The organism is Actinomadura sp. J1-007, assembly GCF_009793335.1.
Classification (GTDB): domain Bacteria; phylum Actinomycetota; class Actinomycetes; order Streptosporangiales; family Streptosporangiaceae; genus Spirillospora; species Spirillospora yumaensis.
Genome location: NZ_WING01000001.1, coordinates 4093321 through 4149660, shown reverse-complemented (window position 1 = coordinate 4149660; position 56340 = coordinate 4093321). Strand labels below are relative to the sequence as shown.

The 56340-nt window shown below is 69.7% G+C and carries 54 protein-coding genes, 1 tRNA gene and 8 pseudogenes (1 of these 63 only partly in view); 5 read left to right on the top strand and 58 right to left on the bottom strand.

Annotated elements, in window-relative coordinates; translation table 11 throughout:
- Positions 1-447 precede the first annotated feature (447 nt).
- Together GEV43_RS18950 and GEV43_RS50515 are read left to right on the top strand one after the other, a co-directional pair.
- A complete protein-coding gene (locus tag GEV43_RS18950) occupies positions 448-1269 on the top strand; it encodes a phosphodiesterase (RefSeq protein WP_160821836.1) in 822 nt (273 codons plus the stop codon).
- A gap of 187 nt (positions 1270-1456) precedes the next feature.
- On the top strand, positions 1457-1654 hold the full coding sequence (locus GEV43_RS50515; RefSeq protein WP_241682952.1) for a hypothetical protein: 198 nt from the start codon (positions 1457-1459) through the stop codon (positions 1652-1654).
- Positions 1655-1662: 8 nt separating this feature from the next.
- Here GEV43_RS50515 and GEV43_RS50510 read toward each other — a convergent pair.
- The 30 genes and pseudogenes from GEV43_RS50510 to GEV43_RS18800 all read right to left on the bottom strand — a co-directional run.
- A pseudogene (locus tag GEV43_RS50510) lies at positions 1663-1761 on the bottom strand (DUF1707 domain-containing protein); the annotation flags it as partial.
- A 52-nt stretch (positions 1762-1813) separates the two neighbouring features.
- Entirely contained in the window at positions 1814-2623 is an 810-nt protein-coding gene (map, locus tag GEV43_RS18940) for a type I methionyl aminopeptidase (protein WP_160821835.1), read from the bottom strand.
- 106 nt (positions 2624-2729) lie between these two features.
- A complete protein-coding gene (locus GEV43_RS18935) occupies positions 2730-3380 on the bottom strand; it encodes an adenylate kinase (protein WP_160821834.1) in 651 nt (216 codons plus the stop codon).
- Positions 3380-4675, bottom strand: coding sequence for a preprotein translocase subunit SecY (gene secY / locus GEV43_RS18930; RefSeq protein ID WP_160824620.1), 1296 nt, complete (start codon positions 4673-4675; stop codon positions 3380-3382). The genes GEV43_RS18935 and secY overlap by 1 nt, the downstream gene beginning before the upstream one ends.
- 203 nt (positions 4676-4878) lie before the next feature.
- Positions 4879-5355: a 50S ribosomal protein L15 gene (gene rplO / locus GEV43_RS18925; protein WP_160821833.1), complete on the bottom strand. Its 477-nt coding sequence runs from the start codon at positions 5353-5355 to the stop codon at positions 4879-4881.
- Positions 5356-5357: 2 nt separating this feature from the next.
- The gene (gene rpmD / locus GEV43_RS18920; protein WP_160821832.1) at positions 5358-5540 is read right to left on the bottom strand and encodes a 50S ribosomal protein L30; all 183 of its coding nucleotides are present in this window, start codon (positions 5538-5540) and stop codon (positions 5358-5360) included.
- Positions 5537-6160 (bottom strand): 30S ribosomal protein S5, encoded by a 624-nt coding sequence (rpsE, locus tag GEV43_RS18915; protein WP_160824619.1) that lies wholly within the window; start codon positions 6158-6160, stop codon positions 5537-5539. Before rpsE ends, rpmD begins: the two co-directional genes overlap by 4 nt.
- Positions 6161-6205: 45 nt before the next feature.
- A pseudogene (rplR, locus tag GEV43_RS18910) lies at positions 6206-6577 on the bottom strand (50S ribosomal protein L18); the annotation flags it as partial.
- Positions 6578-6579: 2 nt separating this feature from the next.
- Positions 6580-7116: a 50S ribosomal protein L6 gene (gene rplF, locus GEV43_RS18905; protein ID WP_160821831.1), complete on the bottom strand. Its 537-nt coding sequence runs from the start codon at positions 7114-7116 to the stop codon at positions 6580-6582.
- 16 nt (positions 7117-7132) lie between these two features.
- Positions 7133-7531: a 30S ribosomal protein S8 gene (gene rpsH / locus GEV43_RS18900; protein WP_160821830.1), complete on the bottom strand. Its 399-nt coding sequence runs from the start codon at positions 7529-7531 to the stop codon at positions 7133-7135.
- 121 nt (positions 7532-7652) lie between these two features.
- Positions 7653-7838: a type Z 30S ribosomal protein S14 gene (locus tag GEV43_RS18895; protein WP_160821829.1), complete on the bottom strand. Its 186-nt coding sequence runs from the start codon at positions 7836-7838 to the stop codon at positions 7653-7655.
- Between the two features lie 4 nt (positions 7839-7842).
- Positions 7843-8429, bottom strand: a pseudogene (gene rplE / locus GEV43_RS18890) (50S ribosomal protein L5).
- Positions 8430-8434: 5 nt separating this feature from the next.
- Positions 8435-8743, bottom strand: coding sequence for a 50S ribosomal protein L24 (rplX, locus tag GEV43_RS18885; RefSeq protein ID WP_160821828.1), 309 nt, complete (start codon positions 8741-8743; stop codon positions 8435-8437).
- Positions 8743-9111, bottom strand: a complete 369-nt coding sequence (rplN, locus tag GEV43_RS18880) for a 50S ribosomal protein L14 (protein WP_021596728.1) — start codon at positions 9109-9111, stop codon at positions 8743-8745. Before rplN ends, rplX begins: the two co-directional genes overlap by 1 nt.
- A gap of 65 nt (positions 9112-9176) precedes the next feature.
- On the bottom strand, positions 9177-9449 hold the full coding sequence (rpsQ, locus tag GEV43_RS18875) for a 30S ribosomal protein S17 (RefSeq protein WP_160821827.1): 273 nt from the start codon (positions 9447-9449) through the stop codon (positions 9177-9179).
- Entirely contained in the window at positions 9442-9699 is a 258-nt protein-coding gene (rpmC, locus tag GEV43_RS18870; RefSeq protein WP_160821826.1) for a 50S ribosomal protein L29, read from the bottom strand. The genes rpsQ and rpmC overlap by 8 nt, the downstream gene beginning before the upstream one ends.
- Positions 9699-10118: a 50S ribosomal protein L16 gene (rplP, locus tag GEV43_RS18865; RefSeq protein WP_160821825.1), complete on the bottom strand. Its 420-nt coding sequence runs from the start codon at positions 10116-10118 to the stop codon at positions 9699-9701. The genes rpmC and rplP overlap by 1 nt, the downstream gene beginning before the upstream one ends.
- Positions 10119-10125: 7 nt before the next feature.
- Complete coding sequence (gene rpsC, locus GEV43_RS18860; RefSeq protein WP_160821824.1) at positions 10126-11010, bottom strand: 30S ribosomal protein S3; 885 nt, start codon at positions 11008-11010, stop codon at positions 10126-10128.
- A pseudogene (rplV, locus tag GEV43_RS18855) lies at positions 11010-11389 on the bottom strand (50S ribosomal protein L22). The gene rpsC and the pseudogene rplV overlap by 1 nt, the downstream one beginning before the upstream one ends.
- A gap of 35 nt (positions 11390-11424) precedes the next feature.
- Positions 11425-11706 (bottom strand): 30S ribosomal protein S19, encoded by a 282-nt coding sequence (gene rpsS, locus GEV43_RS18850; protein WP_067807019.1) that lies wholly within the window; start codon positions 11704-11706, stop codon positions 11425-11427.
- 12 nt (positions 11707-11718) lie between these two features.
- Positions 11719-12552 carry a 50S ribosomal protein L2 gene (rplB, locus tag GEV43_RS18845; protein ID WP_160821823.1) on the bottom strand — a complete coding sequence of 278 codons (834 nt, stop codon included), beginning with the start codon at positions 12550-12552 and terminating at the stop codon, positions 11719-11721.
- A gap of 40 nt (positions 12553-12592) precedes the next feature.
- Positions 12593-12892 (bottom strand): 50S ribosomal protein L23, encoded by a 300-nt coding sequence (rplW, locus tag GEV43_RS18840; RefSeq protein WP_160821822.1) that lies wholly within the window; start codon positions 12890-12892, stop codon positions 12593-12595.
- A 12-nt stretch (positions 12893-12904) separates the two neighbouring features.
- Entirely contained in the window at positions 12905-13507 is a 603-nt protein-coding gene (gene rplD / locus GEV43_RS18835) for a 50S ribosomal protein L4 (RefSeq protein WP_160821821.1), read from the bottom strand.
- Positions 13504-14154: a 50S ribosomal protein L3 gene (gene rplC, locus GEV43_RS18830; protein ID WP_160821820.1), complete on the bottom strand. Its 651-nt coding sequence runs from the start codon at positions 14152-14154 to the stop codon at positions 13504-13506. The genes rplD and rplC overlap by 4 nt, the downstream gene beginning before the upstream one ends.
- Before the next feature lie 13 nt (positions 14155-14167).
- Positions 14168-14476: a 30S ribosomal protein S10 gene (gene rpsJ, locus GEV43_RS18825; RefSeq protein ID WP_018657599.1), complete on the bottom strand. Its 309-nt coding sequence runs from the start codon at positions 14474-14476 to the stop codon at positions 14168-14170.
- A gap of 148 nt (positions 14477-14624) precedes the next feature.
- Positions 14625-15817: pseudogene (tuf, locus tag GEV43_RS18820) on the bottom strand (elongation factor Tu).
- An 83-nt stretch (positions 15818-15900) separates the two neighbouring features.
- Positions 15901-17959: pseudogene (gene fusA, locus GEV43_RS18815) on the bottom strand (elongation factor G).
- A gap of 96 nt (positions 17960-18055) precedes the next feature.
- The gene (rpsG, locus tag GEV43_RS18810) at positions 18056-18526 is read right to left on the bottom strand and encodes a 30S ribosomal protein S7 (protein ID WP_021597494.1); all 471 of its coding nucleotides are present in this window, start codon (positions 18524-18526) and stop codon (positions 18056-18058) included.
- On the bottom strand, positions 18526-18900 hold the full coding sequence (gene rpsL, locus GEV43_RS18805; RefSeq protein ID WP_160821819.1) for a 30S ribosomal protein S12: 375 nt from the start codon (positions 18898-18900) through the stop codon (positions 18526-18528). The genes rpsG and rpsL overlap by 1 nt, the downstream gene beginning before the upstream one ends.
- Positions 18901-19423: 523 nt before the next feature.
- Positions 19424-20284 (bottom strand): hypothetical protein, encoded by an 861-nt coding sequence (locus GEV43_RS18800; protein WP_160821818.1) that lies wholly within the window; start codon positions 20282-20284, stop codon positions 19424-19426.
- 21 nt (positions 20285-20305) lie between these two features.
- Between GEV43_RS18800 and GEV43_RS18795 the strand changes: the two genes are divergently transcribed.
- Entirely contained in the window at positions 20306-20656 is a 351-nt protein-coding gene (locus GEV43_RS18795; protein ID WP_160821817.1) for a hypothetical protein, read from the top strand.
- A 178-nt stretch (positions 20657-20834) separates the two neighbouring features.
- On the opposite strand, the gene GEV43_RS18790 is transcribed toward GEV43_RS18795, so the two are convergent.
- The 25 genes and pseudogenes from GEV43_RS18790 to GEV43_RS18670 form a co-directional block, all read right to left on the bottom strand.
- Positions 20835-21062: a hypothetical protein gene (locus GEV43_RS18790; protein ID WP_160821816.1), complete on the bottom strand. Its 228-nt coding sequence runs from the start codon at positions 21060-21062 to the stop codon at positions 20835-20837.
- Positions 21063-21290: 228 nt separating this feature from the next.
- Positions 21291-22259: an aldo/keto reductase gene (locus GEV43_RS18785; protein ID WP_160821815.1), complete on the bottom strand. Its 969-nt coding sequence runs from the start codon at positions 22257-22259 to the stop codon at positions 21291-21293.
- A gap of 111 nt (positions 22260-22370) precedes the next feature.
- Complete coding sequence (locus tag GEV43_RS18780; protein ID WP_160821814.1) at positions 22371-22676, bottom strand: DUF4190 domain-containing protein; 306 nt, start codon at positions 22674-22676, stop codon at positions 22371-22373.
- Positions 22677-22848: 172 nt separating this feature from the next.
- Positions 22849-26727 (bottom strand): DNA-directed RNA polymerase subunit beta', encoded by a 3879-nt coding sequence (locus GEV43_RS18775; protein WP_160821813.1) that lies wholly within the window; start codon positions 26725-26727, stop codon positions 22849-22851.
- Between the two features lie 20 nt (positions 26728-26747).
- Positions 26748-30214 (bottom strand): annotated as a pseudogene (gene rpoB / locus GEV43_RS18770) (DNA-directed RNA polymerase subunit beta).
- A gap of 414 nt (positions 30215-30628) precedes the next feature.
- A complete protein-coding gene (locus GEV43_RS18765) occupies positions 30629-31867 on the bottom strand; it encodes a hypothetical protein (RefSeq protein ID WP_160821812.1) in 1239 nt (412 codons plus the stop codon).
- Entirely contained in the window at positions 31864-33825 is a 1962-nt protein-coding gene (locus GEV43_RS18755) for an MCE family protein (RefSeq protein ID WP_309239709.1), read from the bottom strand. Before GEV43_RS18755 ends, GEV43_RS18765 begins: the two co-directional genes overlap by 4 nt.
- On the bottom strand, positions 33822-35216 hold the full coding sequence (locus GEV43_RS18750) for an MCE family protein (RefSeq protein ID WP_160821810.1): 1395 nt from the start codon (positions 35214-35216) through the stop codon (positions 33822-33824). Before GEV43_RS18750 ends, GEV43_RS18755 begins: the two co-directional genes overlap by 4 nt.
- Positions 35213-36448, bottom strand: coding sequence for an MCE family protein (locus GEV43_RS18745; protein WP_164717202.1), 1236 nt, complete (start codon positions 36446-36448; stop codon positions 35213-35215). The genes GEV43_RS18750 and GEV43_RS18745 overlap by 4 nt, the downstream gene beginning before the upstream one ends.
- Positions 36449-36469: 21 nt before the next feature.
- Positions 36470-37627, bottom strand: coding sequence for an MCE family protein (locus tag GEV43_RS18740; RefSeq protein ID WP_160821809.1), 1158 nt, complete (start codon positions 37625-37627; stop codon positions 36470-36472).
- Positions 37628-38659 (bottom strand): MCE family protein, encoded by a 1032-nt coding sequence (locus GEV43_RS18735; RefSeq protein WP_160821808.1) that lies wholly within the window; start codon positions 38657-38659, stop codon positions 37628-37630. It abuts the gene before it with no gap.
- A pseudogene (locus GEV43_RS18730) lies at positions 38656-39956 on the bottom strand (MCE family protein). Before GEV43_RS18730 ends, GEV43_RS18735 begins: the two are co-directional and overlap by 4 nt.
- A 76-nt stretch (positions 39957-40032) precedes the next feature.
- Positions 40033-40884 (bottom strand): ABC transporter permease, encoded by an 852-nt coding sequence (locus GEV43_RS18725; RefSeq protein WP_160821807.1) that lies wholly within the window; start codon positions 40882-40884, stop codon positions 40033-40035.
- A 1-nt stretch (position 40885) separates the two neighbouring features.
- Positions 40886-41737: an ABC transporter permease gene (locus tag GEV43_RS18720; protein WP_175250629.1), complete on the bottom strand. Its 852-nt coding sequence runs from the start codon at positions 41735-41737 to the stop codon at positions 40886-40888.
- Positions 41737-42837: an ABC transporter ATP-binding protein gene (locus GEV43_RS18715; protein WP_160821806.1), complete on the bottom strand. Its 1101-nt coding sequence runs from the start codon at positions 42835-42837 to the stop codon at positions 41737-41739. The genes GEV43_RS18720 and GEV43_RS18715 overlap by 1 nt, the downstream gene beginning before the upstream one ends.
- Positions 42838-43436: 599 nt before the next feature.
- Complete coding sequence (gene rplL, locus GEV43_RS18710) at positions 43437-43826, bottom strand: 50S ribosomal protein L7/L12 (RefSeq protein ID WP_160821805.1); 390 nt, start codon at positions 43824-43826, stop codon at positions 43437-43439.
- A gap of 59 nt (positions 43827-43885) precedes the next feature.
- Positions 43886-44497 carry a 50S ribosomal protein L10 gene (gene rplJ / locus GEV43_RS18705; RefSeq protein WP_160821804.1) on the bottom strand — a complete coding sequence of 204 codons (612 nt, stop codon included), beginning with the start codon at positions 44495-44497 and terminating at the stop codon, positions 43886-43888.
- 284 nt (positions 44498-44781) lie between these two features.
- The gene (locus GEV43_RS18700; RefSeq protein ID WP_160821803.1) at positions 44782-45693 is read right to left on the bottom strand and encodes an LppX_LprAFG lipoprotein; all 912 of its coding nucleotides are present in this window, start codon (positions 45691-45693) and stop codon (positions 44782-44784) included.
- A gap of 171 nt (positions 45694-45864) precedes the next feature.
- Positions 45865-46737, bottom strand: a complete 873-nt coding sequence (locus GEV43_RS18695; RefSeq protein WP_160821802.1) for an LppX_LprAFG lipoprotein — start codon at positions 46735-46737, stop codon at positions 45865-45867.
- A gap of 185 nt (positions 46738-46922) precedes the next feature.
- Positions 46923-47825, bottom strand: coding sequence for a hypothetical protein (locus GEV43_RS46890; protein WP_164717140.1), 903 nt, complete (start codon positions 47823-47825; stop codon positions 46923-46925).
- Positions 47826-47999: 174 nt separating this feature from the next.
- Positions 48000-48716, bottom strand: coding sequence for a 50S ribosomal protein L1 (gene rplA, locus GEV43_RS18690; RefSeq protein WP_160821801.1), 717 nt, complete (start codon positions 48714-48716; stop codon positions 48000-48002).
- Between the two features lie 62 nt (positions 48717-48778).
- Complete coding sequence (gene rplK, locus GEV43_RS18685; protein ID WP_160821800.1) at positions 48779-49207, bottom strand: 50S ribosomal protein L11; 429 nt, start codon at positions 49205-49207, stop codon at positions 48779-48781.
- A gap of 223 nt (positions 49208-49430) precedes the next feature.
- Positions 49431-50342, bottom strand: a complete 912-nt coding sequence (gene nusG, locus GEV43_RS50505) for a transcription termination/antitermination protein NusG (RefSeq protein WP_309239708.1) — start codon at positions 50340-50342, stop codon at positions 49431-49433.
- 101 nt (positions 50343-50443) lie between these two features.
- The gene (secE, locus tag GEV43_RS18675; RefSeq protein ID WP_160821799.1) at positions 50444-50692 is read right to left on the bottom strand and encodes a preprotein translocase subunit SecE; all 249 of its coding nucleotides are present in this window, start codon (positions 50690-50692) and stop codon (positions 50444-50446) included.
- 141 nt (positions 50693-50833) lie between these two features.
- Positions 50834-50906 (bottom strand) — tRNA-Trp (locus tag GEV43_RS18670).
- 266 nt (positions 50907-51172) lie between these two features.
- Between GEV43_RS18670 and GEV43_RS18665 the strand changes: the two genes are divergently transcribed.
- On the top strand, positions 51173-52384 hold the full coding sequence (locus tag GEV43_RS18665) for a pyridoxal phosphate-dependent aminotransferase (protein ID WP_160821798.1): 1212 nt from the start codon (positions 51173-51175) through the stop codon (positions 52382-52384).
- A 219-nt stretch (positions 52385-52603) separates the two neighbouring features.
- On the opposite strand, the gene GEV43_RS18660 is transcribed toward GEV43_RS18665, so the two are convergent.
- From GEV43_RS18660 to GEV43_RS18650, 3 genes are all read right to left on the bottom strand, one after another.
- Entirely contained in the window at positions 52604-52798 is a 195-nt protein-coding gene (locus GEV43_RS18660) for a hypothetical protein (RefSeq protein WP_160821797.1), read from the bottom strand.
- A 577-nt stretch (positions 52799-53375) separates the two neighbouring features.
- A complete protein-coding gene (locus GEV43_RS18655; protein ID WP_309239707.1) occupies positions 53376-53885 on the bottom strand; it encodes a SigE family RNA polymerase sigma factor in 510 nt (169 codons plus the stop codon).
- 147 nt (positions 53886-54032) lie between these two features.
- Positions 54033-55235: a hypothetical protein gene (locus tag GEV43_RS18650; RefSeq protein WP_160821796.1), complete on the bottom strand. Its 1203-nt coding sequence runs from the start codon at positions 55233-55235 to the stop codon at positions 54033-54035.
- Between the two features lie 261 nt (positions 55236-55496).
- Here GEV43_RS18650 and GEV43_RS18645 point away from each other — a divergent pair, with 261 nt between their 5' ends.
- Positions 55497-56340, top strand: partial view of an adenosine deaminase gene (locus tag GEV43_RS18645; protein WP_160821795.1) — the 5' portion only. Its footprint extends 212 nt past the window's final position; the window shows 844 of its 1056 coding nt (coding positions 1-844); the start codon lies at positions 55497-55499; its stop codon lies beyond the right edge, outside the window.

Below are 56340 nucleotides of genomic sequence, written 5' to 3'. Positions count from 1 at the left end.
AACGACGCCGGCGGCGGCCGGGACGAGCGCCACGGCACCGCCCGCGGAGGCCCGTAGAGCCCGACGGCGGCCGGAACGGCCCGTACGTCTCGCGGCCCCGGGCCGGAGGGCCCCCGTCCCGACCCTAGGATTGCCAGGGGAAACGGGGACCTCGGGCACCGGCCGGCGCCGCGCTCCCGCGGCGCGCCGGACGGTCGTCGCGGCGGGCGGCGCGGCGCGGTACAGCGCCGCGTCCGCGGTCGTCGTGCGGGTCATCGCCTCCCCGGCGGGCTCCGGTGACGGAACGGAGCACGTGATCTTCTTCTCCCCGGGGCGGGTCGACAGTCCGGTCAACCGGACGCAAAGATCGTTCCAGCACCGGGCCCGGCGTCCCCGCGCCGTGCCCGCCGGAACCGGGGTGCGACCGGCCGCGGTGTCCGTGATGTGCTTACCGGAGGGGGAGGATCAATGGCGATCATCGCGCAGCTCAGCGACATCCACCTGGCGGCGGGGCGGGACGGCGAGGTGGACGACGGTTCGGGCCCGGTGCGCGCCCTGCGCGCGGCGGTGTCGAGCCTGCTGTCGCTCCCGGCGCGGCCGGACGCCGTCGTCCTCACCGGCGACCTCGCCGACGGGGGCCGACCCGCCGAGTACGCGCGGCTGCACGCGCTGCTGTCCCCCCTGCCGATGGCCGTCTACCCGATGCCGGGCACCCACGACGACCGCGACGCGCTGCGCGCCGCGTTCGCCGACCACCCCGCCGTCGCGGCCTCCGGCGACGGCGCCGCCCCGCAGGCGCCCGTGCAGTACGCGGCCGACGTGGCCGGCGCGCGGCTCGTCTGCTGCGACACCACGGTCCCCGACGAGCAGTACGGCCGCATGGACGCCGAACGGCTCGACTGGCTCGACCGGACGCTCGCCGAGGAGCCCGCCAGGCCGACGGTCGTGGCGACGCACCACCCGCCCTACCCGATCGGGATCCGGTTCATCGACGACATGGGCTTCGCCGACCCGGCCGCGTTCGCCGAGGTGATCGCCCGGCACCCGCAGGTCGTCCGGATCATCAGCGGGAGCGTGCACCGCGGGTCGGTCGGGTCGCTCGCCGGAACGGTCAGCACGACCTGCCCGAGCACCTACCGGCAGCTCTTCCTCGACCTCACGCAGCCGGGGCGCGCCGCGGTCACCGGGGAGCCCGCCGGGTTCGCCGTCCACCTCGTCTCCGACGACGGCTCGGCGACCACCCACTTCGTCCCCACCGGCAACTACCGGCCCCTCATGGACGTCGAGTGACCGCCGCGGAGCAGCCGCAGACGCCGGACGAACGGCCCGCACGAACGACCCGTACGAACGGGCGCCGTCAGCGGCGCGGGCCGCGGACCATGCCGATGACCAGGGCCAGCCCCACGGGCCCGCGATCCACACCCACCACGGGTAGACCAGGTTGCCGGCCAGGGCGAGGATCATCCAGATCCCGAAGTTGATCCCGCTGACGGCCGCCCACGCCGACCACTGGGCCGCCGCTCCGCCGCGCCAGTGGGCCGCGTCCCCGCGCGGACGGCGCGCGGGCACGCTCGCGGTGCCCTTCTGCGACGCCGGGAACGGGAGCTGGTGCAGGTCCTCCTCCGGCAGGTCGGACGTGACCTCCTGGAGCTCCCCGAGCGTCTTGGACGCGTAGACGACCTCGATGCGCTCCTGGAGTTCGTCGGTCGTGATCCGGCCCTCGGCGCAGTGCTCGCGCAGGCTGGCCGCGACCCGGTCGCGGTCGGCGTCCGAGGCCCGCATGTCCGGGTTCGGCGCCATACCGGTCCCCTCTCTCGTCGGGCCCCTCAGGGGGTCACGCCCCCAGCTTCGCGAACCACTCCCGGCCCTCGTCAAGGGCCGTCAGCACCCGCGGACCGTCCTCGGTCACCGCGAACGTGTGCTCGAAGTGCGCCGACGAACGGCCGTCGGCCGTGATGACCGTCCAGCCGTCCTCCAGCTCGACGGTCTCCTTGGTGCCGAGGTTGACCATCGGCTCGACCGCGAAGCACATCCCGGGCTCCAGGACGGGCCCGAACCCGGCGGCGCCGTGGTTGGGGATCAGCGGGTCCATGTGCATCTCGGTGCCGATGCCGTGCCCGCCGTACCCCTCGACGATGCCGTACGGGCCCTGAGAGCGGATGTACGCCTCGATCGCGTGCGACATGTCGGTGAGGTGGGCCCCGGCCACTCCGGCCCGCAGACCGTGCCACAGGGACGTCTCGGTGACGTCCAGCAGGGTCCGGAGCTCCGCGGAGATCTCGCCGACCGGGACGGTGATCGCCGAGTCGCCGTGCCAGCCCTCGACGATCGCGCCGCAGTCGATCGAGATCACGTCGCCGTCGCGCAGCACCTTGGTCGCGCGCGGGATGCCGTGCACGATCTCCTCGTTGATCGAGGCGCAGATCGTGCCGGTGAAGCCGTGGTAGCCCTTGAACGAGGGGACGCCGCCGTTGTCGCGGATGTTCGCCTCGGCGAGCGTGTCGAGATCGAGGGTCGTGATACCCGGCTTCACGGCCTCGCGGAGCAACTGGAGCGTCTCGCCGACCAGCAGGCCGGCCTTGCGCATCAGCTCGATCTGCTCCGCGGTCTTCATCTGGATCGCGGGCCTGCGCCGTTTGAACATCTCTCCCCCTGAACCGGGCCGCCGTCTCCTCGGGTCCGGCCCGACGGGGCCCTCCGGGGCGCCGCGGCGGTGCGGAGCCCCGGGCGGCGCGCCCGGCGCCGCTCCGTCACTTCTCCAGCGGGCGGAGCGCGGCGAGGGCGCGCTTGGTGACCTCTTCGACCGGGCCGGTCGCGTCGATGCCGACCAGAATGCCCTCATCAGCATAGAACTGCACGAGAGGTGCCGTGTCGTGCCGGTAGACCTCCAGCCGGTGCATGACGACCTCTTCCTTGTCGTCGTCGCGCTGGAACAGGTGGCCGCCGCAGTCGTCGCAGATGTCGTCCTGCTTGTCGTCGAAGTCGACGTGCCAGATCCGCCCGCACTTGTCGCAGGTGCGGCGGCCCGACAGCCGGCGGACGACCTCGTCCTCGTCGACGACGAGCTCCAGGACGATGTCGAGCCGGGTGTCCCACTCGGCGAGGATCTTCTTCAGCGTCTCGGCCTGCGGGACGTTGCGCGGGAACCCGTCGAGCAGGAAGCCGTCGCGGGCGTCGTCCTCGCCGAGCCGGTCCCGCACCATCGCGATCGTGACCTCGTCGGGGACGAGGTCGCCGCGGTCCATGAACTCCTTGGCCTGCCGGCCGAGCTCGGTGCCGCCGCTGACGTTGGCGCGGAAGATGTCACCTGTCGAGATCTTCGGGATGGACAGATGCGATGCGATGAACTGGGCCTGCGTCCCCTTGCCCGCACCCGGGGGGCCCACCAGGACGATACGCACTACCGGAGGAAGCCCTCGTAGTTGCGCTGCTGTAGCTGACTCTCGATCTGCTTCACGGTATCCAGTCCGACGCCGACGACGATGAGGATGCTCGTGCCACCGAACGGGAAGTCCTGGCTGGCGTTCAGGAGTGCGAACGCCACCATCGGGATCAGGGCGACGAGCCCCAGGTACAGGGCACCGGGAGTGGTGATCCGGGTCAGCACGTAGTCGAGGTACTCGGCGGTCGGCCGACCAGGACGGATACCTGGGATGAACCCACCATACTTCTTCATGTTGTCGGCTACTTCAGTGGGGTTGAACGTGATCGCCACGTAGAAGTAGGTGAAGAAGATGATGAACACGAAGAAGATCGCCATGTGCCAGGCGTTGCTCTGCTGGAGGTAGGGCTGGATCTTCTGGAGCCACTTGGTGTTGGGCCACAGCTGCGTCGCCAGCACCGGCAGGTACAGCAGCGATGAGGCGAAGATCACCGGGATGATGCCCGCCTGGTTGACCTTCAGCGGGATGTAGGTCGAGGTGCCGCCGTACATCCGGCGCCCGACCATCCGCTTGGCGTACTGCACCGGGATGCGGCGCTGCGCCTGCTCGACGAACACGACGCCCGCCATGATCGCCAGGCCGACGATCAGCACCAGGGTGAAGACGAAGCCGCCCTTGGACTTGTAGATGCTCCAGAACTGGCCGGGGAACACCGCGACCACCTGGGTGAAGATCAGGATCGACATGCCGTTGCCGACGCCGCGGTCGGTGATCAGCTCGCCCAGCCACATGATCACCGAGGTGCCCGCCACCATGACGATCACCATCGTGATGATGGGGAAGACGCCCTTCTCGTGCAGCACGTCCCCGCCGCCGGACACCCCCTGGAAGAGCTGCCCGCTGCTCGCCATCGCCACGACGCCGGTCCCCTGCAGGATCGCCAGTCCCACGGTGAGATACCGTGTGTACTGAGTGATCTTGGTGGTGCCGGCCTGGCCCTCCTTCTTGAGGGCCTCCAGCCTCGGGATCACCACCGTCAGCAGTTGCAGGATGATGCTCGCGGTGATGTACGGCATGATGCCGAGCGCGAAGACCGACAGCTTCAGCAGCGCGCCGCCGCTGAACAGGTCGACCAGGCCGTAGAGCTGGTTGCTCTTCTTGGCCGCGTCGGCGGTCTCCCGCAGCACTTCCACGTTCACGTTGGGGGTGGGCAGGTTCTGCCCGATCCTGAACACCAAGATGATGAACAGCGTGAACAACAGCTTTTTACGCAGGTCAGGCGTACGGAAAGCCCGAGCGAACGCGGTCAGCACCATTCCTCCTGCGCGACAGGGTCATCCTTGGCCGCCGAGGGGCCGGGTCCAGGTCCATGATCGGCGTGCCGGGGGCTCAGCCGAGCCACCGCCGCCGGTGAGACTCTAACAGCAGATGAGACCGGGGCCGCCCCGCCGTGCGCGCGGCCTTTTCGGCCTTTGGCACAAGGCGAACACGGCCCCGGCATCAAATGTGTCCTTCTTTACAACTCGTCCGCGGTTCCGCCGGCGGCGACGATCTTCTCCTTGGCGGATCCGGAGAAGGCGTGCGCCTTCACCTGGACCGCGACGGAGATGTCGCCGGAGCCGAGGACCTTGACCGGACGGTTCCGGCGCACCGCGCCCTTCGCCGCCAGGTCCTCCGCGGTGACCTCGCCGCCCTCGGGGTACAGCTCCGCGAGCTTGTCCAGGTTGACCACCTGGAACTCGACCCGGTTGGGGTTCTTGAAGCCCTTGAGCTTCGGGACCCGCCGGATGAGCGGCATCTGCCCGCCCTCGAAACCGACCGGGACGGTGCTGCGGGCCTTGGTGCCCTTGGTGCCGCGACCGGCGGTCTTGCCCTTGGACGCCTCGCCGCGACCCTTGCGGATCTTGCTGCGGTTGGCGCCGGGGGCCGGACGCAGGTCGTGCACCCGGAGCGGCGTGCCCTCGGTGGCGTCGGCCTTGGAAAGGTCAGCCATCGTCAGTCGACCTCCTCGACGGTGACCAGGTGCGCCACCGTCCGGATCATGCCGCGCACCTGCGGGGTGTCCTCGCGGACGACGCTCTGCCTGATCTTCTTCAGGCCGAGGGTGCGCAGCGTGTCACGCTGGTTCTGCTTCTCGCTGATCACGGACTTGCGCTGCGTGATCCTGAGCTGGGTCATGACGCGACCTCCTGCCGGGGCTCGCTGCCGGCGGCGCGGGCGCGCAGCATGGCGGCCGGCGCGACGTCCTCGATCGGCAGGCCGCGCTTGGCCGCGATCTCCTCCGGACGCTTGAGCGCCTTGAGCCCCGCGATCGTCGCGTGCACGATGTTGATCGCGTTGTCGCTGCCCAGCGACTTGCTCAGCACGTCGTGGATGCCGGCGCACTCCAGCACGGCGCGCACCGGACCGCCGGCGATGACGCCGGTACCGGGGCTGGCCGGGCGCAGCAGGACCTCGCCCGCCGCGTCGCGCGCCTGCACCAGGTGCGGGATGGTGCCCTGGATCCGCGGCACCTTGAAGAAGTGCTTCTTGGCCTCTTCGACGCCCTTGGCGATCGCCGCGGGCACCTCCTTGGCCTTGCCGTAGCCGACGCCGACGGTGCCGTTGCCGTCACCGACGATCACCAGGGCGGTGAAGCTGAAGCGACGACCGCCCTTGACGACCTTGGCGACGCGGTTGATCGCCACGACCTTCTCGATGTACGACTGGCCCTTGTCGGCGCCACCGCGGCGGTCGTCGCGGCGGCCGTCGCGACGGTCGCCACCCTGACCGCCACCACGCCTCTGCGCTGCCATCAGTGGTTCCTCTTCTCGTTGGTCGAAAGGGCCATCACAGCTCCAGGCCCCCTCGCGCGCGCCGTCCGCGACCGCGGCGATGCGCCCGTGGTACTTGTTGCCGCCGCGGTCGAAGACCACGGCGGACACGCCGGCCTGCTTGGCCCGCTGGGCGACGAGCTCGCCCACCTTGCGGGACTTGGCCGTCTTGTCGCCCGCGTCGGCGCGCAGGTCGGCCTCCATCGTCGAGGCGTAGGCCAGCGTGTGGCCCTTGCTGTCGTCGATGACCTGGACGAACATGTGCCGGCTGGAACGGGTCACGACCAGGCGAGGACGGACGGCGCTGCCGACGACCTTCTTCCGGACCCGCAGGTGCCGGCGCTTGCGGGACTTGGCCCGCGCCGACGTGGCCTTCGCGGCCAGGGTCTTCGTGCCTGCCATGACTACTTACCAGCCTTTCCGACCTTGCGGCGGATCTGCTCGCCTTCGTAGCGCACGCCCTTGCCCTTGTACGGGTCGGGCTTGCGCAGCTTGCGGATGTTGGCGGCGACCTCGCCGACCTTCTGCTTGTCGATGCCCTCGACGACGAGCTGGGTCGGCCGCTCCACCGTGAAGGTGATGCCCTCCGGCGGCTCGACCGTGATCGAGTGGCTGTAGCCGAGGGAGAACTCCAGGTTCTTGCCCTTGGCGACCACGCGGTAGCCGACGCCCTGGATGACCAGGGTCTTCTTGTAGCCCTCGGTGACGCCGACGACCATGTTGTTGATCAGCGACCGGGTCAGGCCGTGCAGAGCGCGCACGGTGTTGATGTCGTTCGGCCGGGTCACGGTGACCTGGCCGTCCTCCAGCCGGACCTCGATCGGGTCCGACACCGTGTGCGACAGCGTGCCCTTCGGCCCCTTGACGGTGACCTCCCGGCCTTCGACCTGGATGTCGACACCGCCGGGCACGGCGATGGGGAGACGTCCGATACGAGACATTGTTAGAGCCCTCCCCTCACCAGACGTAGGCGAGGACTTCCCCGCCCACGCCGCGCTTGCCCGCCTGCCGGTCCGTCATCAGGCCGGAGGACGTCGAGATGATCGCGACGCCCAGTCCGCCCAGCACCCTCGGCAGGTTGTCCTTCTTCGCGTACACCCGAAGACCCGGCTTCGAGACGCGCTTGATGCCCGCGATCGAACGCTCGCGGGTCGGGCCGAACTTGAGCTCGATCACGAGCTTCTTGCCGACCTCGGCGTCCTCCACGCTCCACCCCGAGATGTAGCCCTCCTGCTGGAGGATCTCGGCGATGTGCGCCTTGATCTTCGAGTACGGCATGCCCACCGAGTCGTGGTACGCCGAATTCGCGTTCCGCAGACGCGTCAGCATGTCTGCGATCGGGTCGGTCATCGTCATGGCCTACAGGCCCTCCCTCGCCACGGTTTCCGTACGGACCTTTGGCGCGGTCGTGGGCACCTTCGTCAGATGCCCGGTGGTTATTACCGGCTGGAACGCCCGCCCCCGGAGGGGCGGGGACTCACCAGCTCGACTTCGTGATGCCGGGCAGCTCGCCCTTGTGCGCCATCTCGCGGAAGCAGACGCGGCACAGGCCGAACTTCCGGTAGACGGAGCGCGGACGCCCGCAGCGCGAGCAACGAGTGTAGCTGCGCACGCCGAACTTGGGCTTCCGAGCCGCCTTGGCGATCAGTGCCTTCTTCGCCATTCGCTCAGCTCTCCTTGAACGGGAAGCCCAGGAGCTTCAGGAGCGCCCGGCCCTCGTCGTCGGTCTTGGCGGTCGTGACGACCGTGATGTCCATGCCCCGGGTGCGGTCGATCTTGTCGGGGTCGACCTCGTGGAACATGACCTGCTCGGTCAGCCCGAACGTGTAGTTGCCGTTGCCGTCGAACTGCTTCGGCGACAGGCCGCGGAAGTCGCGGATGCGCGGCAGCGCGGTCGACAGCAGCCGGTCCAGGAACTCCCACATCCGGTCGCCGCGCAGCGTGGCGTGCGCGCCGATCGGCATGCCCTCGCGCAGCTTGAACTGCGCGATGGACTTGCGGGCCCGGTTCACGGCCGGCTTCTGGCCGGTGATCGCCGACAGGTCGCGGATCGCGCCCTCGATCAGCTTGGCGTCCTTGGCCGCGTCGCCGACCCCATGTTGACCACGATCTTGGTCAGCCCGGGGATCTGCATCACGTTCGCGTAGCCGAACTGCTCGCGCATCTTGCCCGCGATCTCCTCGCGGTAGCGCAGCTTCAGCCGCGGCGCCGGAACGGGGCGCTCGGTCGCGGTCTCGGTGACGGTCTCGGTCATGGGTCTCAGATCTCCTTACCGCTGCGGCGCGAGATCCGGACCTTGGTGCCGTCCTCGTTGACGCGGTAGCCGATCCGGACCGGCTTGCCGTCCTCGGCGATGGCGACATTGCTGACGTGCAGCGGAGCCTCGACCGTCACCCGGCCGCTCTCCTTGCCGGCGCGCTGCTGGTCGGCCTTGATGTTCTTGGTGATCAGGTTGACGCCCTCGACGACGACGCGCTCGGCGCGCGGGTCGACGCGCAGGACCTTGCCCGTCGCGCCCTTGTCCTTGCCGGCGATGACGACGACCTCGTCGCCCTTCTTGATCTTCATCACAGCACCTCCGGCGCGAGCGAGATGATGCGCATGAACTTCTTCTCGCGCAGTTCACGACCCACCGGGCCGAAGATACGGGTGCCGCGGGGGTCACCGCCGTCCTTGATCAGGACGGCGGCGTTCTCGTCGAAACGGATGTAGGAGCCGTCCGGGCGCCGGCGCTCCTTGCGGGTGCGCACGACGACCGCCTTGACGACGTCACCCTTCTTCACGCCCGCGCCGGGAAGGGCGTCCTTCACCGTCGCGACGATGATGTCGCCGACTCCCGCGTAGCGCCGACCCGAGCCGCCGAGAACCCGGATGCAAAGGATCTCCTTCGCACCCGTGTTGTCGGCGACCTTGAGTCGCGACTCCTGCTGGATCACGTCAACTCCTGTTCGTCACACCGGTTCTCAGCCGATCCCTCGGCTGAGCCTGGCGGAACCAGTAATTACTTGGCCTTCTCAAGGATCTCCACCACGCGCCAGCGCTTGCTGGCCGACAGCGGGCGGGTCTCCATGAGGCGGACGCGGTCGCCGACGCCACACTCGTTGGCCTCGTCGTGCGCCTTGTAGTTCTTCGTGCGGCGGATCACCTTGTGGTACCGGCGGTGGGTCACGCGGTCCTCGACGGACACGACCACGGTCTTGTCCATCTTGTCGCTGACCACCAGGCCCTCAAGGACCTTGCGGCTGCTCCGCTGCTCGGTCTGCTGCTCAGTCATCGTTGTCCTCCACGGACGCAACCTCTTCGTCCTCGGTGACCGTGACGATGCCGAGCTCCCGCTCCCGCATCACGGTGTAGATGCGGGCGATCTCGCGCTTGACGGTGCGCAGCCGCCCGTGGCTCTCAAGCTGGCCGGTCGCGGCCTGGAAGCGGAGGTTGAACAGCTCCTCCTTGGCCTCCCGGAGCTTGGTGACCAGGACGTCCTCGGGCTCGGTCCGCAGGTCGTCGGCGGTAAGACCCTTGGCCATCAGGACTCACCCACCTCTCGCTTCACGATCTTGCACTTCATCGGCAGCTTGTGGATCGCGCGGGTGAGCGCCTCCCGAGCGACCTGCTCGTTCGGGTAGGAGATCTCGAACATCACGCGGCCCGGCTTGATGTTGGCCACCCACCACTCGACCGAGCCCTTGCCGGAGCCCATGCGGGTCTCGGCGGGCTTCTTGGTCAGCGGACGGTCCGGGAAGATGTTGATCCACACCTTGCCGCCGCGCTTGATGTGGCGGGTCATGGCGATACGCGCGGCCTCGATCTGCCGGTTGGTCACGTACGCGGCCTCGACGGCCTGGATGCCGTACTCGCCGAACGTCACCCGCGTGCCGCCCTTGGCCATGCCCCGGCGCTTCGGGTGGTGCTGCTTGCGGTGCTTGACCTTACGAGGGATCAGCATGGGTTATTCAGCTCCCCTCACCACTCGCAGCCGGAGTCGCCGACTCGGCCGGCGCGGCCTGCTGCTCTGAACTCTGCTGCTGCTTCGGCGCGCCACCGCGCTCGCCGCCACCGGCACCGGGGCCGCCGGCGCCGCCGCGACCGCCGCGGCCACCACGGCCGCCGCCACCGCGACGCTCGCCGCCGCGACCGCCGCCGCGGCGCTCGCCGCCGCCACCGCCGCCCTGGGCGCGCTGCTGCGCGGCCTTGGCCTCGCGCTCGGCGCGCGTCGCCGCGGCCTCGCCCTTGTAGATCCACACCTTCACGCCGATGCGGCCGAACGTCGTACGGGCCTCGTAGAACCCGTAGTCGATGTCGGCGCGCAGCGTGTGCAGCGGGACCTGGCCCTCGCGGTAGAACTCCGACCGCGACATCTCCGCGCCGCCGAGGCGGCCGGAGCACTGGACCTTGATGCCCTTGGCGCCGGACTTCATCGCCGACTGGATCGCCTTGCGCATGGCGCGGCGGAACGCGACGCGGCTCGACAGCTGCTCGGCCACGCCCTGCGCGACGAGCTGCGCGTCGATCTCGGGGTTCTTGACCTCGAGGATGTTGAGCCGCACCTGCTTGCCGGTCAGCTTCTCCAGGTCGCCCCGGAGGCGCTCGGCCTCCGCGCCGCGGCGGCCGATGACGATGCCCGGCCGGGCGGTGTGGATGTTGACCTCGACACGGTCACGGGTCCGCTCGATCTCCACCTTGGAGATGCCCGCCCGGTCCATGCCCTTCTGGAGCATGCGCCGGATCTGGACGTCTTCCTTGACGTAGTCCTTGTAGAGCTTGTCGGCGAACCACACGGACTTGTGGTCGGTGGTGATGCCGAGCCGGAACCCGTGCGGGTTGATCTTCTGACCCACTACCGGGCCCTCCTCGTCTTCTTACCGCCGGGCGAGGCCGAGGCCCCGTCCCGCGACTCCACGACCACGGTGATGTGGCTCGTGCGCTTGTTGATGCGGTAAGCCCGGCCCTGGGCGCGGGGGCGGAAACGCTTGAGGGTCGGGCCCTCGTCCACCCACGCGCGGCTCACGACGAGCGTGTCCGAGTCGAGCTTGAAGTTGTGCTCGGCGTTGGCGATGGCACTCGCCAGCACCTTGCCCACAGGCCCACTCGCAGCCTGGGGGCGAACCGCAGCGCCGCCTGAGCCTCCGCGGCAGGCAGGCCGCGGATGAGGTCCACCACGCGGCGGGCCTTCCTGGGCGTGACGCGGATGAACCGCGCCTGGGCCCTGGCTTCCATCGCTGTTCCCTCTCTCCTACGTTCTAGCTGCCTGCTCAGCCGCGACGGCTGCGGCGGTCTTCCTTGACGTGGCTGCGGAACGTCCGCGTCGGCGCGAACTCGCCGAGCTTGTGCCCCACCATGGCGTCGGTGATGAACACCGGCACGTGCTTGCGGCCGTCGTGCACGGCGATCGTGTGGCCGATCATGTCCGGCACGATCATGGAGCGCCGGGACCACGTCTTGATGACGTTCTTGGTGCCCTTCTCGTTCTGGACGTCCACCTTCTTCATGAGGTGGTCGTCCACGAAGGGGCCCTTCTTAAGGCTACGTGGCATGTCGGACGACTCCTACCGCTTCTTCTTGCTGCGACGACGGACGATCAGCCGGTCGCTCGACTTGTTCGCCTGGCGAGTGCGGCCTTCCTTCTTACCGTTCGGGTTCACCGGGTGGCGGCCACCGGAGGTCTTGCCCTCACCACCACCGTGCGGGTGGTCGATCGGGTTCATGGCGACACCGCGGACGGTCGGGCGCTTGCCCTTCCACCGCATCCGGCCGGCCTTGCCCCAGTTGATGTTGGACTGCTCGGCGTTGCCGACCTCGCCCACCGTGGCGCGGCAGCGGACGTCCACCATGCGCATCTCGCCGGAGGGCATGCGCAGCGTGGCGTACTTGCCCTCCTTGGCGAGGAGCTGGACGCCGGCGCCCGCGGAACGGGCGATCTTGGCGCCGCCGCCGGGCCGCAGCTCGATGGCGTGGATGACCGTACCCGTCGGGATGTTGCGCAGCGGCAGGCAGTTGCCCGGCTTGATGTCCGAGCCCGGCCCGTTCTCGACCCGGTCGTTCTGCCGCAGGCCCTGCGGGGCGAGGATGTAGCGCTTCTCGCCGTCGGCGTAGTGCAGCAGCGCGATCCGCGCGGTGCGGTTGGGGTCGTACTCGATGTGCGCGACCTTGGCCGGCACGCCGTCCTTGTCGTGGCGGCGGAAGTCGATCACGCGGTACGCGCGCTTGTGGCCACCGCCCTGGTGCCGGGTGGTGATGCGGCCGTGGTTGTTGCGGCCGCCCTTCTTGGGGAGCGGACGCAGCAGCGACTTCTCGGGCTCGCGGCGGGTGACCTCGACGAAGTCGGCCACGCTGGAGCCGCGACGACCCGGGGTCGTCGGCTTGTACTTACGGATGCCCATCTTATTCGTTCATCCCTTGTCTGCTTCGGGACCTCGGCTGTTACGCCGGGCCGCCGAAGATGTCGATCCGCTCGCCCTCGGCCAGGCTGACGATGGCGCGCTTGACGTCCTTGCGCTTGCCGTAGCCGAACCGCGTGCGCTTGCGCTTGCCCTGCCGGTTGAGCGTGTTGACGCTCGTCACCTTGACGCCGAACACGGCCTCGACGGCCTGCTTGATCTGCGTCTTGTTGGCGTCCGGGCGAACGACGAACGTGTACTTGTTCTCGTCCAGCAGGCCGTAGCTCTTCTCCGACACGACCGGCGCGATGATGACGTCGCGGGGGTCAGCGATCTTGTTCATGTGCGACCCTCCTTACTTCTTCGCCGCGCGCGCGATGAACTCGTCGTACGCCTTCTGCGTGAAGACGACCTCCTCGTTCACCAGCACGTCGTAGGTGTTGAGCTGGTCGGAGACGATCACGTGCACGCTCGGCTCGTTGCGCAGGCTCTTCCAGGTCACCTCGTCCTCGCGGTCCAGGACCAGCAGGACGCTCTTGGCCTCGGTGACGCCGCGCAGCGCGGTCAGCGCCGTCTTCGTCTTCGGGGTGTCGCCCTCGATGAGGTGGTCCACCACGTGCACCAGGCCGAAGCGGGCACGGTCGGACAGGGCGCCGCGCAGGGCGGCGGCCTTCATCTTCTTGGGCGTCTTCTGCGTGTAGTCGCGCGGCTGCGGGCCGTGGACGACGCCGCCGCCGGCGAACTGGGGCGCGCGGGTCGAGCCCTGGCGGGCGCGGCCGGTGCCCTTCTGCCGGTACGGCTTCTTGCCGCCGCCGCGGACGTCGCCGCGGGTCTTGGTCGCGTGGGTGCCCTGCCGGGCCGCGGCCTGCTGCGCCACCACGACCTGGTGGATCAGCGGCACGCTCGTCTTCGCGTCGAAGATCTCGGCGGGCAGGTCGATGTCGAGCTTGGAGGTCACTTGCCCGTCCCCTTCACTGCGTCGCGGACCAGGACCACGCCGCCGTTGGGACCGGGAACCGCGCCCTTGATGAGGAGCAGGTTCTTCTCCGAGTCGATGGCGTGGACGGTCAGGTTCTGCACGGTGGTGCGGGCGTTGCCGTGCCGCCCCGCCATGCGCAGGCCCTTGAAGACGCGACCGGGGGTCGCGCAGCCGCCGATCGAGCCCGGCGAGCGGTGCTTGCGCTGGGTGCCGTGCGAGGCGCCGAGGCCCTTGAAGCCGTGGCGCTTCATGACACCCGCGGTGCCCTTGCCCTTGCTCGTGCCGGTGACGTCGATCCGCTGGCCGGCCTCGAAGACCTCAACGGTGATCTCCTGGCCGAGTTCGTACTCGGTGGTGTCGTCCGACCGCAGCTCCACGAGGTAACGGCGCGGCGTGACGCCGGCCTTCTCGAAGTGACCCGTGCGCGGCTTGTTCACCTTGCGCGGGTCGATCTGACCGAACCCGAGCTGGACGGCGGTGTAGCCGTCCTTCTCCTGGCTCCGGAGCTGGGTCACGACACACGGCCCGGCCTGGACGACGGTCACCGGAACGATCCGGCCCTCATCGTCGAAGACCTGGGTCATGCCGAGCTTCTCGCCCAGGACGCCCTTCCTCTGCGTACTCATCTCGGTGCGTCCCTTAGAGCTTGATCTCGATGTCAACGCCGGCCGGAAGGTCGAGTCGCATCAGCGAGTCGACCGTCTTGGGCGTCGGGTCGATGATGTCGATCAACCGCTTGTGCGTGCGCATCTCGAAGTGCTCGCGGCTGTCCTTGTACTTGTGCGGCGAGCGGATGACGCAGTACACGTTCTTCTCGGTCGGCAGCGGCACCGGGCCCGCGACCTTGGCGCCCGTCCGCGTCACCGTCTCAACGATCTTCTTCGCGGAGGTGTCGATGACCTCGTGGTCGTAGGCCTTGAGCCGGATGCGGATCTTCTGTCCCGCCATGGTGGCCTCGGTGTCCTTTGCTGGTAGTGCCGCTGTTACTTCGTCTGTTCGCGGTACGGCGGCCCGGCTGTCGAGCCTTTCCCGGACGGCCCCGGAGGGCTCCCCCGGGACCGGCGCGGGCGGCCGGGCCGCCGTACTGCGAGAGGTGTTACTTGTTGATCTTCGTCACGCGACCGGCGCCCACCGTCCGGCCACCCTCGCGGATGGCGAACTTCAGGCCCTCCTCCATGGCGATGGGCTGGATCAGCTCAACGCTCATCTCGGTGTTGTCGCCCGGCATGACCATCTCGGTGCCCTCAGGGAGGTTCACCACGCCGGTCACGTCCGTGGTCCGGAAGTAGAACTGCGGCCGGTAGTTGTTGAAGAACGGCGTGTGGCGGCCGCCCTCGTCCTTGGACAGGATGTAGACCTGCGCCTCGAACTCGGTGTGCGGGGTGTTGGTGCCCGGCTTGATGATGCACTGGCCGCGCTCGACGTCCTCGCGCTTGATGCCGCGCAGGAGCAGGCCGACGTTGTCGCCCGCCTGGCCCTGGTCGAGCAGCTTGCGGAACATCTCGACACCGGTGACCGTGGTGCTGGTCGAGGTGTCCTTGATGCCGATGATGTCGACGGTCTCGTTGACGTTGATCACGCCGCGCTCGATCCGGCCGGTGACGACCGTGCCGCGGCCGGTGATCGAGAAGACGTCCTCGATCGGCATCAGGAACGGCTTGTCGGTGTCGCGGACCGGCTCGGGCACGTTCTCGTCGACGGCGTTCATCAGCTCGACGATCGACTCGCCCCACTTCTCGTCCCCCTGGAGGGCCTGGAAGGCGGAGACGCGCACGACCGGGACGTCGTCGCCCGGGAACTCGTACTCGGACAGCAGCTCGCGGACCTCGAGCTCGACGAGCTCCAGGATCTCCTCGTCGTCCACCATGTCGCACTTGTTGAGCGCGACGACGATGTAGGGGACGCCGACCTGGCGGGCCAGGAGCACGTGCTCCTTGGTCTGCGGCATCGGGCCGTCGGTCGCGGCGACCACCAGGATCGCGCCGTCCATCTGCGCGGCGCCGGTGATCATGTTCTTGATGTAGTCCGCGTGCCCCGGGCAGTCGACGTGCGCGTAGTGCCGCGCCTCGGTCTGGTACTCGACGTGCGCGATGGAGATGGTGATGCCGCGCTCGCGCTCTTCGGGGCCTTGTCGATGTCCTCGAACGGCGTGAACGGGTTGAGGTCCGGGTACTTGTCGTGCAGCACCTTGGTGATCGCCGCGGTAAGGGTGGTCTTACCGTGGTCGATGTGCCCAATGGTGCCGATGTTCACGTGCGGCTTCGTCCGCTCGAACTTGGCCTTCGCCACTGGTTGCTCCTTGTTGCGATCCTCGGCCGTCTAGACGACCGCTTCGATGTACGTCCTGGTGATCTGTGGGCAGGCCCGGGTGCTTACTCGCCCCGCGCCTTGGCGATGATCTCCTGCGCGACGTTCCCCGGAACCTCCGCGTAGGAGTCGAACTGCATGGTGAAGACAGCCCGGCCCTGGGTCTTGCTTCGCAGATCACCCACGTAGCCGAACATCTCGGAGAGCGGGACAAGGGCCTTGATGACCCGCATGCCCGTACGCTCGTCCATGGACTGGACCTGGCCGCGCCGGCTGTTCAGGTCGCCGATCACGTCGCCCATGTTGTCCTCGGGCGTGGTGACCTCGACGGCCATCATCGGCTCCAGCAGCGTGGGAGTCGCCCTGCGGGCGGCGTCCTTGAACGCCATGGATCCGGCGACCTTGAACGCCATCTCCGACGAGTCGACCTCGTGGTAGGCGCCGTCTCGCAGGGTGACCTTGACGCCCACCATCGGGTAGCCCGCGAGGACGCCGAACTCGGCGGCCTCCTGGCAGCCCGCGTCCACCGACGGGATGTACTCCCGCGGGATGCGGCCGCCGGTGACCTTGTTCTCGAACTCGTAACCGTCGGACCCGCCGCCGAGCGGCTCCAGGTCGATGATCACGCGGCCGAACTGGCCCGAGCCACCCGTCTGCTTCTTGTGGGTGTACTCGACCTTCTCGACCTTCTTGGTGATCGTCTCCCGGTAGGCCACCTGCGGGCGGCCGACGTTGGCCTCGACCCGGAACTCGCGCTTCATCCGGTCGACGAGGATCTCCAGGTGGAGCTCGCCCATCCCCCAGATGATGGTCTGGCCGGTGTCGGGGTCCGAGCGGACCTGGAAGGACGGGTCCTCCTCGGCCAGCCGCTGGATCGCGGTGCCCAGCTTCTGCTGGTCGCCCTTGGTCTTCGGCTCGATCGCGACGTTGATCACGGGCGCCGGGAAGTTCATCGACTCAAGGACGATCGGGACGCGTCGTCGCACAGCGTCTCGCCGGTGGTGGTCTGCTTGAGACCCATCACCGCCACGATGTCGCCCGCGCCGGCGCGCTCGATCTCGGTGCGCTTGTTGGCGTGCATCCGGTAGATCTTGCCGATCCGCTCCTTGCGCTCCTTGACGGAGTTCAGCACCGCGGTGCCGGTCTCCACCACGCCGGAGTAGATGCGCACGAACGTGAGCTTGCCCAGGTGCGGGTCACTCGCGATCTTGAACGCCAGCGCGGAGAACGGCTCGTCCTCGCTCGGCTTGCGCGTCAGCACCTGGTCCTCGTCGCGGACGGCGTGGCCCTCGATGGCCTCGACGTCCAGCGGCGACGGCAGGTAGCGGACGATCGCGTCCAGCAGCGGCTGCACGCCCTTGTTCTTGAAGGCGGTGCCGCAGGTGACCGGGGTCAGCTTCGCGGCGATCGTCGCGCGGCGGATGCCGGCGTGGAGCTGCTCGACGGTGGGCTCGGTGCCCTCCAGGTACAGCTCCATGAGCTCGTCGTCGTTCTCGGCGAGCGTCTCGACCAGCTTGTCGTGCCACTCGCGCGCGACCTCGGCGTGCGACTCGGGGATGTCGAGCGTGTCGTACATCTCGCCGAGCTTGGCCTCCTCGTTCCAGAGCAGCGCCTTCATCGCGACCAGGTCGATGATGCCCTTGAAGTCGGACTCGGCGCCGATCGGGAGCTGGAGGACCAGCGGCGTCGCCTGGAGGCGGTTCTCGATCATGTCGACGCAGCGGTGGAACTCCGCGCCGACCCGGTCGAGCTTGTTGACGAAGCACATGCGCGGCACGCCGTACCGGTCGGCCTGGCGCCACACCGTCTCGGACTGGGGCTCCACGCCCGCCACACCGTCGAACACCGCGACCGCGCCGTCGAGCACCCGCAGGTTGCGCTCCACCTCGACGGTGAAGTCGACGTGCCCCGGGGTGTCGATGATGTTGATCGTGTGCTTGATGTCATCGACCGGCCATTCGCAGGTGGTGGCCGCGGAGGTGATGGTGATCCCCGCTCCTGCTCCTGCTCCATCCAGTCCATGGTGGCGGCGCCGTCGTGGACCTCGCCGATCTTGTAGCTCATCCCGGTGTAGTACAGGATGCGCTCGGTCGTCGTGGTCTTGCCCGCGTCGATATGGGCCATGATCCCGATGTTGCGGACCTTGGCCAGGTCTACACCGGTTTTGGTAGCCACTGTGCCCTCGCGTCGTCTCTCGTCGTCAGTCGTGTCCCGCCGGGGTTACCAGCGGTAGTGGGCGAACGCCTTGTTGGACTCCGCCATCTTGTGCGTGTCCTCGCGCTTCTTCACGGACGCGCCAAGGCCGTTGCTCGCGTCGAGCAGCTCGTTCATCAGCCGCTCGGTCATGGTCTTCTCGCGACGCTGGCGGGCGTACACCACCAGCCACCGCAGGGCGAGCGTGGTGCTGCGCGCCGGCCGCACCTCGACGGGGACCTGGTAGGTCGCGCCACCGACACGGCGGCTGCGGACCTCCAGCGTCGGCTTCACGTTGTCGAGCGCGCGCTTGAGCGTGACGACCGGGTCGTTGCCGGTCTTCTCGCGGGCGCCCTCCAGGGCGTCGTAGACGATGCTCTGGGCGATCGAGCGCTTGCCGTCCAGAAGGATCTTGTTGATGAGCGCGGTGACCAGCGGCGAGTTGTACACCGGGTCAGCGATCAGCTGGCGCTTGCCAGCGGGGCCCTTGCGCGGCATCAGCTCTTCTCCTTCTTGGCGCCGTACTTGCTGCGCGCTTGCTTGCGGTTGCGCACACCCTGGGTGTCCAGGGAACCGCGGATGATCTTGTACCGAACACCCGGGAGGTCCTTCACTCGGCCGCCGCGCACGAGCACGATCGAGTGCTCCTGAAGGTTGTGCCCGACGCCGGGGATGTAGGCCGTGACCTCGATCCCGCTGGTCAGCCGGACACGTGCGACCTTGCGAAGCGCGGAGTTCGGCTTCTTGGGCGTCGTCGTGTAGACGCGCGTGCAGACACCCCGGCGCTGGGGGCTGCCCGTCAGCGCAGGCGTCTTGTTCTTGGTCACCTTGTCCTGGCGGCCCTTTCGGACCAGCTGCTGGATCGTGGGCACCGCGTCTCCGTCTTCCTCGTACCGAGCCGGTAAGTCTTGTGTTCTTTCAGGGTTCCGCTCGCGCGGGACCCGTCATCACCACCTCACGGGAGGCTGTGACCTGCCGGTTTCCCGACCTCTCCGACCCACGCGGTCGGGCGTGTCGCCGCCGCACGCTTCTCAAGCCGCGCGAAACTGACACGGACCGCCCGGCCCAAACAGGGCCGAATCAAGCCGGGGAGTGGTTGCGGCACTGGGCCGGCCCCTGAAGAGCCCTACCACGCGCACGCAGAGTGGGCCCGCATACTGCGGGCACGAAGAGAGAGATTACCGGCCCTCGCGCGGAAGTGCAAAGCGAGCGACGCAATATCGTGCCGAGCCCCTCCGGCGCAACCCCGGCGTACCGTCCAAGACCGTCTTCCCGTAGCCCCAACGGCCGGATGCCGACGGGAGTTCCGCCCGGGAGGGCGGAGATCCGTCGGCATCCGGTCGGGCCGCTATCCGGACCCGCGGTACGGGTGCGATCCGCGGGTCCGGCGAGTCGTCACATCAGGACGGCCACCACGACCACGACGAGGAGCACGACGACGACCGCGCCGATGATGATGAAGAGGTTCTTGTTGCTCTTGCCCTCGCCGCCTTCGGCGACGCCGCCGTACCCCGGGTAGGCGCCGCCCTGCTGGCCCTGGCCCTGGCCCTGCTGGCTGGGCTGGCCGTACTGGGCCTGCTGGCCGTACTGCTGGGGCTGCCCGTACTGCTGCTGGTCGCCCTGCGGCGGGAACTGCTGCTGCTCACCCTGCTGGCCGTAGGGGGACTGCTGGGCGGGCTGGCCGTACTGCTGGTCCTGCTGCCCGTACTGCTGCTGGGCCTGTTGGCCCTGCTGCCCCTGTTGCCCCTGCTGCTGGCCGAAACCGCCCTGCTGGCCGTACTGCTGCTCCTGCTGGCCGTACTGCTGCTGCTCCTGCTGGCCGAACTGGTCCTGCTGCTGTCCGAACGGGGACTGCTCGCCGAAGGGGGCCTGCTGGTCGGACGGCGGGAACTGCTGCGCGCCCTGCGGCGGGTAGGGCTGCTGCCCGTATCCCTGCTGGGGCGAGGACCACTGCTGCTGGCCGATGTCCATGCGGGTGTGCTCGGGCATGCCGGACGGCTCGCCGCCCTGGCCCGGGTCGAACGACTGCGTGGGGCGTCCGTCCTCCTGCTCGCCCTGCGAGGGGCGCCGTACGCCTGCTGCTCCTCGCCCGACGAGGCCGGGGACGCGCCGAAGCCCGAGTCGGGCGGCGGCACCATCATCGTGCGCTCGTGGTCGCCCTGCTGCTGCGACTGAGGCTGCCCCTGCGCCTGGGACGGCGCCTGCGCGTCCGGCGACCACGGCTCGGGGGTGGGCGGCGGCGTGGGGGCCTGCCACGGCTCGGACGGGGCCTCGTGCTTGCGCTCCGGACCCGTCGCCACCGGAACGTCGGTGCCCGGCGACCAGTGCAGCGTCGCCGCGTCGTCCACCTTGGGCCGCTCGGGCTCGGCGCCCGGGCCTGGAACGATCAAAGTGCGGTCGGCGACGCCGCCCTCGGGTTCGGCGGGGGACGTCTCGGGGGCGCGCGCCTGCGGGGCCTGCGGCTCGGGCGGTGCCGTGAACGGCTCCTGCTGCCCGTACCCGCCCGGCGCCTGCCCGTACGGCTGCCGCTGCTCAGGCTGGCCGTACGGGTTCTGCTGCTGTTCCGGCTGGCCGTACGGCTGCTGCGGGTACGGCTGCTGCTGGGGCGGCTGCGGCGGCTGGTTGTAGGGCTGCTGCTGCCCGTACGGGTTCTGCTCCTGCTGCGGCGCGTACCCCTGCTGCTCGGGCTGCGGCGCGTAGCCGCCCTGTCCGTAGTCCTGGGACGGGGGCGCGTAGGGCTGCTGCTGCGGAGGCGGCGGCGGGCCCTGCGGAGCCTGCGGCGCGACCGGAGGCTGCATGGGCTCGATCATCGTCGCGGGCGGAGGGGCCGGGGCGGGCCGTTCCTCCCTCGGGGCGCCGGGGGCTGCTGCTGCGGGGCCTGCCCGCCGAGCTGCGGGGCGCCGAAGACGACCGTACGGTCGCCCATGGGCCGGGCCGGGGGCTCCTGCTGCTCGTCCCGCGGGCCGCCCTTGGCCGCGTCCTCGTCGTCCGGCAACGGCCACTGCGGTCCCTGCGTGCCGTCATTGTCGGTCATCGTCGGGCTCCTTCAGCGCCGTCGTCCCGGGGCCCTTCAGCACCCGGGCCGCTCGGAGACGCGCGGCGCGTTACGCGGCCTCCGAGCCTTTGCCACCGGTTCGCCCACGCGATGGTGTCGCCATCTAGTGGGCGTTTTCGCCTCCAGCCTGCCCCGATCGCCGGTGGTATCGCAAATCACCGCGGCCTCCGGCTCCCGGAACGCGACCGTTCGGTTCATCGTCGCATGTCAGGAGTGTCCGAGCACCGGGTGCGGACGGTAGGGGGCCTCCAGGCGCGCGATCTCCTCGGCGGAGAGCTCGATGTCCGCGGCGGCGAGGGCGTCGTCCATGTGCCCGAGCTTCGTCGCCCCGATGATCGGCGCCGCGACGCCCGGCCTGCCCATCAGCCAGGCCAGCGCGATCCGCGCCGGCGGGACGCCCCGTTCCGAAGCGACCTTTCTCACCGCGTCCACCACGTCGAAGTCGGCGTCCTCGTACATGCTCTCGGCCAGCGGATCGCTGCCCGCCCGGACGGTCCGGCGCTCTCCCCCGCGCTCGCGGTTGCCGGCGAGCAGGCCGCGCGCGAGCGGGCTCCAGGGGATGCAGCCGACGCCCTGGTCCAGGCAGAGCGGGATCATCTCCCGCTCCTCCTCGCGGTAGACGAGGTTGTAGTGGTTCTGCATGGACACGAACTTCGTCGCCGCCACGTGCTGCGCCTTGGCGAACTGCCAGGCGTACATGCTCGACGCCCCGATGTAGCGCGCCTTGCCCGCCTTGACGACGTCGTGCAGGGCCTCCATGGTCTCCTCGATGGGCGTCTCGTAGTCCCACCGATGGATCTGGTAGAGGTCCACGTACTCGACGCCCAGCCGCCGCAGGGACGCGTCGATCGAGGCCATCACGTGCTTGCGCGACAGCCCGCGGTCGTTCGGCGCGTCGCTCATGGGGAAGTAGACCTTGGTGGCGAGGACGTAGTCGTCGCGCCTGGCGAAGAACCGGGGCAGCAGCCGTCCGGTGATCTCCTCGCTCTTCCCCAGCGAGTACATGTCGGCGGTGTCGAAGAAGGTCACGCCCCCTTCGACGGCCCGCCGCACGATCGGCTCGGCCGCGTCCTCGCCCAGGAACCACTCCCGTGACGCCGGATCCCCGTAGCTCATCATCCCCAGGCACACCCGGGAGACCTTCAGACCGCTCGTCCCCAATCGCACTTGTTCCATGACCACATACTGTCGTTCCCCACCGTCAGGGGGAACGTGGGGTTTGGGGAGCAGGGCCCGAGAGGTCCGTTCCGCCCGGCGGATGGCGCCAGCGCCTCCCCGACGCGTTCCTCAGAGGCTGTTGATGAGCTCGGCGAGCCTGTCGCCGTTGGCGAGCAGGAGGGCCCACGCGGCGAGCCAGCAGAGGGTCAGGAGCCAGCCGAGGACGATCCCGGCGATCGCCCGGCCGTCGCCGCGCCCGCCGGGGCCGTCGAGCTTCTTGCCGTACGCCAGGTGCCCGAGGACGATCGCGAAGACCGAGGTGACGCCGCAGGTCACGATGCCGAGCAGACCGAGGACCAGCGCCGCCGTCCCCACACCGTCCGCCCACGTCCGCTCCGAGGGCGGCGGCGGGGGCGGACCCTGGTGGTAGACCATGCCCGGCACGCTACAGCGCGCCTCCGGATACGTCCCGTCCCGATCGGCGTCCGGCCGGGGGCGGACACGCGGGCCCGCGCCGGACGCCGCGCATGGCAGAGGCCCCCGTCCGGCGGGTGCCGGGCGGGGGCCTCTCTGCTGTGCGCGGGACGGCCCTCAGGCCGCCGCCGGGTCAGCGGTTGTACTGGCCGAAGTCGTACTCCTCCAGGGGAACGGCCTCGCCGGAGCCCTGGCCGAAGGCGTACTCGGCTCCGTCGTCGTACGAGCCGACGGAGTAGACGGCGGCCTTCGCCTCCTCGGTGGGCTCGACCCGGACGTTGCGGTACTGGGGCATGCCCGTACCGGCCGGGATGAGCTTGCCGATGATGACGTTCTCCTTGAGGCCCAGCAGCGGGTCGCTCTTGGCGTGCATCGCGGCCTCGGTGAGGACGCGGGTCGTCTCCTGGAAGGAGGCGGCCGACAGCCACGACTCGGTCGCGAGCGACGCCTTGGTGATGCCCATCAGGACCGGGCGGCCGGCGGCCGGCACCCCGCCCTCGGCGACCACGTTGCGGTTGGTCTCCTCGAAGAGGGGACGCTCCACGAGGTCGCCGGGCAGCAGGTCGGTGTCGCCGGACTCCAGGATGTTCACCCGCTTGAGCATCTGGCGGACGATGATCTCGATGTGCTTGTCGTGGATCGACACGCCCTGCGAGCGGTAGACCTCCTGGACCTCCTGGACCAGGTGCAGCTGGACGGCGCGCGGGCCGAGGATGCGCAGCACCTCGTGCGGGTTCTGCGCGCCCTTGATCAGCTGCTGGCCGACGTCCACGTGGGCGCCCTCGCGGACACCGTCCTCCAGGCGCGACCGCATCGGGACCGGGTAGGCGATCTCGTCGGCGCCGTCGTCCGGCACGATGACGATCTTGCGCGTCTTCTCGGTCTCGTCGATCTTCACCCGGCCGGCGACCTCGCTGATCGGGGCCACGCCCTTCGGGACGCGGGCCTCGAACAGCTCCTGCACACGCGGCAGACCGTGCGTGATGTCACCGCCGGCGACACCGCCGGTGTGGAACGTGCGCATGGTCAGCTGGGTGCCGGGCTCGCCGATGGACTGCGCGGCGATGATCCCGACGGCCTCGCCGACGTCCACCCGCTTGCCGGTCGCGAGCGACCGGCCGTAGCAGGCGGCGCAGACGCCGATCTTGGCCTCGCAGACCAGGGCGCTGCGGGTCCGCACGCGGTCCACCCCGGCCTCGACCAGGCGGGACACCACCGAGTCCGACAGGTCGGTGTCGGCCGGGAAGATCACCGTGCCGTCGACGACGACGTCCTCGGCGATGGTCCGGCCGATCAGGCTGGTCTCCGTGGTGGCCAGCTTGACCAGGGTGCCGTCGGACAGGCGGTCGGCGACCTCGAACGGGATCGTGCGGTCGGTGCCGCAGTCCTCCTCGCGGACGATGACGTCCTGCGCGACGTCCACCAGGCGCCGGGTCAGGTAGCCCGAGTCGGCGGTGCGCAGCGCGGTGTCGGCCAGGCCCTTGCGGGCGCCGTGCGTCGAGATGAAGTACTCGACGACCGACAGGCCCTCGCGGAACGACGACTTGATCGGACGCGGGATGGTCTCGCCCTTGGGGTTGGAGACCAGGCCGCGCATGCCGGCGATCTGGCGGAGCTGGAGCGGGTTGCCGCGGGCGCCCGACTGGATCATCATCCAGATCGGGTTGGCCTTCGGGAACGCCTGCTCCATGTCCTTCGCCACGTCGGCCGTGGCGTGGTTCCAGATCTCGATGAGCTCCTGCTTGCGCTCGTCGTCGGTGATCAGGCCCCGGTTGAACTCCCGCTGCACCTTATCGGCGCGGCTCTCGTACGAGCCCAGGATCTCCTGCTTGTTGGGCGGGGTCACCACGTCCTCGATGGAGATGGTGACGCCCGACCGGGTGGCCCAGTGGAACCCGGTGCTCTTGAGCGCGTCCAGCGCGTTGGCCACGGCGACCTTGGGGTAGGTCTCGGCCAGCTCGTTGACGATCGCGGAGAGCTGCTTCTTGCCGATCTCCTCGTTCACGAACGGGAAGTCGTCGGGCAGCGTCTCGTTGAACAGCGCGCGGCCGAGCGTGGTCTCCAGCCGGTACGGCCGGCCCGCGTCGTAGCCCTCGGGCGCCTGCCAGCCGCGCGGCGGCGGGACGTCCTTGAGCCGGATCTGGATCTTGGCCTGGAGGGTCAGCTCGCCCCGGTCGTAGGCCATGATGCCCTCGGCGATCGACCCGAACGAGCGGCCCTCGCCGGCGTCGCCGTCCTTCTGCGTGGTCAGCCAGTAGAGGCCGATCACCATGTCCTGGGTGGGCATGGTGACGGGCTTGCCGTCCGACGGCTTCAGGATGTTGTTGGTCGACAGCATCAGGATCCGCGCCTCGGCCTGCGCCTCGGCGGACAGCGGCAGGTGCACCGCCATCTGGTCGCCGTCGAAGTCCGCGTTGAACGCGGTGCAGACCAGCGGGTGGATCTGGATGGCCTTGCCCTCGACGAGCTGCGGCTCGAACGCCTGGATGCCGAGGCGGTGCAGGGTCGGCGCGCGGTTGAGCAGCACCGGGTGCTCGGTGATGACCTCTTCGAGCACGTCCCACACGACCGGGCGGGCCCGCTCGACCATCCGCTTGGCGCTCTTGATGTTCTGCGCGTGGTTGAGGTCGACCAGGCGCTTCATCACGAACGGCTTGAACAGCTCCAGCGCCATCTGCTTCGGCAGGCCGCACTGGTGCAGCTTGAGCTGCGGGCCGACGACGATGACCGAACGGCCGGAGTAGTCGACGCGCTTGCCCAGCAGGTTCTGGCGGAACCGGCCCTGCTTGCCCTTGAGCATGTCCGAGAGGGACTTCAGGGGGCGGTTGCCCGGTCCGGTGACCGGGCGGCCGCGGCGGCCGTTGTCGAACAGCGCGTCGACGGCCTCCTGGAGCATCCGCTTCTCGTTGTTGACGATGATCTCGGGCGCGCCGAGGTCCAGCAGCCGCTTGAGCCGGTTGTTGCGGTTGATGACGCGGCGGTACAGGTCGTTGAGGTCGGAGGTCGCGAAGCGGCCGCCGTCGAGCTGCACCATCGGACGCAGGTCCGGCGGGATCACCGGGACGCAGTCCAGCACCATGCCGAGCGGGCTGTTGCGGGTGTTGAGGAACGCCGAGACGACCTTGAGCCGCTTGAGGGCGCGGGCCTTCTTCTGGCCCTTGCCCGTGCGGATGATGTCGCGGAGCTTCTCGGCCTCGGCGTCGAGGTCGAAGTTCTGGAGCCGGGCCTGGATGGCCGCGGCGCCCATGCCGCCCTCGAAGTACTTGCCGAAGCGGTCGCGCATCTCGCGGTAGAGCAGCTCGTCGCCCTCCAGGTCCTGGACCTTGAGGTTCTTGAACCGGCTCCACACCTCGTCGAGGCGGTCGATCTCGCGCTGCGCCCGGTCGCGCAGCTGCTTCATCTCCCGCTCGGCGCCGTCGCGGACCTTGCGCTTCTGGTCGGCCTTGGCCCCGGCCTCCTCCAGCTCCGCCAGGTCGCCCTCCAGCTTCTGCTGGCGGGCCTCGACCTGGGCGTCGCGGGCCTGCTCGATCTGCTGGCGCTCGACCGAGATGTGCGCCTCGAGCGTCGGCAGGTCGCGGTCGCGGCGCTCGGCGTCCACGCTGGTGATCATGTAGGCCGCGAAGTAGATGATCTTTTCGAGATCCTTCGGGGCCAGGTCCAGCAGGTAGCCGAGCCGCGACGGCACGCCCTTGAAGTACCAGATGTGCGTGACGGGCGCGGCCAGCTCGATGTGGCCCATCCGCTCACGGCGCACCTTGGCGCGGGTCACCTCGACGCCGCAGCGCTCGCAGATGATGCCCTTGAACCGGACGCGCTTGTACTTGCCGCAGTAGCACTCCCAGTCGCGGGTCGGACCGAAGATCTTCTCGCAGAAGAGCCCGTCCTTCTCCGGCTTGAGGGTGCGGTAGTTGATCGTCTCCGGCTTCTTGACCTCGCCGTGCGACCACTGGCGGATGTCGTCAGCGGTCGCCAGGCCGATGCGTAGCTCGTCGAAGAAGTTGACGTCAAGCAACTGTTTTCCCCTTGAGTTGATCAGACCTCTTCGACACTGCTCGGCTCACGCCGGGACAGGTCGATGCCGAGCTCCTCCGCCGCGCGGAAGACGTCCTCGTCGGTGTCGCGCATCTCGATGGACATGCCGTCGCTGGAGAGCACCTCGACGTTCAGGCACAGCGACTGCATCTCCTTGATGAGCACCTTGAAGGACTCGGGAATGCCGGGCTCGGGATGTTCTCGCCCTTGACGATGGCCTCGTAGACCTTGACGCGGCCGAGGACGTCGTCGGACTTGATGGTCAGCAGCTCCTGGAGGGCGTAGGCGGCGCCGTACGCCTCCAGCGCCCACACCTCCATCTCACCGAAGCGCTGGCCGCCGAACTGGGCCTTACCGCCGAGCGGCTGCTGGGTGATCATGGAGTACGGACCGGTCGAACGGGCGTGGATCTTGTCGTCGACCAGGTGGAGCAGCTTGAGGATGTAGATGTAGCCGACCGAGACCGGCTCCTTGTACGGCTCGCCGGTGCGCCCGTCGAACAGCCGCGCCTTCCCGCCGGGGCCGACCAGCCGGTCGCCGTCGCGGTTGGGCAGGGTGCTCTCGATCAGGCCGGTGACGTCGTCCTCGCGGGCGCCGTCGAACACCGGGGTGGCCGCGTTGGTCCACGGCGGTGCCTCGTCGGCGCCGATCTCCTTGAGCGCGCGCTTCCAGTCGGCGTCGTCGCCCTCGACCTTCCAGCCGCGGCTGGCGACCCAGCCGAGGTGGGTCTCCAGGACCTGGCCGACGTTCATGCGGCCGGGGACGCCGAGCGGGTTGAGCACGATGTCGACGGGGGTGCCGTCCTCAAGGAACGGCATGTCCTCGACCGGAAGGATCTTGGAGATGACGCCCTTGTTGCCGTGCCGCCCGGCCAGCTTGTCGCCGTCGGTGATCTTGCGCTTCTGGGCCACGTAGACCCGCACCAGCTCGTTGACGCCGGGGGGCAGCTCGTCGCCCTCGTCGCGGGAGAACACCCGGACGCCGATCACCTTGCCCTCTTCGCCGTGCGGCACCTTCAGCGAGGTGTCGCGGACCTCGCGCGCCTTCTCACCGAAGATCGCGCGCAGCAGCCGCTCCTCCGGGGTCAGCTCGGTCTCGCCCTTGGGCGTGACCTTGCCGACCAGGATGTCGCCGGGGACGACGTCGGCGCCGATGCGGATGATGCCGCGCTCGTCGAGGTCGGCGAGGACCTCCTCGGAGACGTTCGGGATGTCCCGGGTGATCTCCTCGGGGCCGAGCTTGGTGTCGCGGGCGTCGACCTCGTGCTCCTCGATGTGGATCGAGGACAGGACGTCGTCCTGCACCAGCCGCTGGCTGAGGATGATCGCGTCTTCGTAGTTGTGGCCCTCCCACGGCATGAACGCCACGAGCAGGTTCTTGCCGAGCGCCATCTCGCCGCCGTCGGTGCACGGCCCGTCGGCGATGACCTGGCCGACCTCGACCCGGGCGCCCTCTTCGACGATCGGCTTCTGGTTGAAGCAGGTGCCCTGGTTGGACCGCTTGAACTTCGACACCCGGTAGGTCGTGCGGGTGGCGTCGTCGTTCATGACGGTCACGTAGTCGGCGGAGACCTCCTCGACGACGCCGGCCTTCTCGGCCGTGATGACGTCGCCGGCGTCGGTCGCGGCGCGGTACTCCATGCCGGTGCCGACCAGGGGCGCCTCGCTGCGCAGCAGCGGCACCGACTGGCGCTGCATGTTGGAGCCCATCAGCGCGCGGTTGGCGTCGTCGTGCTCCAGGAACGGGATCATCGCGGTGGCGACCGAGGTCATCTGCCGCGCCGAGACGTCCATGTACTGGACCTCGTGCGGCGGGATCAGCTCGACCTCGCCGCCCTTCTTGCGGACCAGCACCCGGTCGTCGACGAACGTGCCGTCGTCGTTGAGCAGGGAGTTGGCCTGCGCGACCACGTAGCGGTCCTCGACGTCGGCGGTCAGGTAGTCGATCTGGTCGGTGACCACGCCGTCGGTGACCTTGCGGTAGGGCGTCTCGACGAACCCGAACGGGTTGACCCGGCCGAACGCGGCGAGCGAGCCGATCAGCCCGATGTTGGGGCCTTCCGGCGTCTCGATCGGGCACATGCGCCCGTAGTGCGACGGGTGGACGTCGCGGACCTCCATGCCCGCCCGCTCACGGGACAGGCCGCCGGGGCCGAGCGAGTTGAGCCGCCGCTTGTGGGTCAGGCCCGCCAGGGGGTTGGTCTGGTCCATGAACTGGGAGAGCTGGCTGGTGCCGAAGAACTCCTTGATGGACGCCACGACCGGGCGGATGTTGATCAGGGTCTGCGGCGTGATCGCCTCGACGTCCTGGGTGGTCATCCGCTCGCGGACGACCCGCTCCATCCGGGCCAGGCCCAGGCGGACCTGGTTCTGGATGAGCTCGCCCACGGTGCGCAGGCGCCGGTTGCCGAAGTGGTCGATGTCGTCGACCTCGATCGGCACCGCGGCGGTGCCGAGGGTGGCCTCCTCCTCGCCGGCGTGCAGCCGGACGAGGTACTCGATGGTGCCGACGATGTCGTCCTCGGTCAGCGTGCCCTGCTTCATGTCGAGGTCGAGGCCGAGCTTCTTGTTGACCTTGTAGCGGCCGACCTTGGCGAGGTCGTAGCGCTTGGGGTTGAAGTACAGGTTCTCCAGGAGCGTCTGGGCCGACTCCTTGGTCGGCGGCTCGCCCGGGCGCAGCTTGCGGTAGATGTCGAGAAGCGCGTCGTCCTGGCCGGAGGTGTGGTCCTTCTCCAGGGTGACGTTGATCGACTCGTAGGAGCCGAAGTGCTCGCGGATGCGGGCCTCGTCCCAGCCGAGCGCCTTGAGCAGCACGGTGACCGGCTGCTTGCGCTTGCGGTCGATGCGCACGCCGACGTTGTCGCGCTTGTCGATCTCGAACTCGAGCCAGGCGCCGCGGCTCGGGATGACCCGGCAGCCGTAGATGTCCTTGTCGGACGCCTTGTCGAGGGCGCGGTCGAAATAGACACCGGGCGAACGGGTCAGCTGGGAGACGACGACGCGCTCGGTGCCGTTGATGATGAAGGTGCCCTTCGGGGTCATGAGCGGGAAGTCGCCCATGAACACCGTCTGGCTCTTGATCTCACCGGTGGTGTTGTTGATGAACTCCGCCGTGACGAACATGGGGGCGGAGTAGGTCATGTCCTTGTCCTTGCACTCCTCGACGGAGTACTTGGGCGGCTCGAACCGGTGGTCGCGGAACGACAGGGACATGGTTCCCGAGAAGTCCTCGATGGGACTGATCTCTTCGAAGATCTCCTCGAGGCCCGACTGGGTCGGGACGCTCTTACTTCCGGCCTTCTGGGCCGCCTCGACCCGGGCCTTCCACCTCTCGTTGCCCAGCAGCCAGTCAAAGGAGTCGGTCTGCAGAGCAAGGAGGTCCGGGACTTCGAGCGGCTCCTTGATGCGCGCGAAGGAGACGCGGTTCGGACCGGTTGCGGTATTCGAGGCGTTGCGCGAGGCTGCCAAGAGTGGTCCTTCCGAGGGCTCGCGGCGTAACTGACGACACGCACGCCAGACGATCCACGTCCGAGACCCGCACGATGAGGTCCAAAACGGACCTGGGCAGGAGTGCTCTCACACGTGGATAGTCAGAGGGCAGCGCAAAGGGGCAGTGTAGCCGACCACCACACCGCTCGCAACTCTAGCGCCGCAGTATGCATCACAGTTGCCATGGAGCATCGCTCCTCAGGGGCTTGTAGTCAAGAGCGGACTTGGACTTTTCGGGCTCTGACCTGCAGTGAGGAAGGCCATAGTTTAGGATTCCGCCTCCTACCCGATGGTAGGGGGTTTGAAGGCCCTCGGACGGGGTCGAGCGGCCACCCGCGAGGGTGACCGCTCGACGCGTTCACGGGGCCGGATCCGGCGGATCCGCGGCCGGGCTCAGGAGATCACGACGAGATCGGAGGCGAGCCAGCGGCTCTTCTCCTTGACCATGGTCAGCTTCAGCCGCAGCGGCTCGGGGAGCCGCTTCTCCTTGTCGGACTTGGTCGCCGTCGAACGGTTGGCGTAGACGAGCACGACCACCTTGTCCGGCGTCGCGCTGATCGCCCCGGCCTTGACCACCGTCGTCGTCGAGACCGCCTGCTGCGGGACGGCCATCGACTTCAGGTCCGCCGCGAGCTTGTCGTACTGGGTGCGCAGCTTGCCGGTCGTCGCCTGCGACGCCTGCTTCAGGTCGGCGTCGAGCGACTGGTAGTCGTACGACGACAGGTCCTGCGCGGCCCGGGAGGCGGCGAAGACGCCCTGCTTGGTCGCGGTCTCCACGGCCTTCTGGTGGCGGTACTCCAGCGCGAGTGCCACCGTTCCCGCGGCCAGGGCCACGATCAGCACGCCGACGGTGGCCGAGACCCAAACCGGCCACGGCCACCGGGACCGCCGGCGCGTCCGCGACTCGTCGTCCTCGGCCGCGGCCTTCTGGGCGGGCTTGAACTCGACGTCGTCGGCCTCGCCGGTGTCGGCCTCAGCGTCGGTGTCGGTTTCGGCGTCGGTGGCTGTTTCGGTGTCGGTGGCTGTTTCGGTGTCGGCGGCCGTGCCGCTGTCGTCTGAAACGTCCTCAGACGGCTTCTCAGAGGTTTTCCCCGTACGGGACGGCTTGGTGAGCGAGGTTTTGCCCTTCACGCCCTCAGAGAGCGTTTCGGAGCCATCCTCGGCCTCGGAGTCGTCGTCCGTGAGGGTGTCGGCGTCGTCCTCAGACGGCTTCGCCGCCTCTTTGACCTTGGACGAAGCCGTGCCGACGGGCTTCTCGCCGGCGTCGTCCTCGGCGGCGTCGGCGTCCTCGGCTGCGTCGGCCGCCTCGGGCGTGTCGGTGGCGTCCGCCGTCTCGGCCGCTTCGGCGGCGGCCTCGGCCTCCGCGGCGGCGAGCGCGGCGGCCTGGGCGAGGCGCGCGGCCTCCTTGGCCTTGGCGGCGGCCTCCTCGGCGAGCCGGGCGGCCTCCGCGGCCTCCTCCGCCTTCGCGGCCCGTTCGGCCGCGCGGTCGGCGGCGGCCTGGAGGTCGGCGGCCTTCCGCTCCGCCTTCTCGGCCTTGTCCGCCTTCTCGGCCTTCTCGGCCTCTACAGCGGTCTTCGCCTCGCCCTTCTTCTTGTCTTCAGCGGAGCGCCTGCCCCGGCCGAGCATCGTCACGGGACCATCTCCATCTCGGACACGAGCCAGCCGTCACCGGTCTTGCTGAGGTCCATCAGGAACCGGTAGGCGCGCGGCGTGCCGTTGGTGACCTTGGGGTTGGTGACCGTGCCGTTCAGCGACACCATCACCTCGGCGGAGTCGCCGTCGATCGACACGACCGCGGCCTCCACGTCGCTGACCGTCGACTTCGCCTGCGTCTTGGCGAGCTGGTCCATGAACGTCTTGGACTGGGAGCTGAGCTTGTTCTTGAGGTTGCCGGTGGCGCCCTTGACGATCCGGTCCAGGTCCTTCTGGGCCCTGGAGTGGTCGAGGGTCATCAGGTTGACGCCCATCTGCCGCGCGGACTGCATCGCCTTCGCGCGCTGGTCGGTGCCGTCCTGCTTGTGCAGCACGCCGATGCCGAGCCAGACCACCGCGACCGCGAGGGCCGCCACGACCACCCCGGAGGTGATCGCGACCGCCAGGCTCCCGGCGCGCCTCACTGGCTCAGCGGTCCCAGCAGGAGCCACTTCCACGACGATTCCTCTCCCAACTGACGAGTGCCGGCGCTCCGGGGCATCACGTACCGCTGGCCGTCCGGGCCGTAGACCGCGCCGGTCGACGGATCGTATCCGGCGAGTTCCACTGAGTTGGACGGAAACGGGACGAACATCTGATTCATCGGCGCGGCCGCGGCCTGACCGCCGGAACCGTTGCCGGAGCCGTTCGCCGCCCCTTACCGGACGCGGTGCCCGAGCCCTTCCCGGAGCCCTTCGCCTCGGAGCCGCCGCCGGTGGCGCCGCCGGGCGGGAACCCGGCGCCGTCGGTCGCGCCCGGGGGACGGCCGGCGGCGGCGAGATGGCGTCCTTCGGGAAGTTGCGGGCGCCGCGCACGGCGCTCGGCGAGTCGTGCCGGTCCTTGCAGCCGGTGTTCAGGTCCGGCTTCTTGCGCTCGGTGAAGTGGGGCCAGCGGCGCTTGGTCTTCTCGTAGCCCTTCTCGCAAGGGGGCGGCGAGTCGATGTTCAGCGCGAGGCCGAGGTGCTGGGTGCCGTCGCCGGGCGTCACGGTGAACGCGCCCGCGACCGTCACCGGGTAGAGGATGAACAGCGAGCGCAGCCCGGCCTTGCGGGTCGCGATGACCTGCCCGGTGGTGGTCAGGTTGGCCAGCAGCGTCGGCAGGGTCGGCTCCAGGGCGTCGACGAGCTTGCCGCCCTCGGTCACCGCGCCCGGCACGTTGTCGATCGTCTGCCGCAGCGCCGGGTCGTCCTTGCGGAGCTGGGTGGTCAGCTCGTTCAGGTTGCGGGAGAAGCCGAGGATGTTGGCGCCCTGCGAGCGCTGGGTGTCCAGGACGGTGCGGCTGTTGTCCAGCAGCTTCTTGGTGTCCGGGTACGCCTGGTCGGCGGTCTGGATCAGCCGGTCGGTGTCGTCCAGGATCGACTGGAGGTCCGCGGCCGACCCGTTGAACGCCTTGTCGAGCTCGTCCACGATCGTGCCGAGGTTCTTCGGGTCGACGGACGAGACGAGCTTGTCGACGTTGCGCAGCAGCTCGGCGGTGGACACCGGGAGCTTGGTGAGCCGCCTCGGGATCGTGTACGGGCTGCCCTGGTCGAGGTAGGGGCCGGTGTTGCGGCTCGGCTGGAGGTCGATGTACTGCTCGCCGACCGCCGAGCGGTTGGCCACGATCGCCGAGGTGCCCTCGCGCGGGATCCGCTTGCCGCGGTTGAGGACGAGCTTGACCTTGATGCCGGTGTCGGTGAGCTGGATCGGGCCGACCTTGCCGACCGGGACGCCGCGGTAGGTGACCTCGGCGTTGGTGAACACGCCGCCGGAGTCGGTGAGGTCGACGTAGGCGGTGTACTCGCGGCCGAGCAGCTTGCGCCCGACCCCGATGTAGTTCACCAGGACGACCGACACCCCGACCACGGTGATGACGGCGAACGCGATGAGCTGCAACTTGATGCCGCGCTTGAGGATCACGACAGGCCCCCCGTCATCAGGCTCCGCAGATCGCCCTCCCGCGCCGGGGGAGCCAGGGCCCCCGGGCGGTTGCGGGCCTTGCCGCCGTTCTTCTGGGGCGTGGCGGGCGCGCCTCCGGTGCCCTGGCCCGGCAGGCCGGGCAGACCGCCCTGCCCGCCGCCCGAGCCGCCCGAGCCGCCCGAGCCCGCGGGCGGGGTCTGCGGCAGGACGCCCAGCGGCGACTGCGGGAGCTGCACGTTCGGGACCTGGAGCATCCCGCGCATCTGCTGCCCGCTGCCGAGCATGCCCTCCAGGTCGGTGCCGCCCAGCAGGTTGTGGGCGATGTTCTCGAAGTCCAGGTCGATGGTGAGGCGCACGTTGCCGTAGTCGCCCTTGATCACGTTGCCGAACGTGGCGGGGAACGGGAAGGTGATCAGCGTTTCGAGGGACTTGGGCAGCGTGTCGCCGGCCTTGTTGAGGTTGCGGACGATCGTGTCGAGGTCCTTGAGGTTGGCCAGCAGGTCGGCCTGCGACCGCTTGATCACCCCGGTGGTCGTGCGGCTCAGCCTGTCGAGCGCGACGAGCATCTTGGTGAGGTCGGCGCGGTTGCGGTTCAGCACGCCGATCGCCGGGCCGGTCTTGTCGATCGTGTCGGCGATCGTGGCGCGCTCGTTCGACAGCTTGCCGGTGAGCCGGTCGATGCTGTCGAGCGCCCGGGTGATCGCGGTCCGGTTGCGGTCCAGGGTCCCGACGAACGTGTTGACGCGGTGCAGCACCGACTTGATCGTCGACTCGCGGCCGCCCATCGCGGCCTGGAGCTCGTGGCTGATCGTGGCGATCTGCTCGATGCCGCCGCCGTTCAGCAGCATCGACATCGCCGACAGCACCTCCTCGATCTCGGTGCTGCGGTTGGTGCGCGCGAGCGGGATCAGGTCGCCGGACGACAGCTCGCCCTGCGCGGGCTGGTTCGGCGGCGCCGACAGCGCGACGAACTTCTCGCCGAGCAGGCTGGTCTGGCCGATGGACGCGACCGCGTTGTCGGGCAGCTTGACGTCCTTGCGGACCTTGACCGTCACCAGGGCGTGCCACCCCGCCGCGCCGGTCTGGCCGCCGCCCGTCCCGGCGGGGGCGCTCCCGCCCGCGGCCAGGTCGATCTTGTCGACCTTGCCGACGGACACGTCGTTGACCTTGACCACCGACTGGGGCACCAGGTCGAGCACGTTCGTGAACTCGATCTTGATCGTCTTCGGGCTGCCGCCGAGGTCGGGGCCGCCGGGCAGCGGGATCGAGTCGACGCCGCGGAACGAGCAGCCCGACAGGGCCGTCGCGCCCGCGAGCGCCGCGAGGCCGAGCAGGCGCGCCCGCCTCCACGCGCCCGTGCCCGCGCGTCCGCGCGTCGGACTGGTGCTCATCGGCCACCTCCGGGGAGCAGCGAGGTGATGTCCTTCGGCTTGTGTTGCGGGGCCGCGGCGCGCCCGCCCTTGCCGCCCCGGCCGCCCGGGCCGTACGCGTCCGGCGGGATCGGAACCGGGTCGTAGTGCGTGGTCAGCGCCGTGATCCAGGACAGGTCGAGGCTGAGCCCGGTGAGGGCCTTGCCGATCCCGTTGTACGGCCGGACGAAGTCCAGGCACTGCTTCGGCGGCGTGCCGACCGAGTAGGCGAGCGAGCAGACCCAGTCGGCCAGGTCGTGGAACTGGCGCAGGTCGGCGCGGTTGTGGATGGTGCCGCTGATCGGGTCGTACGCCCGCGCCAGGTTGTTGATCGCGAGCGGGCCGACCTCCAGCAGCTCGGCGAGCTTGTCCTTCTCCTTGACCAGCACGCCGGTGATCTGCGCGAGCTGCCGCACGTTGGTGGACAGCTGCCCGCGGTTGTCCTTGATGAACCGCTGGACGGTCCGCAGCGTCGGCGCGAGGGTGTTGAGGGCCGCGCTCAGCTCCTCCTTCTCCCCCGCGAGCTGCCCGGACACGCCGTTCAGATGCCCGGTGAACTGCTTGATCTGCTGGTCGTTGGCCTTCATCGCGTCGGTGATGACCCGCAGGTTCTCGATCGTCTTGGCCACGTCGCCGCGGTCGGCGCTGAGCGTGCTCAGCATCTTGGACGTGTCGTGGATGGTCTGGCGGATGTCGGTGCCCTGCCCCTCCAGGGTGTTGGCACCGACCTGGAGCAGCCGCGACAGCGACCCGTCCTTGTTGGCGCCTTCGGGACCGAGCGCCTTGCTGAGGTCGCTCAGGCTGCCGCCGACCTCGTCCACCTCGACCGGCACGGCGGTACGGCTCGTCGTCAGCGTCGCCTTGTCGGCCAGCGTCGCGCCGCCCTTGTAGACGGGGGTGAGCTGGACGTACCGGTCGGCGACCAGCGTCTGGTTGACGATCACGGCCTGCGCGTCCGCCGGGACCTTGCGCCTGGCCTCGTACTCCATCTCGACCCGCACCGCGTCGCCGACCGGCGTCACCTTGGTGACCTTGCCGACCTTGATGCCGAGGATGCGCACGTCGGCGCCCTTGTAGAGGCCGACGGTCTTGGTGAAGTACGCCGTCAGGTGGCGCTGCTTCGGCTCCTGGAGCAGCAGCACGAGCGCGGCCGCCAGCACCGCGACGGCGAGGATCGCGCCGCCGAGGCGAAGGATGGTTGCGGAGTTACGCACTGAATACCTGCCTGCTGGTGCTCACGGGAGGAAGGGCAGCGGGTTGTTCTGGTTTCCGGACCGGTCGCCGCCCTGCTGACCGCCGGGCTGTCCCTGCTGCCCCTGCTGGCCGCCGGGCTGTCCCTGCTGCCCTTGCCGGCCGCCGGGCTGCGCGGGCGGGACGGCCTGCTGCTGGGCCGGGCCCCGGGCGCCGCTCCCTCCCCCGCTCTTCTGCGGGTCCTTGATGGACGCCGGGATCGGCAGGAGGTTCTGGATGTAGGAGTCGAACCACCGGCCGGTGCCCGTGACGTCGGAGAACTGGCGGGCGAACGGGGTGAACAGCTGGAGGATCCGGTCCAGGTTGTCCTGGTTCTTCAGCAGCACCTCGCTGACGTTCTGGAGGTTGGCCAGCATCGGCCGCAGCTGCGCCTCGTTCTCCTTGATCAGCCCGTTGACCTGCTGCGACAGCGACACCGTGTTGATCAGGAGCTGGTGGATCACCGCCCGCCTGGCCTGCACGGCCTGGAGCACCTCGTCGCCGTCCTCGACCAGCTTGGTGAAGTCGCGGTTGCGGTCGGCGAGGAGCTGGGTGACGTTCTTGGCCTTGCCCGCCAGCTCGTGGATCTGGTCGTCGCGGGACGCGACGGTGTCCGACAGCCGGCGCAGGCCCTTCAGCGACGCCCGGATCTCCTCCGGCGAGTTCTTGAAGGTGTCCGACAGCACGTCGAACGACTTCGCCACCTGCTGGTAGTCGATCTTGCTGACCCGCTTGGTCAGCTCGCTGATCGCCGGGACGACCTCGAACGGCGTGCTGGTGCGCTCGATCGGGATGTCGCGGCCGAGCCGCCCGCCGCCGCGCGGCACCAGCGCCAGGTAGTGCGACCCGAGCACCGTCTTGATCTTGATCTCGGCACGGGTCAGGTCGCCGAGCCGCACGCCGTCGTTCACCCGGAAGGTGACCTTGACGTGGTCGCCGTCCAGGTCCAGGCCGGAGATCTCGCCGACCTTGACGCCCGCGATGCGGACCTCCTCGTCGGACTTCAGCCCGGCGGCCTCCTTGAACGAGGCGGTGTGCTCGGTGCCGCCCGCGACGAACGGGATGTTCTTCAGGTTCATCGCGAGCAGCAGCGCGACGATGATCACGGCGAACGCGGTGAGGCCGATGGGGACCGGGTTGCGCTCCCGGAACGGGATCCTCATCTACTTGCACCTCGCGTTCTCGTTCACGATCGCCGGGGTCTGGTAGACCGGGCCGCCCGGCAGCCGCACCCGCGCGTCGAGACCGCAGATGTACATGTTGAACCAGGAGCCGTAGGAGGAGATGTTCACCAGCTTCTCCAGCCGGTCCGGCGTGCGCTTGAGGCCCTTGTCGAGCACCGCCCTGTTGTCGTTCAGGGTGCCGGTGAGCTGCTTGAGCCCGGCGATGTCGCTCTTCAGGTCGGGCCGCGCGTCGCGCAGCAGGTCGGCGGTGGTGCCCTCCAGGCCGTTGATCGCCTCCACCGAGTTGAAGATCGCCTGGCGGTCGTCGGAGACCCCGCTGACGAACCCGCGCAGGTCGGTGATCAGCCGGTTGACCTCGTCGTGCCGCTGGTCGATCGTGCCGAGCACGTTGTTGAGGTTGTCGATGACCCGCCCGATGACCTGGTCGCGGTCGGCGAGGGTGTTGGTCAGCGACGCGACGTGCGCGAGCAGGCTGTTGACCGTGCCGCCCTCCCCCTGGAGGGTCTGGACGATCTGGAACGCCAGCTTGTTGACGTCGTCGGGCTCCAGGGCGCGAAACAGCGGGCGGAACCCGTTGAACAGCACGGTGAGGTCCAGCGCCGGCCGGGTCTGCGAGACCGGGATCACGCCGCCGGGACGCAGGTAGTCGTTGGCGCTGCCGGGCCCCTCGTCCAACGCCAGGTAGCGCTGGCCCATCAGGTTGCGGTACCGCACCTGCACCTGCGTCGACTTCGGCAGCCCGGCCGCGAAGACGCCGTCCTTGTTCAGCTTGAACGTGACCTCGGCCTTGTCGCCCTTGTAGAGCTCGATGTGCTCGACCTGGCCGACCCGGACGCCCGCGACGCGCACGTCGTCGTTGTCGAGCAGCCCGGCCACGTCGGTGAACACCGCCTTGTAGCTGCGGGTGTCCTGGAAGCGGAGGTTGGAGATCGTCATCGCCAGGATGCCGGTGGTCACCGACGTGATGGCCACGAAGATCGCCAGCTTGACGGCCGCGCTCGTCGTCCTCACCTGACCGTCACCACCGATCCCTGCATGACCGGCCCGAACATGAGCTGCGCCACGTCCGACACCTCGTTCGCCGGGGTGCGGATCATCGGCCCGACGACATTCTTGATCTTGTCCTTCTCGCTCATCGCCGTGCCCGGGTCCACGAACACGTTCGACACCGACCGGCCGCGGCCCTGCCCGGCGGCGCGCGCCGGGGCCTGCCCGCCGCCGTGCCCGCCGTTCGGGTCGTCGGGGTTCTTCCACCACAGGTCGTCCTGCGTGCCGTCCAGCGCCAGGTAGTCGGGGAACGGCACCTTCGGGTTCGGCAGGTTGTAGCAGCGCGGGTTGCGCTGGTCCTTCGCCTCGGGCAGGTCCAGCGGGTACTTGTACGGCGGCCGCGGCTTGACGACCTCGATCGTCAGGTTGAACGTCTTGGAGTCGCCCGCGCCGGCGACGCGCTCCATCTCCGGGCGGAGCTTGTCCAGCCCGCGGAACACGCACGGCAGCGACGGCGAGTAGCGGGCGATCAGCTCCAGGCCCTCGCGGTTCGCCACGTTCACCCCGATGATCTTCGGGCGTTGTGCCGCATGAACCGGTCGGTGTCGTTGGAGAAGCCGGTGACCATCGGGATGATGTCCTCGATCGTCCGGCGCTTGTCGGTGACCGTCTTGCTGGTGACGTTCAGGTTGCGCAGCGTCTGGAGCAGGTCCGGCGCCGCCGCGCTGTAGATGTCGGACACGTCCGACAGGCCCTTCAGGTCGTACACCAGCGTGCCGAGCTGCGGGTTGATCTTCTTCAGCAGCGCGTCGGCCTGCTCCAGGTTGCGGCCGAGCTGGTCGCCGCGGCCCTGGAGCGCGGTCGCGACCGCGTTCAGCGTGGCGTTCAGCTTCTCCGGCTTGACCGCCTGGAGCAGCGGCAGCAGGTTGTCGAGCACCTTGTCGATCTCGACGGCGGCCTGCGAGCGGTCCTGCTGGATGACCTGGCCGCCGCGCAGCCCGGCCGGCCCGGCCTGCGCCGGGATCTCCAGGTCGACGTACTTCTCGCCGAACAGCGTCTTCGGCAGCAGCCTCGCCTGCACGTTGCTGGGGATCAGCTTCGCCTTGTCGGGGTCGATCGCGAGGTTCAGCACGGCGCCGTTCTCCGTCGCCTTCGTGCTGCGGACCTCGCCGACGATCAGGCCCCGGACCTTGACGTCCGAACGGGGCAGCAGCTGGAGCCCGGCGCGCTCGGCCTCGACCTTCACCCGCAGCACCGGCGTGAGGGCCTTGTTGAACAGCGCGACCGTGAGCGCCAGCAGCAGCGCGATCACCACGACCATGGACAGGCCGAGCAGCCGGTAGCGCACCCGCTGCGGCATGCCGCCCTCCGGGTTCGAGACATGGGTCATCGCGCCGTCACCCCGCGATCCGTACGGTGGTGGTCGCTCCCCAGATCGCCATGCCGAGCATCAGGTCCACCACGTTGATCACCACGATGCTGGTGCGCACCGCGCGGCCGACCGCGACGCCGACGCCCGCGGGGCCGCCGCTCGCGTGGTAGCCGTAGTAGCAGTGGATCAGCATCACCAGCACCGAGAAGATGATCACCTTCCCGAACGACCACATGATGTCGTTGGGCGGCAGGAACAGCTTGAAGTAGTGGTCGTAGGTGCCGGTCGACTGGTCGTAGAACATCGTGACGATCACCCGCGTCGCGCCGTACGAGGCCAGCAGGCCGACGGTGTAGAGCGGGACGACCGCGATCATCCCGGCGATCATCCGGGTCGTCACGAGGAACGGCATCGAGGGGACCGCCATGACCTCCAGCGCGTCGATCTCGTCGGAGATCCGCATCGCGCCGAGCTGCGCGGTGAACCCGCAGCCGACCGTCGCCGACAGCGCCAGCGCCGACACCAGCGGCGCGATCTCGCGGGTGTTGAAGTACGAGGCGACGAACCCGGTGAACGCGGCGGTGCCGATCTGGTTCAGCGAGTTGTAGCCCTGGAGGCCGACCTGGCTGCCGGTGAAGAACGTCATGAAGCCGACGATCACCACCGAGCCGCCGATGACCGCGAGCCCGCCGGTGCCGAGCGAGACCTCCGCGAGCAGCCGCAGCACCTCGGTCCGGTAGCGGCGCAGCACCCGCAGCACCCACGCGAACGCGCGCAGGTAGAACGAGAGCTGGTGCCCGAAGTCCTCCAGCCGCTGGAGCGGAACGTTCAGCCACCGGAAGAACGACGGCCGCCCCGTGTTGCCTGAGGCCGCCATCTCACATGCCCTTCTGGGGGACGAACTGGAAGTACAGGGTGGAGAGGATGAAGTTCTCCAGGAACAGCAGCATGAACGTGATGACGACGGTCTGGTTGACCGCGTCGCCGACGCCCTTCGGGCCGCCCTTCGCGTTCAGCCCCTTGTAGGCCGCGACGAGCCCGGCGGTGATGCCGAACACGAACGCCTTGAGCTCGGCCTGGAGCAGGTCGGGGAGCTGCGCGATCGCGTTGAACGAGGCCAGGTACGCGCCGGGCGTGCCGTCCTGGAGCATCACGTTGAAGACGTAGCCGCCGATCAGGCCGACGACCGAGACCAGGCCGTTCAGGAACAGCGCGACGAACGCGCACGCGAGGGTCCGCGGCACCACCAGCCGGTGCAGCGGGTTGATCCCGAGCACCTCCATGGCGTCGATCTCCTCGCGGATCTTGCGGGAGCCGATGTCGGCGCACATCGCCGACCCCGCGGCGCCCGCGACCAGCAGCGAGGTGACCAGCGGGCTGGCCTCGCGGACGATCGCGACCACCGCGGTGGCGCCGGTGTAGGACTGCGCGCCGAGCTGCCGGATCAGCCCGCCGACCTGCAACGACAGGATGCCGCCGAACGGGATCGCGACGAGCATCGTCGGCACCACCGTCACGCTGACGATGAACCACGCCTGCTCGATGAACTCGCGCCACTGGAACGGCCACCGGAACGCGGCCCGCCCGGTGTCCAGGCACAGGGCGAAGAAGCGCCCCGGCTCCTTGATGGCGACGTTGGCGGCGCCGTCCGAGATCTTGCGGAGGGTGGCCGAGGCGCCACCCCCCTTCCTGCCCTCTCGCTGGTCCGCGCCGATACCAGGAGATGACATCAGTAGCCCGCACCCGCTCCCGGCCGGCCCGGGGGCTGCCCCGGCACCTGCCCGCCCGGGAACTGACCGGGGCCGCCCGGCGCGCCGGGCGCCGCGGCGGGACCGCCGACGGGCGCCATGGACGCCACGTACCGCGGCCACTCCTCGACCCAGTTGCGGCCGAGGTCGTCGATGAACGACCCGGGCGGCGGCGTCACGCCGTGCGCGGCGCACCACGAGCCGGGGGCGTGCTGGTTGGGCCGCACGCGGCCGTCGGACGGCATGAGCTGCGGCGGGATGGGCGGCAGCTTGCCGACCTCCAGGCCCATCTTGGCCTCGGCCTCCAGCTCGGAGACGTCCTTCTCCTCCGACATGCCGATCGGGCCGACCTTGCGGGCGTTCAGGAACTGGCGCACGACCGGCTCCTCGCTCGACAGCAGCATCTCGCGCGGCCCGAACATCACCAGCTCGCGGCGGAACAGCAGGCCGATGTTGTCCGGGACGGTCCGCGCGGTGTTGATGTCGTGCGTGACGATCAGGAACGTCGCGCCGATCTCCGCGTTCAGGTCCACGATCGTCTGGTTGAGGTAGGCCGTGCGGACGGGGTCCAGACCGGAGTCCGGCTCGTCCACCAGCAGGATCTCGGGGTCGAGCACGAGCGCGCGGGCGAGGCCGGCGCGCTTTTTCATGCCGCCGGAGATCTCGCCGGGCAGCTTGCCCTCGGCACCGAGGAGGCCGACCAGTTCGAGCTTGTCCATGACGATCCGCTTGATCTCGGATTCGCCCTTCTTGGTGTGCTCGCGCAGGGGGAACGCCACGTTGTCGTAGATGTTCATCGACCCGAAGAGCGCGCCGTCCTGGAACAGCACCCCGAACAGCTTGCGGGTGTCGTAGAGCTGCGACTCGGGGAGGTACGGCAGGTCGCGGTCACCGATCCAGATGTGCCCGCGGTTGGGCTTGAGCAGCCCGACCAGCGACTTCAGGAAGACCGACTTGCCCGTGCCGGAAGGCCCGAGGAGCACGGAGATCTCTCCTGCGGGCAGCGTTAGCGATACGTCCTGCCAGATGGTCTGGCTGCCGAAGGCCTTGGTCAGACCTTCGACCCTGATCTCGACGCCCACTCGTCACCTTTCGTCCAGGCCGGGGAATCCGGAACCCATGAGCGAGTAGTACTCAGACTGTCGCCGTGGTCGGCTGTGCGGTTGCGGTTGTCGTCACACCGGGTGCCCGGCCGTTTGCTACCGATCGGTAGCCGTGGCGGGTGCCACTACCGTAGCGGCCCGTGGCACAAATGGAAGAGGTTCGGGGCCGGAACAGTGGCAAAATGTGACGTCGTAAGACAATCGTTACTTACGTCTCCTATGAGACTACTGGTCCAAGAACGTGCACCTCAAGCCAGGGGTGGGAGATACGACCGGGTCCGGACGGGTCTCCTGGGGCCGCGGTGCCGAGGAGGACGCTACGCCGCCCTCGCGAGGCCCCACAAGCGGCTCGGGGAAGCGCTTCGGCCGGACGGCTTGTCACTTGTGCACAGTTTTTCGACCGCCCGCCCGCGCCGCGTTGGCTCCGGCACAGCACGCACGCTCCCCTGGCCGAAACCCCCGCGCGGCCCGTCCGGAAAAGGGAGAAGGCGGCCACCCCACGCTGTGGGATGACCGCCTTCCGAGAGCGGTGGGGACGCGCGCCGCGCGGCCCCGAAAGCTCGTGAGGCTGAAGCGCCTTACTTGACGGTGACCGAGGCGCCGGCCTTCTCCAGGGCCTCCTTGGCCTTGTCCGCCGTCTCCTTGTTGACCTTCTCCAGGAGCGGCTTCGGCGCGCCGTCGACCAGGTCCTTGGCCTCCTTGAGGCCGAGGCTCGTCAGGGCGCGCACCTCCTTGATGACCTGGATCTTCTTGTCGCCGGCACCCTCGAGGATGACGTCGAACTCGTCCTGCGCCGGGGCCTCCTCGGCGCCGCCGGCCGGGGCGCCGGGGGCGGCCACGACCTGGGCGGCCGGGGCGGCGGCCTTGACGTCGAAGACCTTCTCGAACTCCTTCACGAAGCCCGAGAGCTCCAGGAGGGTCATCTCCTTGAAGGTGTCGAGCAGCTCTTCGGTGCTGAGCTTCGCCATGATGTGTGTCCTCCGCTATGGCTACGTAACTGGGTGTTGCTGGACCGCGTGGGTCTCGGTCACTCGGCGGGCGCCGCGTCCGCGGGAGCCTCGGCCGGGGCGTCGTCCGAGGCGGCCGGAGCCGCGTCGGCCGGAGCCTCGGCCGTCTCGCCGGCCGCCTCGCGCTTGGCGCGCAGCGCCTCGGCGAGCTGGGCCGTCTGCGTCGGCAGGGCGTTGAAGAGCGCGGCCGCGTTCGACAGCGACGCCTTCATCGCACCGGCGAGCTTGGCGAGCAGGACCTCGCGCGATTCGAGGTCCGCGAGCTTGCCGATCTCGGCGGCGTCCACCGACTGGCCGTCGACGAAGCCGCCCTTGATCACCAGCAGCGGGTTGGCCTTGGCGAAGTCACGCAGGCCCTTGGCGGCCTCGACCACGTCCCCGTGGACGAACGCGATGGCGGACGGGCCTTCGAGCAGGTCACGGAACCGCTCGTCGACGCCGGCCTCGTTCGCGGCCCGCTTGGTCAGCGTGTTCTTCACCACGGCGAAACGCGCGTTCTCGCCGAGATTGGTGCGCAGCTCCTTGAGCTGCGCGACCGAGAGCCCGCGGTATTCGGTCAGCACGGCGCCGCTCGAGCTCTCGAATTCCTTCTTGAGCTCGGCGATCGTCGCGGCCTTCTCGGCCTTGGCCATCGGGCCTCCTTCCGATACCTGGGTGAGGAAGCCGCCGGGGCGCAAAAGTCCTGGGAAACAGCGAACGCCCCGGCGCAGGCGCACGGGGCGTCGGGCACGACGCGGAGGTCATGCGGGAAGCTCTCGTCTCACCTACGCGGGCCGCCCGAACGAATCGGGTCCTTCGGACACCCCGTGAAGGGTGACGACCGGCGGTCTTCGGCAGTCCACAGGGTAAGCGAACGCGCCCCGGATAGCCAAATCGCGGGGCGCGGCGCCGATGCCGCACCCCGCGATCGGACGGGTCAGCTCCGCGGGATCGAGGGGGCGCCCGAGCCGGCGCCGCCCGAGCCGCCGAGGTTGCCGAGGCCCTTCAGCATCGCGCTGAAGTCGGTCACCTGGTCCGCGGGCGGCGCCGCGATCTGGACCGGCTTGCCGAACTCGCGGTACGTCATCGTCACCGTCATCGGCGTCTGCGCACTCCGCGACTTCATCTCCATCTTGCGCGGCAGGTTCTGCCGGTCCACCCACACGTCGAACGCCATGGAGTCCATGCCCGCCTTGCTGAGCGTCTTGCGGGCCCTCTCCTGCTGCTCGGCGGGCAGCTTCGCGATGCCGTCGGCCATCCGGTACGTACCGGTGTAGTGGGTGGTCTTGATCCCGCCGACGGTCTCCTCGCCGACCTTGCGCGCGTCCTTGGACGCGGTGAGCAGCTTGGTGTTCTGCACCGGGTCCATCTGGCGGGACTGCTCAAGGAGCTGGTCCATGTTCATGCCGGACTTCTGGCCGAGCTCGTCGAGCGAGACCTTCATCCAGGGCTTGCGGCCCGCCCCGCCGCCGAGCTTCGCCAGCATCGGCATCTTCATGTACATGGTCCGGCCGACGAGGATCTGCTCCATCCCGCCCGTGTCCTGGCCCGCGGCCTTGAGCTCGGAGAAGTTCATGCTGTAGGCGAGGTCGGGCTTGGTGCGGTACTGCATCGTGCCCTTCATCGACACGTCGCCCTGGCCGGCCTCGGTCATCCGCATCGACATGTCGGCCTTGAACGTGTCGGTCCTGCTGGTGTTCTCGGCGGTCTTGCCGAGCACCGCGGCGGCGGTCAGCTTGATGTTCTTGCCGGCCTCGCCCGCCTTGTCGCCGGCGTCTCCGAGACAGCCGGTGAGCGAGAGGGCGAGGCCGGAGGCCACCGCCGTGGCCGCGGCGAAGCGACGGATCATCTGTGGGCTCCCTGTCCTGCGTGGTCGGCGGCCGGAACGACCGGCCGCCGGCCGTCCGCGCGATGTGGCGTTCGGTCCGCCTCGTTCGGTCTGCCTGAGGTCAGACGCACGGGAGCCTACTGGGGTTCATCTGCCCGTGTGGGACGGATGTCACCTGAGATCCGGATCGGGTCAGTTGTGGGGAGTCGATCCGCCGCCGAGGAAGCCTCCAAGCGAGAGGTTCCCGACCTGGTCCGACGGCGGGGGGTTGACGCCGAACGACTTGCCGTAGTCGCTGTAGAGCACCTGCACCGTGCCGGACTGCCCGTTCTTCGCCGTGCCCTTCGACACCAGCTTGCGCGGCAGGTTGTCGCCGTCGGTCCACAGGTCGAAGCTGATCTTCTCGTTGGCCGCGCCGCTCGGGAACCACGTGCTCACCTTCTGGCGCGCCTGCGCGTCGAGCCGGTTGAGCGCGTCCTGCACGGTGACCGTGCCGGTGTAGTGGATCGTCTTGACGCCGTCGACGGTCTCCTCGCCGACCCTGCGCGCGTCCTTCGAGCCGGTGAACATCTTGGTCTGCTCGGCCGGGTTCACCCGCTGGACCTGGTCGATCAGGCCCTTGACGTCGAAGCCGGTGCGCTGCGACATCTGGTTGACGTCGATCTTCAGCCACGGCTTGCCGCCCGCGACGAACTGCGCGAGCTGCGGGACGCGCGCGTACAGCACGTCGTCCTTGAAGATCGCCTGCCCCTTCACCGCGGGCACCGACTGGCCGCCGCGCGCGAAGTCGTCGAGCTTGGCGCTGAACGACAGCTCCGGGCTCAGCCGGAACTGCCCGGTCGCGTGCACGCTCCCGCCGCCGTCGCCGGTGTCGTTCACCGTCAGGTCGGCCTTGAACGTGTCGGCCTGCCCGGTCTTCTGCGACGACTTCAGCAGCGCCTCGCCGGCGCTCAGCTTCATGTTCTCCGTGGTCGTGCCGCTGGACCCGTCCCCGCCGCATCCGGACAGGAGGAGGGCGGCGCCCACGGCGGTACCGCCGGCGGCCACCGCGAATCGTCGGTTCATGAGAAACGTGCCTCCCTGATCGCCCTACTGGGTGATCCCAGTCTCTCCGGGGGCCCGGCGGGCTACATCCCCCGTGGGGACGAATGGGGCACCCGCCGGTACGACCAGCGGCGTACCCCGGCGCGAAGCCGCCTAACGGCCCACCGGCCGCCGGGGACACGCGCGGGAGGCTCCTGGAGCCCGTCCTAGCGGTACGACTTGAAGGTCATCGAGCCGTTGAAGCTCGCGCCCGGCACCGCCGCGTTCAGCCCGATCCACGAGGGACGGCTCGAACGGTCCGACCACAGGTCGAGCGAGACGCCCGTGCCGTCCGGCAGCACCTTGCGGATCTGCGCCGCGACGTTCTTCGGCAGCCGCGCGGACACGTCGCCCATGAGCGCCTTCGCCAGGTAGTGCGTCGAGCCGTACCGGTCGGGCCCGGTCCTGCCCACGCCCGGCACCGAGCTGACGAGGTAGGTGAACTGGCGCGGGTCCGACTCGTTCTTCAGCTTGCTGAGCTGCGTCGCCGTCAGCTTGCTCGAGGTCCACTTCTTGCCGTCGAAGCCCCGCATCGTCCGGCCGCTCACGATCACCTTCTGCGTGACCTTGACGAGCTTGCCGCCCTTCATGCTCTCCCTGACGCCCACCGCGTTCAGCGCGAAGTTCGGCGCCAGCGTGAACGACGCGGTCTCGCGCTGGTGCTCGTAGTCGCCGTTCGCCGCGCCCGACAGCCGCACGTCCGTCACGCGGGTGAACGAGGTGAGCGAGGCGGCGCCGCCTCCGGACGGCTTCGAGGAGCCGCCGCCCGAGCCCGAGCCGCCGCCCTTGCCACCGCCGCCCGCACCGCCTCCGCCGGTTCCGCCGCCGGGGGCGCCGGGGACGCCGGAGCCGGGCAGCGGGGCGGACGGTCCCGCCGGAGTCTTCGGAGCGTGGCCGCCGTTGCCGATCCTGGTCGGATCGTTCTGCGCGGCTATGGCCGCCGGGGGCATCTCACCCGGGTCCTTGGGCGACGAGCCGCCCGTCTTCATCACGGCCAGGATCGCCGTGGGCACGAGGACCACCGCGCTGATGGCGGAGATCGCGATGGCCCGGTCCGTTCGACGGTTCACGAGCCGATTCAACACCAACGACCCCACCGGTAACAAAGCGAACGGCCCTCACAAATGACCATTTCCGGACTGAATTCGTGTAACCCATCCGAACCGCCCAGAAACGGCGACAGGGCGTTCCCGGTCGGGAACGCCCTGTCACACGTACTCTCGGCTTGCCGCCTCGCGTGACCGCTACGCGTCGGCGCCGTCGCCCGCGATGTTGCGCACCACGTTGGGGTCGACGGGGATGCTCGGCCCCATCGACGTGGTCAGCACGGCCTTCTTGACGTAACGGCCCTTGGCCGCCGACGGCTTGAGCCGCTGAACCTCTTCGATCGCGGCGGCGTAGTTCTCCACGAGCTGCCGCTCGTCGAACGACGCCTTGCCGATGATGAAGTGCAGGTTGGCGTGCCGGTCGACCCGGAACTCGATCTTGCCGCCCTTGATGTCGGACACGGCCTTCGCCACGTCCATCGTGACGGTGCCGGTCTTCGGGTTCGGCATCAGGCCGCGCGGGCCGAGCACCCGGCCGAGCCGCCCGACCTTGCCCATCTGGTCGGGGGTCGCCACGACCGCGTCGAAGTCCAGGAAGCCGCCCTGGATCCGCTCGATCATGTCGTCGGACCCGACGATGTCGGCGCCGGCCTCGCGGGCCTCGTCGGCCTTCGCGCCGCCGGCGAAGACCAGCACGCGGGCGGTCTTGCCGGTGCCGTGCGGCAGGTTGACGGTGCCGCGGACCATCTGGTCGGCCTTGCGGGGGTCCACGCCCAGCCGCAGGGCGACCTCGACGGTCGCGTCGAACTTGGTGACCGCGGTCTCCTTGGCGAGCTGGACGGCCTCGACCGGGCTGTAGAGCCGGTCGCGGTCGATCTTCTCCGCCGCGGTGCGGTAGCTCTTGCTGCGCTTCACAGATCCACTCCTCGCGTGGACGGGTGGTACGGGCCGCGCCACGGCCCTTCCACCGGGTTGGCCTACTTGACCTCGATGCCCATCGAACGGGCGGTGCCGGCGACGATCTTCTCGGCGGCGTCGAGGTCCTTGGCGTTCAGGTCGGGCATCTTGGTGGTGGCGATCTCGCGCACCTGGTCGCGGGTCACCGAGCCGACCTTGGTCTTGTGCGGCTCGCCGCTGCCCTTCTCGACGCCCGCGGCCTTCAGGATGAGCTGCGCGGCCGGCGGGGTCTTGGTGACGAACGAGAACGACCGGTCCTCGTAGATGGTGATCTCTACGGGGATGACGTTGCCGCGCTGGGCCTCCGTGGCAGCGTTGTACTGCTTGCAGAAGTCCATGATGTTGACGCCGTGCGGACCGAGGGCGGTACCGACCGGCGGAGCCGGGGTCGCCTGGCCCGCTTGGAGCTGCACCTTGACGATCGCGGCGATCTTCTTCTTCGGAGGCATGCGCGCTCCTCTGTCCCATTGTCAGCGATGGCTCCGACTCCCGTCACCGGGCAACACGGCGGCTGGGACTCTGGCCGCCATGTAGGAACCGCTTGTACGATCCACGCGCGCCCGAGGGCGCGGGAAGGCTCGCCGCCGGAGACCGGCGCGAGAACTCGGGTGGACCGGCCCCGCGAGCGCGGGGACGACCCGTCCAGGATAGGCCCTGCCCGGAGCGGGCCGGTCAGATCTTGGAGACCTGGTTGAACGACAGCTCGACCGGGGTCTCCCGGCCGAAGATCGAGACCAGCACCTTCAGCTTCTGCTGCTCGGCGTTGATCTCGTTGACCGTGGCGGGCAGCGTGGCGAACGGGCCGTCCATGACGGTGACCGACTCGCCGACCTCGAAGTCGACGGTGGCGGCGACCTTGGCCTGCTCCTTGGCCTTGACCGCGCCCTCCTCGGGCTCGGGGGCCAGCAGGTTGGCGACCTCGTCCAGGCTCAGCGGGGACGGCTTGTTGAGCAGGCCGACGAACCCGGTCACGCCGGGCGTGTTGCGGACCGCGGCCCACGACTCGTCGGTGAGCTCCATGCGGACCAGGATGTAGCCCGGCAGGACCTTCTCGTTGACCTTCTGGCGCTTGCCGCCCTTGATCTCGGTCACCTCGTGCTGCGGGACCTCGATCTGGAAGATGTAGTCCTCCATGTTGAGGGTCTGCGTGCGGGTCTCGATGTTGGTCTTGACCCGGTTCTCGTAGCCCGCGTAGGAGTGCACGACGTACCAGTCGCCCGGCTGGAGCCGCAGCTGCATCTTGAACTCGGCGTAGGGGTCGACCGGAGGGCCGGCCTCGGCCTCCGCCTCCTCCTCGGCCTCCACCTGGGTCTCGGCCTCGGCGTCGCCCTCCGACTCGGCGTCGGCGGCGGCCTCGCCTCCCTCGGCGTCGGCCTCGGACACGTTCTCCGGCTGGGCGCCGATCACGTCGGCGGCCTCGGCGGTGTCGGCGGCGGGAGTGCCCGCGCCCTCGGTCTCCGTGTCGGCGGTGCCGGCGTCGGCGGACACGTCCGCGGCCGCCTCGTCCGGCTGGTCGGCCGCAGCAGCCGCAGCGGACTGGGCCTCTTCGATGGCCTCGTCGTAGGGCTGTGAGGGCTCGGACACGGTGACTCTTTCTCTCGTACGGTCTGCGGGGTTCGTTCTGTGGCGCGGTCGGACTGCGGTGCGGGCCGGACCGCGGTGGCGCCGCCCTGCGGGCGGCGGCATCAGCCGAAGACGGCGTAGATGCCCTTCTGCAGGCCCCAGTCGACGCCGGACACCAGCGCGACCATGATCAGCACGAAGACCAGGGACACGGTCGTGTAGGTGATCAGCTCCCGGCGCGTGGGCCAGATGACCTTGCGCAGTTCGGCGATGACCTGGCGCACGAAGAGAGCGGGCGAGGTCCGCTTCGGAGCGGGCTTGCCCTTGCCTTCGTCCTTCGCCGCGGCGTCGCCGCGAGTCTCAGTCGCCATTGTGCCGCCGTTCACCTCATAGGTCGTGATCAACCACCGTGATGTGGTTGCCGCGCGGACCCGCATCGCCGTGTGCCATGGCGTGTGCCATGACACGGCGCGCCACGACGTGGACGGAACGGGTGCGCGCACCGCACCTCGCAGGGCAGGAGGGACTCGAACCCCCAACCGCCGGTTTTGGAGACCGGAGCTCTACCAATTGAGCCACTGCCCTTCAAACTCCCCTGACGGGGATCGTGCACGCCCCCCGGAGGGGGCTCCCGGTCGAGGTGACCCGGGTCGCGCCGGTCCCAGTTTACGGCCCCGCGCGAGCATGACCGTAACACCGATGACGCGGCACTAGGACGGTGAGTCTACGTCGCCGAGGGCCCCGCGTCGAACCGGAACGACGCGGCGCCGCCGGCCGCGCGACCGCGCGTCCCGAGGACCGGCATGAATATATCGCGCGAGTCATCGGACGGCGTCTGTAACGATAGAGGCATGAGCATCGATCGTCCTCGCATCTCCAAGCGCATCGCCACGATCTCCGAGTCCGCCACGCTGGCCGTCGACGCCAAGGCCAAGGCGCTGAAGGCGGCGGGCCGCCCGGTCATCGGGTTCGGCGCGGGCGAGCCCGACTTCCCGACCCCGGACTACATCGTCGAGGCGGCGGTGACCGCGGCGCGGGTGCCGCGCTTCCACAAGTACACGCCGGCGGGCGGCCTGCCCGAGCTGCGGGCCGCGGTGGCCGAGAAGACCGAGCGCGACTCCGGCTACCGCGTCGAGGCGTCCCAGGTGCTGATCACCAACGGCGGCAAGCAGGCGGTGTACGAGGCGTTCGCGGCGCTGCTCGACCCGGGCGACGAGGTGATCGTCCCGACGCCGTACTGGACCACCTACCCCGAGTCGATCAAGCTGGCCGGGGGCGTGCCGGTGGACGTGGTCGCGGACGAGACCACGGGCTACCGGGTGAGCGTGGAGCAGCTGGAGGCCGCGCGGACCGAGCGCACGAAGGTGCTGCTGTTCGTGTCGCCGTCCAACCCGACGGGCGCGGTCTACACGCGCGAGCAGATCGAGGCGATCGGGCGCTGGGCCGACGAGCACGGCCTGTGGGTCATCACCGACGAGATCTACGAGCACCTGGTGTACGGCGACGCCGAGTTCCACTCGATGCCCGTGGTGGTGCCGGAGCTGGCCGACCGGACGCTGGTGCTGAACGGCGTCGCGAAGACGTACGCGATGACCGGCTGGCGGGTGGGCTGGCTGATCGGCCCGCAGGACGTGGTGAAGGCGGCGGCCAACATGCAGTCGCACGCGACGTCCAACGTGGCCAACGTCTCGCAGGCGGCGGCGCTGTCGGCCGTGACCGGCGACCTGTCGGCGGTGGCCGAGATGCGCAAGGCGTTCGACCGGCGGCGGCAGACGATGGTGCGGATGCTGAACGAGATCCCCGGCGTCGTGTGCCCCGAGCCGGAGGGCGCGTTCTACGCCTACCCGTCGGTCAAGGAGCTGGTCGGCAAGGAGATCCGGGGCAGGCGGCCGCAGTCGTCGGTCGAGCTGGCCTCGCTGATCCTGGAGGAGGCCGAGGTGGCGCTGGTGCCGGGCGAGGCGTTCGGCACGCCGGGCTACTTCCGGCTGTCGTACGCGCTCGGCGACGACGACCTGGTGGAGGGCGTGTCCCGGGTGGCGAAGCTGCTCGGTGAGGCCCACTGACGTTCGCACGCGTTCGCGCGTTCACGCGCGTTCTCGTGCTTTTTCGCCGGGGCGCCTGCCGCGATCGCGCGGGCGGGCGCCCCGGCGGGCTTTTCTGGGGACGCCCCGGCGGTTCGGACGGTACCGCCGGGGCGTCCCTTCTCTCTCCCTGCGGCTGCCCTCCAGAACCCCAGGGAAAGCCTCAGAGCTCCGGAACGGCGTCCAGAGCCGCAAGGAAGGTCAGGGCCGTACGCCCTCCGCGATGCTCATGAGCTGGTCGCGGAGCGCGGGGCCGACGAGGACCGTGACGCCGACGCCGGGCCGTTCGACCCAGGTGATCTGGCGTCCGCGGTCGGGACGGTCGGTGGCGACCGCGGGGCGGCCGTGCACCTTGGCCCCGCCCGTCACCGACGGCAGGGACGGGACGCCGGGCACGTCGCCGGGCGCGGTCAGGCCGGGCCCGCGCGTGACGTGGACCTCGGCCCAGCCGCCCGCGCCGGACCACTTGCACGCGGTCGTGGTGCGTCCGCCCTTGCGGTGGTCGGCGCAGGGCGCGAGGGCCTTCAGACCGGTCGGCAGGTAGCCGATCCAGCGCGGGGGCTTCGCGCCGGCGCCGGGCGCGGGCGCGGGTTCGGGGGCGGGGTCGCCGGGCGCGCGCGAGGCGTCCGGGCGGGGGTCCCCGTTCCAGGCCCGTCCCGGGGCGGGAGCGTGCTGGACGGGCCTGGAACGGGGAGGTTCTTGGGGCCGCCGGACGGGCCGCGGCCGTTCGGGGGCCGGTGCCCTCGCCGGCCGTGTCGGTGGGCGAGCCGACGGGGTCCGCCTGGAACGACTGGTAGGCGGGCGTGATCGCGACCGCGACCACCGCCGCCGCGGCGACGCCGACGGCCGCGCGGTTGCGCGCGACGCGGCGCCGGTGCCTGCGGCGGACGTCGCCGGCGAGGGTCGCCGGGGCGGCGGCGCCGGACGCGCGCTCGGCCATGGCGCGCCGCAACTCCTCCTCAAGGTCCACGGGTCAGCCCCCCAGGGGGGCGAGGCTCGCCCCGAGGCGTTCCCGGAGCCTGGCGAGGCCCCGGGACGCCTGGCTCTTCACCGTGCCGACCGAGCATCCGAGCATCTCCGCGGTCTCCATCTCCGACAGGTCCTCCCAGTAGCGCAGGACGAGGACGGCCCGTTGCCGGGGTCCCAGCCTGCGCAGTTCGTCCATCAGCGCCCCGCGCAGTTCGAGGGCGTGACTCTCCGGCGCGGTCGCGACCTCGGGGGGCCGCGCCATGTAGATCTCCCGCAGCACCTTCCAGCGCCGCGTCCTGCTGATCATCAGGTTGACCAGGATCCGGCGCACGTACGGCTCGGGGTCGGCGTCGGGGTCGAGCCGTCCCCAGTGCCGGTACGCCTTCTCCAGCGCGGTCTGGAGGTAGTCCTCCGCGTCCTGCCGCGCCCCGCACATGAGAACGGCGGTGCGCATCAGCGCGTTGCCGCGTTCCGCGACGAAATCCACGAACGACTGCTCATCTCGACGCCCCACGGTGCTCCGTCCGGCTAGCACTCATGCCATCTGTGGGCGGCCCCGTTCCGCCACGCCAAACCCCGTGCCGTGCCTTGCTCGCGGCGCCCCCGCGCCGCGGGACGCGGACGGCCCCCTCGCGCCTGAGGGCCGTCCGCGTCCGGGTCCTCAGGCGGGCGGACGCAGGTGCGACGCGACGTCCCGCAGGCTGCCCGAGAGCAGGGGGCTGCCGTTCAGGTAGAGGGCGTCGCCTCCGGGGGTGAGGACCAGGACGCCGTCGCCCTTCGGAGTCTGCCAGGCGACGCTGCCGCCGACGGTCGTCTTGGTCGCACCGGCCGCGATACCCGCCGCCTGGCGGAGCTGCGCCTCGGTCGCGCGCGGGACTCCCTTCAGCCGCTCGACGGTGAGCCACTGCCCGGCCTTGCCCGTCCACTTCTGCGTGACGGTGCAGATCCGGTGCGTCCCGATGGTCTTGGTGACGGAACGGACCGAGTCGAAGTGCAGGCCGCGCGGGAGTGTGACGGCCTTTTCGACCGTGCCGCCGACGGTGACGGCGGGCGGCAGCTTGTCGCAGGACAGCTTGGGCGCGTTCGGAACGGCGGGCATGCCCGGGACGGCGGGGACGCCGGACGGGACGGGGGACGGAGCGGGGGCGGCGGCGTTCGGTGCGCCCTTGGCGGCGGCGCCGTCGCAGGCGGGCGGCTTCGCGCCGTCGGGGAGGTGCTTGCCGGCGTTCAGCAGGTGCTTGCCGCCGGGGAGCTGCTTGCCGTTCGGGAGCTGCGGGACGTTCGGAACCTTGGTGCCGTTGGGAAGCTGGACGCCCGCCGGGAGCTTGGCTTCGGCGCCCTTGGGCAGCTCGATGCCGGCGGGGATTTTGGCGCCTTCGGGGAGCTTGATGTCGGCGGGGAGTGTCGTGCCCTTCGGCAGGACGGTGTTGGCGGGGAGCTTCGTACCGGCGGGCAGCGTCGTCACCTTGGTCAGCTTGCCGTTCAGCTTGCCGCCGGGGAGCTTCGCGCCGTTCGGCAGGGCGAGGCCCTCGGGCAGCTTGACGCCCGCCGGGAGCTTGACGGCGGAGGGGAGCGTCGCGCCGTTCGGGAGCGTGATGTCCGTCGGCAGGGTGAGGGCGGTGGGCAGCGCCATGCCGTTCGGCAGCTTGGCGTCGTGCGGGAGGCCGTTCTTCGGCAGGACGGACGGGGTGCAGGACGGCAGTCCGTGCGCGGCGGCGGGCTTGGCGGCTTTCGCGGCGGGGAGCCGGGAGTCGCCGGAGCGCAGGCCGGCGTCCGGCTGGGCCACGGAGGCGTACGTCGCGCTTCCGACGCCGACCGCGCCGACCGCCGACGCCACGATCAGTGCGGCCTTGAGCGAAATCATCGTGTATCCCTTCTGCCCCAACGTTTCTCTTGCGCCCCCCAAATACGCGCGACCCCCGCAGGGGGTTGCACGGTTCTCCGAACTTTTTCCGCGGCCCGCGGCACCGGGACCCTGGGCCTACGGCGCCGGGCCCTGGAACGGCCTCGCGACCAGTGCCGACATGGTCGTTCCGGGCCATGGGTGATGACCCGAGCGGGTGGTTGAGTGGTGCCGTGGGGGCCCGCGCGCGACAGCGGAGGCGGCATCGGGCAGCATTACGTCATGGAGGCCCGTACCGTTCCCGCCCGCCCGATACCCGCGCTCCCGAAGGCGCACCTGCACCTGCACTTCACCGGGTCGATGCGCCACTCCACGCTCGTGGAGCTGGCGGCCGAGCACGAGGTGCACCTGCCGGACGCGCTGGTCGAGGACTGGCCGCCGCACCTGCGGGCCACCGACGAGCGCGGCTGGTTCCGGTTCCAGCGGCTGTACGACATCGCGCGGTCCGTGCTGCGGACCGAGGACGACCTGCGCCGCCTGCTGCGCGAGACCGCCGAGGACGAGGCGTCCGAGGGCTCGGGCTGGCTGGAGATCCAGGTCGATCCGAGCGGGTACGCGGCGCGGTTCGGCGGGCTGACGCCGACGGTCGAGCTCGTCCTGGACGCCGCCCGGCAGGCCGAGGAGGCGGCCGGGATCGGGATCGGCGTGGTGATCGCGGCCAACCGCACCAAGCACCCCCTGGACGCCAAGGCCCTGGCGCGGCTCGCCGTTCGCTACGCCGGGCGGGGCGTCGTCGGGTTCGGGCTGTCCAACGACGAGCGGCGCGGCCGCGCGTACGACTTCGAGGGCGCGTTCCGCATCGCGCGCAACGGCGGCCTGCTGTCGGACCCGCACGGCGGGGAGCTGCTCGGCCCGGCGAGCGTCCGCGAGTGCCTGGACACGCTGTCGGCCGACCGGATCGGCCACGGCGTCCGCGCCGTCGAGGACCCGCGCCTCCTCGACCGGATCGTCGAACGCGGCGTCACCCTCGAAGTGTGCCCCGCGTCCAACGTCGGCCTCGGCGTCGCCGCGACGGCGGCGGAGGTCCCGGTCCGCAGGCTGTACGAGGCGGGCGCGTCGATCGCGC

Excerpts from the sequence above, each read along its gene's own strand:
- GEV43_RS18950 (WP_160821836.1), top strand. The coding sequence starts at position 448 with ATGGCGATCATCGCGCAGCTCAGCGACATCCACCTGGCGGCGGGGCGG.
- map (WP_160821835.1), bottom strand. The coding sequence starts at position 2,623 with ATGTTCAAACGGCGCAGGCCCGCGATCCAGATGAAGACCGCGGAGCAG.
- rplO (WP_160821833.1), bottom strand. The coding sequence starts at position 5,355 with ATGGCTGACCTTTCCAAGGCCGACGCCACCGAGGGCACGCCGCTCCGG.
- rpmD (WP_160821832.1), bottom strand. The coding sequence starts at position 5,540 with ATGACCCAGCTCAGGATCACGCAGCGCAAGTCCGTGATCAGCGAGAAG.
- rplF (WP_160821831.1), bottom strand. The coding sequence starts at position 7,116 with ATGTCTCGTATCGGACGTCTCCCCATCGCCGTGCCCGGCGGTGTCGAC.
- rpsH (WP_160821830.1), bottom strand. The coding sequence starts at position 7,531 with ATGACGATGACCGACCCGATCGCAGACATGCTGACGCGTCTGCGGAAC.
- GEV43_RS18895 (WP_160821829.1), bottom strand. The coding sequence starts at position 7,838 with ATGGCGAAGAAGGCACTGATCGCCAAGGCGGCTCGGAAGCCCAAGTTC.
- rplX (WP_160821828.1), bottom strand. The coding sequence starts at position 8,743 with ATGAAGATCAAGAAGGGCGACGAGGTCGTCGTCATCGCCGGCAAGGAC.
- rpsQ (WP_160821827.1), bottom strand. The coding sequence starts at position 9,449 with ATGACTGAGCAGCAGACCGAGCAGCGGAGCAGCCGCAAGGTCCTTGAG.
- rpmC (WP_160821826.1), bottom strand. The coding sequence starts at position 9,699 with ATGGCCAAGGGTCTTACCGCCGACGACCTGCGGACCGAGCCCGAGGAC.
- rplP (WP_160821825.1), bottom strand. The coding sequence starts at position 10,118 with ATGCTGATCCCTCGTAAGGTCAAGCACCGCAAGCAGCACCACCCGAAG.
- rpsS (WP_067807019.1), bottom strand. The coding sequence starts at position 11,706 with ATGCCACGTAGCCTTAAGAAGGGCCCCTTCGTGGACGACCACCTCATG.
- rplB (WP_160821823.1), bottom strand. The coding sequence starts at position 12,552 with ATGGGCATCCGTAAGTACAAGCCGACGACCCCGGGTCGTCGCGGCTCC.
- rplW (WP_160821822.1), bottom strand. The coding sequence starts at position 12,892 with ATGAACAAGATCGCTGACCCCCGCGACGTCATCATCGCGCCGGTCGTG.
- rplC (WP_160821820.1), bottom strand. The coding sequence starts at position 14,154 with ATGAGTACGCAGAGGAAGGGCGTCCTGGGCGAGAAGCTCGGCATGACC.
- rpsJ (WP_018657599.1), bottom strand. The coding sequence starts at position 14,476 with ATGGCGGGACAGAAGATCCGCATCCGGCTCAAGGCCTACGACCACGAG.
- rpsG (WP_021597494.1), bottom strand. The coding sequence starts at position 18,526 with ATGCCGCGCAAGGGCCCCGCTGGCAAGCGCCAGCTGATCGCTGACCCG.
- GEV43_RS18790 (WP_160821816.1), bottom strand. The coding sequence starts at position 21,062 with ATGACCGACAATGACGGCACGCAGGGACCGCAGTGGCCGTTGCCGGAC.
- GEV43_RS18785 (WP_160821815.1), bottom strand. The coding sequence starts at position 22,259 with ATGGAACAAGTGCGATTGGGGACGAGCGGTCTGAAGGTCTCCCGGGTG.
- GEV43_RS18780 (WP_160821814.1), bottom strand. The coding sequence starts at position 22,676 with ATGGTCTACCACCAGGGTCCGCCCCCGCCGCCGCCCTCGGAGCGGACG.
- GEV43_RS18750 (WP_160821810.1), bottom strand. The coding sequence starts at position 35,216 with ATGAGCACCAGTCCGACGCGCGGACGCGCGGGCACGGGCGCGTGGAGG.
- GEV43_RS18740 (WP_160821809.1), bottom strand. The coding sequence starts at position 37,627 with ATGAGGATCCCGTTCCGGGAGCGCAACCCGGTCCCCATCGGCCTCACC.
- GEV43_RS18725 (WP_160821807.1), bottom strand. The coding sequence starts at position 40,884 with ATGGCGGCCTCAGGCAACACGGGGCGGCCGTCGTTCTTCCGGTGGCTG.
- GEV43_RS18720 (WP_175250629.1), bottom strand. The coding sequence starts at position 41,737 with ATGTCATCTCCTGGTATCGGCGCGGACCAGCGAGAGGGCAGGAAGGGG.
- rplL (WP_160821805.1), bottom strand. The coding sequence starts at position 43,826 with ATGGCGAAGCTCAGCACCGAAGAGCTGCTCGACACCTTCAAGGAGATG.
- rplJ (WP_160821804.1), bottom strand. The coding sequence starts at position 44,497 with ATGGCCAAGGCCGAGAAGGCCGCGACGATCGCCGAGCTCAAGAAGGAA.
- GEV43_RS18700 (WP_160821803.1), bottom strand. The coding sequence starts at position 45,693 with ATGATCCGTCGCTTCGCCGCGGCCACGGCGGTGGCCTCCGGCCTCGCC.
- GEV43_RS18695 (WP_160821802.1), bottom strand. The coding sequence starts at position 46,737 with ATGAACCGACGATTCGCGGTGGCCGCCGGCGGTACCGCCGTGGGCGCC.
- rplK (WP_160821800.1), bottom strand. The coding sequence starts at position 49,207 with ATGCCTCCGAAGAAGAAGATCGCCGCGATCGTCAAGGTGCAGCTCCAA.
- secE (WP_160821799.1), bottom strand. The coding sequence starts at position 50,692 with ATGGCGACTGAGACTCGCGGCGACGCCGCGGCGAAGGACGAAGGCAAG.
- GEV43_RS18665 (WP_160821798.1), top strand. The coding sequence starts at position 51,173 with ATGAGCATCGATCGTCCTCGCATCTCCAAGCGCATCGCCACGATCTCC.
- GEV43_RS18650 (WP_160821796.1), bottom strand. The coding sequence starts at position 55,235 with ATGATTTCGCTCAAGGCCGCACTGATCGTGGCGTCGGCGGTCGGCGCG.